At 46.2% G+C, this 54857-nt stretch carries 52 protein-coding genes; 16 read left to right on the top strand and 36 right to left on the bottom strand.

Annotation, left to right across the window (positions count from 1 at the left end):
- Positions 1 to 231: 231 nt before the first annotated feature.
- From fusA to fkpA, 8 genes are all read right to left on the bottom strand, one after another.
- Positions 232 to 2331: an elongation factor G gene (gene fusA / locus R7E38_RS20755; RefSeq protein WP_005382794.1), complete on the bottom strand. Its 2100-nt coding sequence runs from the start codon at positions 2329 to 2331 to the stop codon at positions 232 to 234.
- A gap of 75 nt (positions 2332 to 2406) precedes the next feature.
- Complete coding sequence (gene rpsG, locus R7E38_RS20750; protein ID WP_005382796.1) at positions 2407 to 2877, bottom strand: 30S ribosomal protein S7; 471 nt, start codon at positions 2875 to 2877, stop codon at positions 2407 to 2409.
- 101 nt (positions 2878 to 2978) lie between these two features.
- Positions 2979 to 3353, bottom strand: a complete 375-nt coding sequence (rpsL, locus tag R7E38_RS20745; RefSeq protein WP_004399892.1) for a 30S ribosomal protein S12 — start codon at positions 3351 to 3353, stop codon at positions 2979 to 2981.
- Between the two features lie 177 nt (positions 3354 to 3530).
- Entirely contained in the window at positions 3531 to 3806 is a 276-nt protein-coding gene (gene tusB, locus R7E38_RS20740; RefSeq protein ID WP_115386340.1) for a sulfurtransferase complex subunit TusB, read from the bottom strand.
- A 7-nt stretch (positions 3807 to 3813) separates the two neighbouring features.
- Positions 3814 to 4170 carry a sulfurtransferase complex subunit TusC gene (gene tusC, locus R7E38_RS20735; RefSeq protein WP_054702275.1) on the bottom strand — a complete coding sequence of 119 codons (357 nt, stop codon included), beginning with the start codon at positions 4168 to 4170 and terminating at the stop codon, positions 3814 to 3816.
- The gene (gene tusD, locus R7E38_RS20730) at positions 4167 to 4562 is read right to left on the bottom strand and encodes a sulfurtransferase complex subunit TusD (protein WP_017821752.1); all 396 of its coding nucleotides are present in this window, start codon (positions 4560 to 4562) and stop codon (positions 4167 to 4169) included. Before tusD ends, tusC begins: the two co-directional genes overlap by 4 nt.
- Positions 4559 to 5281 (bottom strand): transcriptional regulator, encoded by a 723-nt coding sequence (locus tag R7E38_RS20725; RefSeq protein WP_005382804.1) that lies wholly within the window; start codon positions 5279 to 5281, stop codon positions 4559 to 4561. The genes tusD and R7E38_RS20725 overlap by 4 nt, the downstream gene beginning before the upstream one ends.
- Before the next feature lie 143 nt (positions 5282 to 5424).
- The gene (gene fkpA / locus R7E38_RS20720; RefSeq protein WP_017821751.1) at positions 5425 to 6207 is read right to left on the bottom strand and encodes an FKBP-type peptidyl-prolyl cis-trans isomerase; all 783 of its coding nucleotides are present in this window, start codon (positions 6205 to 6207) and stop codon (positions 5425 to 5427) included.
- Positions 6208 to 6335: 128 nt separating this feature from the next.
- Between fkpA and R7E38_RS20715 the strand changes: the two genes are divergently transcribed.
- Both R7E38_RS20715 and R7E38_RS20710 read left to right on the top strand, forming a co-directional pair.
- Positions 6336 to 7322 (top strand): WD40 repeat domain-containing protein, encoded by a 987-nt coding sequence (locus tag R7E38_RS20715; protein WP_017633742.1) that lies wholly within the window; start codon positions 6336 to 6338, stop codon positions 7320 to 7322.
- Positions 7319 to 7546, top strand: a complete 228-nt coding sequence (locus R7E38_RS20710) for a SlyX family protein (RefSeq protein ID WP_005381455.1) — start codon at positions 7319 to 7321, stop codon at positions 7544 to 7546. Before R7E38_RS20715 ends, R7E38_RS20710 begins: the two co-directional genes overlap by 4 nt.
- A gap of 83 nt (positions 7547 to 7629) precedes the next feature.
- Here the strand turns inward: R7E38_RS20710 and R7E38_RS20705 are convergent, their stop codons facing one another.
- From R7E38_RS20705 to kefG, 5 genes are all read right to left on the bottom strand, one after another.
- Complete coding sequence (locus tag R7E38_RS20705; RefSeq protein ID WP_085570109.1) at positions 7630 to 8571, bottom strand: isoaspartyl peptidase/L-asparaginase family protein; 942 nt, start codon at positions 8569 to 8571, stop codon at positions 7630 to 7632.
- A 131-nt stretch (positions 8572 to 8702) separates the two neighbouring features.
- Complete coding sequence (gene slyD / locus R7E38_RS20700; RefSeq protein WP_005381451.1) at positions 8703 to 9254, bottom strand: peptidylprolyl isomerase; 552 nt, start codon at positions 9252 to 9254, stop codon at positions 8703 to 8705.
- 92 nt (positions 9255 to 9346) lie between these two features.
- Positions 9347 to 9547, bottom strand: coding sequence for a YheV family putative zinc ribbon protein (locus tag R7E38_RS20695; RefSeq protein ID WP_005381449.1), 201 nt, complete (start codon positions 9545 to 9547; stop codon positions 9347 to 9349).
- A gap of 33 nt (positions 9548 to 9580) precedes the next feature.
- Positions 9581 to 11377, bottom strand: coding sequence for a glutathione-regulated potassium-efflux system protein KefB (gene kefB / locus R7E38_RS20690; RefSeq protein ID WP_017633740.1), 1797 nt, complete (start codon positions 11375 to 11377; stop codon positions 9581 to 9583).
- Positions 11361 to 11954 carry a glutathione-regulated potassium-efflux system ancillary protein KefG gene (kefG, locus tag R7E38_RS20685; RefSeq protein ID WP_005381444.1) on the bottom strand — a complete coding sequence of 198 codons (594 nt, stop codon included), beginning with the start codon at positions 11952 to 11954 and terminating at the stop codon, positions 11361 to 11363. Before kefG ends, kefB begins: the two co-directional genes overlap by 17 nt.
- 209 nt (positions 11955 to 12163) lie before the next feature.
- Here kefG and R7E38_RS20680 point away from each other — a divergent pair, with 209 nt between their 5' ends.
- The 6 genes from R7E38_RS20680 (at position 12164) to crp (ending at position 17777) form a co-directional block, all read left to right on the top strand.
- Positions 12164 to 14083: an ABC transporter ATP-binding protein gene (locus R7E38_RS20680; RefSeq protein WP_054579314.1), complete on the top strand. Its 1920-nt coding sequence runs from the start codon at positions 12164 to 12166 to the stop codon at positions 14081 to 14083.
- Positions 14080 to 14568: a TIGR02444 family protein gene (locus R7E38_RS20675; RefSeq protein WP_033907158.1), complete on the top strand. Its 489-nt coding sequence runs from the start codon at positions 14080 to 14082 to the stop codon at positions 14566 to 14568. Before R7E38_RS20680 ends, R7E38_RS20675 begins: the two co-directional genes overlap by 4 nt.
- Before the next feature lie 87 nt (positions 14569 to 14655).
- Entirely contained in the window at positions 14656 to 15663 is a 1008-nt protein-coding gene (locus tag R7E38_RS20670) for a hydrolase (protein WP_033907159.1), read from the top strand.
- A 33-nt stretch (positions 15664 to 15696) separates the two neighbouring features.
- Positions 15697 to 15909: a YheU family protein gene (locus R7E38_RS20665; protein ID WP_005382815.1), complete on the top strand. Its 213-nt coding sequence runs from the start codon at positions 15697 to 15699 to the stop codon at positions 15907 to 15909.
- Between the two features lie 125 nt (positions 15910 to 16034).
- A complete protein-coding gene (locus R7E38_RS20660) occupies positions 16035 to 16904 on the top strand; it encodes a phosphoribulokinase (protein WP_005381434.1) in 870 nt (289 codons plus the stop codon).
- A gap of 240 nt (positions 16905 to 17144) precedes the next feature.
- On the top strand, positions 17145 to 17777 hold the full coding sequence (gene crp, locus R7E38_RS20655) for a cAMP-activated global transcriptional regulator CRP (RefSeq protein WP_005381432.1): 633 nt from the start codon (positions 17145 to 17147) through the stop codon (positions 17775 to 17777).
- 136 nt (positions 17778 to 17913) lie between these two features.
- Here the strand turns inward: crp and R7E38_RS20650 are convergent, their stop codons facing one another.
- From R7E38_RS20650 to R7E38_RS20625, 6 genes are all read right to left on the bottom strand, one after another.
- On the bottom strand, positions 17914 to 18705 hold the full coding sequence (locus R7E38_RS20650; protein WP_042523639.1) for a DUF1338 domain-containing protein: 792 nt from the start codon (positions 18703 to 18705) through the stop codon (positions 17914 to 17916).
- A 248-nt stretch (positions 18706 to 18953) separates the two neighbouring features.
- Positions 18954 to 20411 (bottom strand): succinylglutamate-semialdehyde dehydrogenase, encoded by a 1458-nt coding sequence (gene astD, locus R7E38_RS20645; RefSeq protein WP_226084121.1) that lies wholly within the window; start codon positions 20409 to 20411, stop codon positions 18954 to 18956.
- Between the two features lie 28 nt (positions 20412 to 20439).
- Complete coding sequence (astA, locus tag R7E38_RS20640; RefSeq protein WP_033907163.1) at positions 20440 to 21459, bottom strand: arginine N-succinyltransferase; 1020 nt, start codon at positions 21457 to 21459, stop codon at positions 20440 to 20442.
- 109 nt (positions 21460 to 21568) lie between these two features.
- Positions 21569 to 22780, bottom strand: a complete 1212-nt coding sequence (locus tag R7E38_RS20635) for an aspartate aminotransferase family protein (protein WP_005381420.1) — start codon at positions 22778 to 22780, stop codon at positions 21569 to 21571.
- Positions 22781 to 23141: 361 nt separating this feature from the next.
- Positions 23142 to 23729 carry an aminodeoxychorismate/anthranilate synthase component II gene (locus R7E38_RS20630; protein ID WP_053303043.1) on the bottom strand — a complete coding sequence of 196 codons (588 nt, stop codon included), beginning with the start codon at positions 23727 to 23729 and terminating at the stop codon, positions 23142 to 23144.
- A gap of 69 nt (positions 23730 to 23798) precedes the next feature.
- Positions 23799 to 24278 (bottom strand): MarR family winged helix-turn-helix transcriptional regulator, encoded by a 480-nt coding sequence (locus tag R7E38_RS20625; protein ID WP_005381417.1) that lies wholly within the window; start codon positions 24276 to 24278, stop codon positions 23799 to 23801.
- A 122-nt stretch (positions 24279 to 24400) separates the two neighbouring features.
- Here R7E38_RS20625 and R7E38_RS20620 point away from each other — a divergent pair, with 122 nt between their 5' ends.
- From R7E38_RS20620 to R7E38_RS20605, 4 genes are all read left to right on the top strand, one after another.
- Positions 24401 to 25273 (top strand): EamA family transporter, encoded by an 873-nt coding sequence (locus R7E38_RS20620; RefSeq protein WP_005381415.1) that lies wholly within the window; start codon positions 24401 to 24403, stop codon positions 25271 to 25273.
- A gap of 39 nt (positions 25274 to 25312) precedes the next feature.
- Complete coding sequence (locus R7E38_RS20615; RefSeq protein WP_053350711.1) at positions 25313 to 25906, top strand: NADPH-dependent FMN reductase; 594 nt, start codon at positions 25313 to 25315, stop codon at positions 25904 to 25906.
- A 147-nt stretch (positions 25907 to 26053) separates the two neighbouring features.
- Complete coding sequence (locus tag R7E38_RS20610) at positions 26054 to 27226, top strand: M20 aminoacylase family protein (RefSeq protein WP_005381411.1); 1173 nt, start codon at positions 26054 to 26056, stop codon at positions 27224 to 27226.
- A gap of 52 nt (positions 27227 to 27278) precedes the next feature.
- Positions 27279 to 28790: an AbgT family transporter gene (locus R7E38_RS20605; RefSeq protein WP_318082063.1), complete on the top strand. Its 1512-nt coding sequence runs from the start codon at positions 27279 to 27281 to the stop codon at positions 28788 to 28790.
- Between the two features lie 6 nt (positions 28791 to 28796).
- On the opposite strand, the gene R7E38_RS20600 is transcribed toward R7E38_RS20605, so the two are convergent.
- Positions 28797 to 29711: a LysR family transcriptional regulator gene (locus R7E38_RS20600; protein WP_033907171.1), complete on the bottom strand. Its 915-nt coding sequence runs from the start codon at positions 29709 to 29711 to the stop codon at positions 28797 to 28799.
- Positions 29712 to 29878: 167 nt separating this feature from the next.
- Positions 29879 to 32833, bottom strand: a complete 2955-nt coding sequence (locus tag R7E38_RS20595) for an ExeM/NucH family extracellular endonuclease (RefSeq protein ID WP_226084120.1) — start codon at positions 32831 to 32833, stop codon at positions 29879 to 29881.
- 543 nt (positions 32834 to 33376) lie between these two features.
- On the opposite strand from R7E38_RS20595, the gene R7E38_RS20590 reads away from it, so the two are divergent.
- Positions 33377 to 33751, top strand: coding sequence for a hypothetical protein (locus R7E38_RS20590; RefSeq protein ID WP_005381401.1), 375 nt, complete (start codon positions 33377 to 33379; stop codon positions 33749 to 33751).
- A 57-nt stretch (positions 33752 to 33808) separates the two neighbouring features.
- On the opposite strand, the gene trpS is transcribed toward R7E38_RS20590, so the two are convergent.
- From trpS to nsrR, 5 genes are all read right to left on the bottom strand, one after another.
- Positions 33809 to 34825 (bottom strand): tryptophan--tRNA ligase, encoded by a 1017-nt coding sequence (gene trpS, locus R7E38_RS20585; protein ID WP_005381398.1) that lies wholly within the window; start codon positions 34823 to 34825, stop codon positions 33809 to 33811.
- A gap of 116 nt (positions 34826 to 34941) precedes the next feature.
- Positions 34942 to 35628, bottom strand: coding sequence for a phosphoglycolate phosphatase (locus R7E38_RS20580; protein ID WP_005382834.1), 687 nt, complete (start codon positions 35626 to 35628; stop codon positions 34942 to 34944).
- A gap of 110 nt (positions 35629 to 35738) precedes the next feature.
- Positions 35739 to 36482, bottom strand: coding sequence for a 23S rRNA (guanosine(2251)-2'-O)-methyltransferase RlmB (gene rlmB / locus R7E38_RS20575; protein ID WP_047103967.1), 744 nt, complete (start codon positions 36480 to 36482; stop codon positions 35739 to 35741).
- A 67-nt stretch (positions 36483 to 36549) separates the two neighbouring features.
- A complete protein-coding gene (gene rnr / locus R7E38_RS20570; RefSeq protein ID WP_064368822.1) occupies positions 36550 to 39057 on the bottom strand; it encodes a ribonuclease R in 2508 nt (835 codons plus the stop codon).
- Positions 39058 to 39172: 115 nt separating this feature from the next.
- Positions 39173 to 39598: a nitric oxide-sensing transcriptional repressor NsrR gene (nsrR, locus tag R7E38_RS20565; RefSeq protein ID WP_005381392.1), complete on the bottom strand. Its 426-nt coding sequence runs from the start codon at positions 39596 to 39598 to the stop codon at positions 39173 to 39175.
- A gap of 157 nt (positions 39599 to 39755) precedes the next feature.
- On the opposite strand from nsrR, the gene hmpA reads away from it, so the two are divergent.
- On the top strand, positions 39756 to 40940 hold the full coding sequence (hmpA, locus tag R7E38_RS20560; protein WP_005381390.1) for an NO-inducible flavohemoprotein: 1185 nt from the start codon (positions 39756 to 39758) through the stop codon (positions 40938 to 40940).
- 80 nt (positions 40941 to 41020) lie between these two features.
- Here hmpA and motX read toward each other — a convergent pair whose 3' ends face one another.
- Entirely contained in the window at positions 41021 to 41656 is a 636-nt protein-coding gene (motX, locus tag R7E38_RS20555; RefSeq protein ID WP_005381388.1) for a flagellar protein MotX, read from the bottom strand.
- Positions 41657 to 41872: 216 nt separating this feature from the next.
- Positions 41873 to 43189, bottom strand: coding sequence for an adenylosuccinate synthase (locus R7E38_RS20550; RefSeq protein ID WP_005381385.1), 1317 nt, complete (start codon positions 43187 to 43189; stop codon positions 41873 to 41875).
- A gap of 172 nt (positions 43190 to 43361) precedes the next feature.
- Between R7E38_RS20550 and R7E38_RS20545 the strand changes: the two genes are divergently transcribed.
- Positions 43362 to 43547 (top strand): DUF2065 domain-containing protein, encoded by a 186-nt coding sequence (locus tag R7E38_RS20545; RefSeq protein WP_005381383.1) that lies wholly within the window; start codon positions 43362 to 43364, stop codon positions 43545 to 43547.
- Between the two features lie 63 nt (positions 43548 to 43610).
- Here the strand turns inward: R7E38_RS20545 and hflC are convergent, their stop codons facing one another.
- From hflC to tsaE, 8 genes are all read right to left on the bottom strand, one after another.
- Positions 43611 to 44591, bottom strand: coding sequence for a protease modulator HflC (gene hflC, locus R7E38_RS20540; protein WP_005381382.1), 981 nt, complete (start codon positions 44589 to 44591; stop codon positions 43611 to 43613).
- 2 nt (positions 44592 to 44593) lie between these two features.
- The gene (gene hflK, locus R7E38_RS20535) at positions 44594 to 45799 is read right to left on the bottom strand and encodes an FtsH protease activity modulator HflK (RefSeq protein ID WP_017633728.1); all 1206 of its coding nucleotides are present in this window, start codon (positions 45797 to 45799) and stop codon (positions 44594 to 44596) included.
- Between the two features lie 45 nt (positions 45800 to 45844).
- Positions 45845 to 47134, bottom strand: coding sequence for a ribosome rescue GTPase HflX (hflX, locus tag R7E38_RS20530; protein WP_226084118.1), 1290 nt, complete (start codon positions 47132 to 47134; stop codon positions 45845 to 45847).
- Between the two features lie 38 nt (positions 47135 to 47172).
- Positions 47173 to 47436, bottom strand: coding sequence for an RNA chaperone Hfq (gene hfq, locus R7E38_RS20525; protein ID WP_005381379.1), 264 nt, complete (start codon positions 47434 to 47436; stop codon positions 47173 to 47175).
- Between the two features lie 194 nt (positions 47437 to 47630).
- Complete coding sequence (gene miaA, locus R7E38_RS20520; protein ID WP_005395375.1) at positions 47631 to 48563, bottom strand: tRNA (adenosine(37)-N6)-dimethylallyltransferase MiaA; 933 nt, start codon at positions 48561 to 48563, stop codon at positions 47631 to 47633.
- Positions 48560 to 50572 (bottom strand): DNA mismatch repair endonuclease MutL, encoded by a 2013-nt coding sequence (gene mutL, locus R7E38_RS20515; protein ID WP_104979795.1) that lies wholly within the window; start codon positions 50570 to 50572, stop codon positions 48560 to 48562. Before mutL ends, miaA begins: the two co-directional genes overlap by 4 nt.
- An 18-nt stretch (positions 50573 to 50590) precedes the next feature.
- Positions 50591 to 52300 carry an N-acetylmuramoyl-L-alanine amidase gene (locus R7E38_RS20510; RefSeq protein WP_226084117.1) on the bottom strand — a complete coding sequence of 570 codons (1710 nt, stop codon included), beginning with the start codon at positions 52298 to 52300 and terminating at the stop codon, positions 50591 to 50593.
- Positions 52294 to 52758 carry a tRNA (adenosine(37)-N6)-threonylcarbamoyltransferase complex ATPase subunit type 1 TsaE gene (tsaE, locus tag R7E38_RS20505; protein WP_005381372.1) on the bottom strand — a complete coding sequence of 155 codons (465 nt, stop codon included), beginning with the start codon at positions 52756 to 52758 and terminating at the stop codon, positions 52294 to 52296. The genes R7E38_RS20510 and tsaE overlap by 7 nt, the downstream gene beginning before the upstream one ends.
- A gap of 275 nt (positions 52759 to 53033) precedes the next feature.
- On the opposite strand from tsaE, the gene queG reads away from it, so the two are divergent.
- On the top strand, positions 53034 to 54161 hold the full coding sequence (gene queG / locus R7E38_RS20500; RefSeq protein ID WP_017633726.1) for a tRNA epoxyqueuosine(34) reductase QueG: 1128 nt from the start codon (positions 53034 to 53036) through the stop codon (positions 54159 to 54161).
- Positions 54162 to 54857: the final 696 nt, after the last annotated feature.

The following is a 54857-nucleotide window of genomic DNA, read 5'->3' as shown; positions in this document are numbered from 1 at the left end:
TGTTTTACCGTGGTCAACGTGGCCGATAGTACCAACGTTAACGTGCGGTTTCGTACGTTCAAATTTTTCTTTAGACACGATCGTGTTCCTTCCTAGTTATGATTCGTCGTGATCATTATTGATCGACGACGCGCCAGAAATTGTTATTTTATGCGCCAACGCCCGTTAGCGCAATATTTGGACGCCCTGATCTCGCAAAAAGTCGTAAACTTTTTGCAGTTCAATCGTCAATTAGTAACCACGCTCTGCAATAATTTTATCTGCGAAGTTTTTCGGCACTTCAGCGTACTCGTGAAACTCCATAGAGTAAGACGCACGGCCTTGAGTTGCAGAACGTAGATCAGTTGCGTAACCGAACATTTCGGATAGTGGTACTTGAGCACGGATGATCTTAAGACCAGCCACACCTTCGTCCATGCCTTCAATGATACCGCGACGACGGTTTAGGTCACCAACAACGTCACCCATCCAGTCTTCCGGAGTGGTTACTTCGACATTCATCATAGGTTCTAGAATCACAGGTTGTGCTTCTAGTGCACCTTTCTTGAATGCCATCGAGCCAGCGATCTTAAACGCCATCTCGCTTGAGTCTACATCGTGGTAAGAACCATCAAATAGTGTAGCTTTAATATCTAGTACAGGGTAACCCGCTAGAACACCACTATTCATTTGCTCTTCGATACCTTTCGATACCGAACTGATGTATTCCTTAGGAATCACACCGCCCACGATTTCGTCTACGAATACGAAACCTTCACCAGGCTCTGAAGGCTCAAGTTTGACCCAAACATGACCGTATTGACCACGACCACCTGATTGACGAACAAACTTACCTTCAACTTCCGCTTTACCACGAATGGTTTCACGGTAAGCAACCTGAGGTTTACCAACGTTACAATCAACGCTGAATTCACGCTTCATACGATCAACGATAATGTCTAGGTGAAGTTCACCCATACCTGAGATCAGAGTCTGACCTGATTCGTCGTCCGTTTCCACGCGGAATGATGGATCTTCCGCTGCTAGTTTACCTAGCGCGATAGCCATTTTCTCTTGGTCTGCCTTAGAACGAGGCTCTACAGCAATCTGAATAACTGGTTCAGGGAACTCCATGCGCTCTAGAATCACTTTGTGGTTCTGATCACACAGTGTGTCACCTGTTGTTACGTCTTTCAGACCGATAGCAGCTGCAATATCACCAGCGCGAACTTCTTTCACTTCTTCACGCTTATTCGCATGCATCTGAACGATACGACCGAAACGCTCTTTCTTCTCTTTTACTGAGTTGTAAACAGCGTCACCCGAGTTTACAACACCGGAGTAAACACGCATGAAAGTTAGCGTGCCCACGAATGGGTCAGTCGCAATCTTAAACGCTAGCGCTGAGAAAGGTTCGTTGTCGTCAGCATGACGCTCAACTTCATTTTCTCTTTCGTCGACACCTTTAATTGCAGGTACGTCAACAGGCGATGGCAAGAACTCAACTACTGCATCCAGTACCGCTTGAACACCTTTGTTCTTAAACGCACTACCACAAGTAGCCAGTACGATTTCGTTATTTAGTGTGCGAGTACGTAGAGCTTGTTTGAGCTCAGCTTCAGTCAATTCACCTTCTTCAAGGTACTTGTCCATCAGCTCTTCGCTAGCTTCAGCAGCGGATTCAACCATGTGGTTGCGCCACTCTTCAGCAAGTTCAATCATGTCAGCTGGGATGTCTTCGTAAGTAAACGAAGTGCCTTGATCGGCATCATTCCAGTTGATCATTTTCATCTTGATAAGGTCGATGACACCTCTGAACTCATCTTCCGCACCAACGTTCAGCTGGATTGGAACAGGAGTCGCACCAAGACGATTCTTAATTTGGTTCACAACGCGTAGGAAGTCTGCGCCCGCACGGTCCATCTTGTTTACAAATACCAAACGTGGAACGTGGTATTTGTCTGCTTGACGCCATACAGTTTCAGACTGAGGTTCAACACCAGATGAGCCACAGAACACAACCACAGCACCATCAAGTACACGAAGAGAACGCTCTACTTCGATAGTAAAGTCAACGTGTCCAGGGGTATCAATGATGTTTACGCGATGCTCAGGGAACTGTGCTTCCATACCACGCCAGAATGTAGTAGTCGCAGCGGATGTGATAGTGATACCACGCTCCTGCTCCTGCTCCATCCAGTCCATGGTTGCTGCACCATCGTGAACTTCGCCGATTTTGTGAGAAAGGCCAGTGTAGAACAGAATACGCTCAGTTGTGGTTGTTTTTCCTGCATCTACGTGAGCACAGATACCGATATTACGGTATAGCTCAATAGGAGTTTTACGAGCCACGATTGTATCCTCTTACTAAGGTGTACCTTAGAGTATAGAAAAGTGCTGCGAGAGAACCTCGCAGCACAGAAGGTATTACCAACGGTAATGAGCGAACGCTTTGTTTGCGTCAGCCATGCGGTGAACGTCTTCACGTTTCTTAACCGCAGTACCTTTGTTCTCAGACGCGTCTAGCATTTCAGCAGCTAGGCGTTGAGCCATAGATTTTTCACCACGCTTGCGCGCAGCTTCAACCAACCAACGCATAGCAAGTGCGTTACGGCGAACCGGACGTACTTCTACAGGTACTTGGTAAGTTGAACCACCAACACGGCGAGATTTAACCTCTACCGCTGGGCGAACGTTTTCAAGAGCTTCTTCAAAAATAGCTAAGTGGTCTTTACCAGACTTTTCAGCCATAGCATCTAGTGCAGTGTAAACGATTTTCTCTGCAGTAGATTTTTTACCGTCAACCATTAGGATGTTAACGAATTTTGCCAGCAATTCAGATTTGAATTTTGGATCTGGAAGGATCTTACGCTGACCAATGACGCGACGACGTGGCATGGATTTATCTCCGTTGTCTTCTTCAGGTTTTATCCAAAACTTTTCAGTTTTTTCAAAAAATTAAAAATAATTTAGTGTTTGGCCTTACTTAACGGAATCCATTAAGACTTAGGACGCTTCACACCGTACTTAGAACGACCTTGTTTACGGTCATTTACGCCAGCACAGTCTAGTGCGCCGCGAACAGTGTGGTAACGCACACCTGGAAGGTCTTTAACACGACCACCACGGATTAGAACAACTGAGTGCTCTTGAAGGTTGTGACCTTCACCGCCGATGTACGATGTAACTTCGAAGCCGTTTGTCAGACGTACACGACAAACTTTACGAAGTGCTGAGTTAGGTTTTTTAGGTGTAGTAGTGTAAACACGAGTACATACACCACGTTTTTGTGGGCACGCTTCTAGTGCAGGCACGTTGCTTTTAACAACTTGCTTTGCACGTGGCTTACGTACCAACTGGTTAATAGTTGCCATTAACTAGCTCCTGATTTACTTGAAAGTAAGCTTTGTGAAAAATCTATCCCCAACTGCCAATGCAGTTAGGGACGCAAAATTCTATGCAGCAGTGAGAGGTGTGTCAAGAAATATACGGATCTTTTTTGTTCAATTAGAACAATTCATCCGTAAAGCTTTGTCGACAGCAAATCTTGTTCAATCCCAAGTTAGGGATTTATCCTGTTTTGCTGTTAGTTCAACGAAGCCTGAGTAATTCACAATCGTCAGCGATGGACTGATACGATTTGCAATACCGCGAGCTTGCGCATCGCTCTCTAACACAAATACGCTGCGGTTTTTTAGATGGGAAAATGCTTTATGTTGCGAGTTAGCAGCGTACACTGCATCTTCTATAAGTAAGATGTTATCCTGTTCACTGCATAAGGGCATGGCGTCTTCTAGAGCAGAGACTGTTTTTATGATGTGTAACATAACTTCCTCAAAAAGACAGTAGCTTGCCAGCGTGTTGTAACTTATCTTTGAGCTGTTCTGAGCTTAACGCTTGGGCTTCAATGACTAAATCCGCTTGCGCCAAACCTCGCTGGGTTAACGACTCTGAACACACAAAGACTTGTTCGATGTCGTATAAATCGAAAAGCTTTAACATCGGCGCGTAATCTTTACTCAAAATATTGTTGGGGTCTTGCCCGAGTAGAAGCTGGTATACCCCGTCACCCATGAAAATGACGCTGATATCTTCACAGTAAGCCGACGCGGCTAACAGTGCATCCACACCTTCACGACCAGCTGCACAGCCATGTGGCGCACTACGAAATAGATAAGTTAACTGACTCAAAACTGTACCACTCTGTCTTGGGTTAACATCGCTTCAGCTAGGCTACCTAAGCCTGCTTGTTCAAAACCATCGGCTAGATTGTTCTGAACCAAACCATGTTGATTCGCTTCTTCTTCACTTACAATCCCGCGACGCAAAGCGGCCGCGACACAAGTTTCTAGGCGAACACCATGCTCTTTAGCCAAAGACTGCCACGCCTTATTGAGATCAAATTCATCGTTGGCTGGCACACTCAAAGCAGTACCATTAGTCACACCATCTTGATAAAAGAAGACGCTCACTAGCTGATGGCCTTGCTCTATCACCGCTTTGGCGAACTGATAAGCACTGCGCGCTGACTGGCTGCCATAAACGGGACCATTCACCACTAACGTGTAAGTCAGTTTACTCACCTTTCATCATCCTCGGTTTTACGTTGACGAATGTACAAGTAAACGGTGTGTTTTGAAATATTAAGGCGATCCGCGACACGGTTGATGGCATCTTTAATATCGAAGATACCTTTGTCGTACAACTCCATCACGATCTGGCGATTTTTGGTGTTGTTAGACACGGATTTATCCGCATTGATCTCTTCGATGGTGCGTTCAACAGTTTGGTCCACCAGCTCTTCTACGTCACTAGCAAAGTTGACCGAGGAAGCCGCTTCTTTCGCTTCTTGCGTCGGCATGAAAGACTGAAGAACTTGCGAGAAAGGCGCATCCAAGTTGACGTTGATACACAACAAACCAATCACGCGATTTTCGCCATTACGAATGGCGACAGTAATCGACTTCATCAACACGCCACCTTTTGCACGGGTAAAGTACGAACGTGAGAAGTTGCGCTCCGAGCCTTCGATGTCTTTTAGCATCTTAAGCGCTAAATCAGTGATTGGTGAGCCGACTTGGCGCCCCGTGTTTTCACCGTTAGCGATTTTAATTGCAGAGGTATTTAAGTCTTCTAGAGAGTGAAGAACGATTTCACAAAATGGACCTATCAGGCTGGCGATACCATCCACGACCGCCTCATAAGATCTTAAAATGATTTTGTCGTGCTCGGTAAACGGCATCACGTTAACGGATTCCATTTCGAGCAACATCTCCGCGTTTATTGTTTCTGTAGTTGTCATAAGCCTTCGAGCGAAAAATCAACAAATTGGTGTAAGTTTATCAGAAAATTTGAAAAGCAACCTAGCAAACTCACCAACTAGTGACCTAGAACAAAAAAGGCCCGTTAAACGGACCTTTTTCAATAACTTATCGCAGCTTATTGTTATTGCTCTGCGTTGTCGTTCTCAACTTTTAGCAGCTCAACTTCAAATACTAGCGTTGAGTTAGCAGGAATGCTTGGTGTGTCTTGGTCACCGTATGCTAGCTCTGGCGGGATAACGAATTTGAATTTAGAACCCACAGGCATTAGCTGAACACCCTCTGTCCAACCTGGGATTACACGGTTAAGTGGGAACGTTGCAGGTTCACCACGATCGTATGAGCTGTCGAACTGAGTACCGTCGATCAGAGTACCTTTGTAGTGTACTTGAACCGTATCAGTGTCTTTTGGCTTCTCACCTTCAGCTGGTGTCATTACTTGGTATAGAAGACCTGTATCTGTCTTCACTACGCCTTCTTGCTTCTCAAACTCAGCTCGGAAATCATCGCCAGCTTTTTTCGCTTCAGCTGCTTTCTCAGCCGCTTGTGCTTGCATCTTTTCTGCAACACGCTTGTCTAGAGATTCTAGTGCTGCACGTGTTTCTTCTTCATTCAATTCAGCATTGCCTTTGAAGACGTCTTCGATACCTTTTAGTACCAAATCTTTGTTAAGATTAATGCCGATTTCGCTTGGCTTGTCGATGCTTGTGCTTAGGTAGTTAGCAAATGAAACACCGATTGCGTATGCCGCTTTGTCGTCGTCGGTTTTAAAGTGAACCGCTTTACCGGTTTCTGCTTGAACTTGTTCTGCTTGAGGTGCGGTTTCTGTTTTAGTTTCTTCTTTCTGACAACCTACCGCTAGCATAACTGTTGCAGCAAGTAGCGACACTTTTAAAACTGATTTCATTAAATTCTCCCAATAATGGCTCTGCCATTGGTTGTTGTGCACAAATCTTCTATGAGACTAGTGAAGACAATCGTTATACCAATATACTAGCTATATGTCTTAAGACACAAACCGGATTATTAGATGTGATGCAAAGAATTTTTCATTTATTCCTATATTTAATTGTCATCACCACGTTAAATGGTTGCTTTTTCGCCGAGCGTGAAGTGCAGCGTTGGCCGATAGAACCTCAAGGTGCGACGAGCTTCGCACTTAGCAGAGATGGACGGTTTGCTCTGCTCTATTCTCAACAGCGTCATTTGATGTTGTGGGACCTAGAGCAAAATGAACAACTAGCCAACCTGGGTGAACTCGATGCCGATGCCAATGTGGTTTCCCATATCCGCATATCTGACAATGGTCGCTACGCAATTACAGCAAGCCAAATGAACTTCGCAGTTTGGGACCTAGGCTGGACGCAATCCGAAGGCCTTTGGTCTATTTCTGATGCGCTCATTCGCGACGTTGATATCACCAGTAATGGTGAACAAGTTCTGCTTGGGTTATCCAACGGTAAAGCAATTTATGTCAACTTAGTCACCGGGCGTCGCATGGAGTTCCTTGCGCATCGTGAAAAAGTCAATTCCGTGGCCATTTCTCCTAATGGGCGCTTCGCCCTAACCGGAGGTAATGACTATAAAGCGTATCTGTGGGATACCGAAACCGGACAAGTACTACGAACCTTCGAACATGAACAACGAATTGTTCGCGTGGCCCTGCAAAGAGATGGAAAATTAGCAATGACATCTGATGGCGGAAACCAAGCGATTGTTTGGAATTTAAAAACTGGACAAGAAGTCACACAGTTGAGCAGTTGGTCACGCCAATTAATTTTCTCTACCGCACGATTTTCTGACGACGGGACTCAACTAGTCACAGGAAGCCCTTCTGGCCGTGTGTCGATATGGGATACTCAAACCGGAAAACGAATGAGTGGATTTGAAGTGGAGCCCAAAAAAGACACTCGCCCTCCCCGTGCGGTCGTGTATGATGCAGCCTTTGATTCAAAACAACGCGTAATTACTGCTACTTCAGCAGGTATTGCCCAAGCTTGGCAGTTAGAGAACGGATCATGACAGAAAAAATCATTCAGCAATTGGAAGCACGCATTAATGACTTAGAATGTCAGCTTGCGTTCCAAGAACAGACTATTGAAGATCTGAACGGAGCTTTATCGCAGCAACAACTGCAAATTACCAAGATGCTCGATCAGATGAAATATGTGGTAGGTAAAGTAAAAAATATGGACTCGTCGAATTTAGCCGATCCGTCAGAAGAAACCCCACCACCGCATTATTAAAATGCAGGCTCAAATAGCATAAAGCCCAGAACATGTTCTGGGCTTTGTTGTATTAATTACTTAAGAAGGTACTCAAGAGGAAGCTATTCGTCGGCGTAGATTTTAACGCTCAGCTCGCCTTGCGTATTAATGCCTGCTCGGTACATGCCAGAACTGTTCATCGCAAAGTGCATCTCACCTTTAGCATCAATGGCAATCAAACCGCCCTCTCCGCCCATCTGTTTGAGATCACCTTGGATAATGTGTTCACAAGCCGTATGAATATCTTCTTGTAAGTAACGCATACGTGCTGCAACGTCTTCCGCAACACGTTTACGAATAAAGAACTCGCCGACACCCGTAGTGGAAACTGCCACGACGCCATTTTCGGCCACCGTACCACAACCAATAAGAGCCGAATCTCCGACTCGGTTGTATTTCTTATTCGTCACGCCACCCGTACTGGTGGCAGCGGCTAAGTTGCCTTGTTGATCTAACGCTACCGCACCAACCGTACCGTGCTTACGGTCATCTGGGTAACGGGACTCGGAAAGAGCAAACAAGCCTTTCTCACGCATAGAAATCAGTTGTTCATAACGACGATCAGTGAAGAAGTAATCTTGCTCGGTATACTCATGGCCTTGCTCAAAAGCAAACTTCTCTGCGCCCTCACCCACCAACAGCACATGATTGCTGTTTCGCATCACGTCACGAGCGAGCTCAATTGGGTTTCTGATATGACGAACCCCAGCGACCGCGCCTGCTGCAAGGTTTCGCCCATCCATCACAGAAGCGTCCATTTCAACCATTTCGTTGTTGGTCAGCACTGAGCCTTTACCCGCATTAAAGTTAGGAGAGTCTTCCAATACTTTCACTGCCGCTACGACGGCATCTAAGGCTTCACCGCCCGTGTCTAGAATTTGATGTCCCGCTTTTACCGCAGCTTCTAAATCCGCCAAGATGGATTGTTGCAGCTCATCGCTCATCTGTTCACGCAAGATGGTGCCCGCACCACCATGAATGGCAATCGAGAAAGGTTTCGTCATCACTTTGTCCAACTGTTATTCCTTGTATGGTTGGCACTACACCTTAGATAAACAAAAAGCGCAAGTTGAAAACTCAACTTGCGCTTTTCAAAGCTTTGCTAGATAAGATTATCTAGTGAAGGAGCTTATGATTAGTGAGAACCACAGCTACCGCCGCCACAGCAGCCGCCTTCTTCTTCGTGATCGTGGTCATGATCGTGACCACCACAACAGCCACCACCTTGGTGGATGTGACCGTGTTCGATCTCTTCTGCTGTTGCTTCACGTGTAGACATAACTTCTACTTCGAAAGTTAGTGTTTGACCAGCTAACATATGGTTACCGTCAACAACCACTTCGTTGCCGTCAACTTCTGTTACTTCAACAGGGATTGGACCTTGGTCAGTGTCAGCTAGGAAGCGCATGCCCACTTCGATTTGCTCAACGCCTTGGAACACGTCCGCAGGAACGCGCTGTACTAGCGCATCGTTGTGCTCACCGTAAGCTTCTTCAGGAGCTACCGTTACTGAGAACTTGTCGCCAGCCACTTTACCTTCAAGTTCTTTTTCAAGACCTGTGATTAGGTTGTTGTGACCGTGAAGGTAATCTAGAGGTGCTTCTGCTGTTGATTGATCAACAACGACACCGTCTTCCATCATTACTTTGTATGCAAGGCTTGCAACAACGTTCTTTTCAATTTTCATACTAACTCCAGGGAGATTAATTGACTTAACCTGAATGGGGTTAAGTACTGAGATATCTGGGTGTATTATGGGGATCAATTATCGAAGTTCAATTATTCCGGCTTAAAAATTCCGATCATTTCCTGATCTGAGTGTTTATTTTTCTCTACAGATTGTGGTTTACGCTGCTCTGTAAACTCACACTCGACACACTCAACTAATTCGATGTTATTTTCAATCCACCAGCGCAGGGTATCTTGCTGGCTGCAATTTGGGCAGCTAGCGCCGGCAATAAAACGTTTCTTGATTTTCACGCTATTTCCTTAGCTTGAGTCTTGGCTCAAGTACTACTTCCAATGATTAGGTGACTGATGGTCGCTCTCCATTTCACGACCAAATATTTCTTCTAGCTCTTTGCGGGCCTCTTTCGCTCTTTGAGCCAATTTCTTATCTTCATTGTGTTGAGGCAATAAGTCCTTAAGCATAGCATTATCCAACTTGCGAAAATGTGCTTCTGCCCGCTTTGCTTGATAAGGATGCATACCCAGTTCTACGAGCGCTTGGCGACCGAGATCTAGCGCCCCTAAAAATGTTTCACGAGAGTAATTCTCTACACCATGACTCATTAACTGGTAAGCCTCGACACGGCTTCTTGCTCGGGCTAACAACTTAAGTTTCGGGAAGTGCACGCGACAAATGTCCACGATAGCCATCACCTCATCAGGTGAATCAGTACAAATAATCAATGCTTCCGCTTTATCAGCGCCAGCAGCCCTCAATAGGTCAATTTGTGTAGCATCGCCATAAAACACTTTGTAACCATACTTACGTAATAGGTGGATTTGGCTGGCATCACTTTCTAATACTGTCACTTTGATTTTATTGGCATACATTAAACGTCCGACGATCTGACCGAAACGTCCAAAGCCTGCAATGATAACGCGTGGTCGGCGATCCACGACTTTCGTGGTCATGCCCTCTTCTTCTTGATTCAGGGTATGAGCAAACCACTTCTTTTGTCCCATCAGCAAAAGAGGAGTCGTCACCATGGATAGACTGACCACCACCAACAGAAACGCCACTTGCTCTTTGGACAAAATGCCCTCTTGGCTCGCCGCGGTAAATATAACAAAGGCAAACTCACCGCCTTGGCTCAAAATTGCAGCCATACGGCTTCTCGCTTTGGCTCCGACACGGGCAGCTCTCGCCAATGCATACAAAACCAAACCCTTAACCACGACCAAAGCCACCACCGCACCGAGAATCTCTAAAGGATGTAATGCCAATAACCCCAAGTTTACCGCCATGCCCACCGCAATAAAGAATAACCCCAACAACAGACCTTTAAATGGCTCGATAGCGATTTCCAACTCATGGCGATACTCACTCTCTGCCAGCAAAACGCCTGCTAAAAAAGTCCCCAATGCCATCGAAAGGCCGAGCTTTTGCATCACGACCGAAATGCCAAGCACGACTAAAAGTGCAGCAACGGTAAAGAGTTCACGAACGCCGCTCATCACGACAAAACGAAATAGCGGACGTAGTAAAAAGTGACCACCAATCAACAGTGCTACCACACTGCCTAAAATAGTGAAGACATCCAACCAACTTCCACCACTATGCCCGCCTGCTAGCAAGGGCAACATCGCCAGCATCGGGATCACTGCAATATCTTGAAAGAGCAGCACCGCAAAACCAGATTGCCCCGTTTCGGTACCATTAAGCCCTTGCTCTTCAATGACTTTAAGCGCAATCGCCGTCGAGGACAGCGCCAACCCCATCCCGATCACTAAACTCACTTGCATGCTTACGCCAAACATACTGACGACACTACCAATCACGGCGGTCGTGACCACAACCTGCGCACCGCCTAAACCTAAAATCGGCCCTCGCATCTGCCACAATTTTTTAGGGTTTAATTCCAGCCCTATCAAAAACAGTAACAACACAACCCCAAGCTCGGCAAAATGCAAAATGGCATCAACGTCGCTAATTAAGCCAAGCCCCCATGGGCCAATCAACACACCAGCGAGTAAATAACCTAAAACCGAGCCAAGCCCAAGGCGCTGAGCAATCGGCACCGCAATAACCGCAGCCGAAAGAAAGACCACACTGCTTTGAAGAAACTCACTGGTGATCGCCATACTGACCTCCTCGATCTGCCGCTTGCCAGTTTTCAAGTGGGTTACTCAGCCATCCACGGTATAACTCGGCATGTTCGTAGCGTTCAATATCTGAAACATTTCTTGACCAATACAACACCAGTGGTTCAATCCAGTGCATCTGGCATAGGGCTGCCGTCAGTTCAAACGGTTGCAAGATTTGCTCAAGTGGGTATTTGTTGTACCCCTTCGCGCTGAAGGCTTCTTCTTTACCACCTGTTGTAATGACACTGCGCCAGTATTTTCCTTCTAGCGCCGCACCTCCGCCAAACGCAAAGCCTTTACCTAACACTCGGTCTAGCCACTCTTTTAATAGGGCTGGACATGAATACATATAAAGTGGGTGGTGAAATACGATCACATCGTGAGCGAGCAACAACTCATGTTCATAATTCACATCAATAAAGAAATCGGGGTAAACACCGTAAAGATCGTGCACAGTGACGTGATCAAGCGACTGAGCTTTTTTTATCATCACTTGATTGGCAATCGAGTTATGTGGCTCTGGATGAGCATAAATGACCAGAACTTTTGGGAGAATAGACGGTGCAACAGCCAAATGGTCGTCCTTGTGGTTATTTTTATCCGTTATCAAATTGTTATACTTTTTTGTACAGCATAATGCAATTAAAGCGAATCAATCGACTTTTCCGGTCAATACCCCTACTATTCACCGCTAGATATATACCCAAGTGGCTTTAAAAACGATTGAAACCACTTCGCTATGTAACCAAGCAACGCGCACTGCGCAAAGTGAATGAAAACTTTATGATTACCTTCTCTGATATTCAGTTACTGCGTGGCGGTAAACCTCTTTTAGACCAAGCTTCTGCGACTATTCACCCTGGCGATAAAGTCGGTCTTGTGGGCAAAAACGGCTGCGGTAAATCAACGCTGTTTGCCCTACTGAAAGATGAACTGTCAATTGATGCAGGCTCATTTAGCCAACCTCAACATTGGGAGTTGGCCTGGGTCGCACAGGAAACGCCTGCGCTAGAGCGCACTGCACTGGAATACGTCATTGATGGTGATCGCGAATACCGCGCTCTCGAAAAGCAGTTAGCTGAAGCAGAAACACAAGACAACGGAACCCTAGTTGCCGAGATACACGGTAAAATTGAAACCATTGGTGGTTACAGCATTCGCGCTCGCGCGGCAGAACTGCTCGATGGTTTAGGGTTCAGCCAAGAGCAAATGAGTTGGAGTTTGACCCAATTCTCGGGTGGTTGGCGTATGCGTCTTAACTTGGCTCAAGCGCTATTGTGCCGTTCTGACTTATTGCTACTCGATGAGCCAACCAACCACTTGGATTTGGACGCGGTAATGTGGTTAGAGCGTTGGCTACAAAACTACCCTGGCACGCTGATTCTGATCTCGCACGACCGAGACTTCCTTGATCCAATCGTTGGTCGCATCATTCACATCGAGAATCAGCAGCTGAACGAATACACGGGTAACTACTCGTCATTCGAAAACCAACGTGCGCAAAAAATGGTGTTACAACAAGCGATGTTTGAAAAGCAACAGAAGCAGATGTCGCACATGCAAAGCTACATCGACCGCTTCCGTTACAAAGCATCAAAAGCACGCCAAGCCCAAAGCCGTATCAAAGCTTTGGAGCGCATGGAAAAAGTACTGCCAGCTCAATTCGATAACCCATTTAGCTTTCAATTCCGTGAGCCAGCTGCGCTGCCAAACCCAATCATGATGATGGATGAAGTATCTGCAGGTTACGGTGACAACCTCATCTTAGAGAAGATCCGCTTGAACTTGGTTCCTGGCAGTCGTATTGGTCTACTCGGCCGTAATGGTGCGGGTAAATCGACCTTAATCAAGCTGCTCTCTGGTGAACTTAACGCGCAAGGTGGTGACCTAACTTACTCACAAGGCGTGAAAATTGGTTACTTCGCTCAGCACCAGTTAGAAACGCTTCATCCTGAAGAAACGCCGCTGCAACACATGATGCAAATCGCACCCGATCAAACCGAACAGCAGCTACGTGATTACCTAGGTAGCTTTGGCTTCCAAGGTGACAAAGCACTAGAAAGAGTTGCGCCGTTTTCTGGTGGCGAAAAAGCCCGTTTGGTATTGGCTTTAATTGTGTGGCAAAAGCCAAACCTGTTGCTACTTGATGAACCGACCAACCACTTAGACTTGGACATGCGCCAAGCATTGACGATGGCACTGCAAACATTCGAAGGTGCGATGGTGATTGTTTCACACGACCGCTATTTACTGCGCGCTACGACCGATGACTTGTATTTAGTGCATGATAGACAAGTTGCTCCGTTCGACGGTGACTTAAATGACTATTACAAATGGTTAACCGAACAACAAAGAGCGGAACGCAAAGAAGCACAAGCCGCACAGCCAGCCAAAGATAGCGCCAACAGCGCGGCAGCGAAAAAAGAGCAAAAACGTCGCGATGCAGAGTTTCGAAAACAGACAGCGCCAATTCGCAAAACGCTGACACAACTAGAAAATAAAATGGATAAGTTAGGTGCTGCACTGGCCGAAGCTGAAGAACAATTGGCGGACAACTCACTGTATGCGGCCGAAAATAAAGCTAAACTTAACCAAGTGCTGGCACTTCAAGCTTCTAGTAAGGCTGAGCTCGAAGAAATTGAAATGGAATGGATGTCTGCTCAAGAAACGTTGGAGCAGATGGAGCTAGAGTTTAATCAATGAGTAATCAACACGCTGAATACACACTCACCCTAGAACACCTTTGGCAGTTTAGTCTGCAGTTTTATGGTGTGCGAGAAGTGAAAGAGGCGTGCTTATCATTGCAAAACAACTACCACGGTAACGTGAACCTACTCCTGCTGCTCAGATGGCTCGATGAGCAGCAACTCATTTTCCAAGAAAAAGACTGGCCCTTGGTGCAAGACTGTCTAGGTAGAAGCGAAACTTTACTTCACTCCTTTCGCGACCTTCGTCGCCACCTTAAGTCTCAAGTCAATGACGCTTTGTATCGTGAGACCTTGCAGTTTGAGCTGCAACTAGAAAAGCAGCAACAAGCGGATTTGGTGGACTGCATTAACTCACTTGCACTACTCAAAAATGATGGTGACCCACTGACGTTGAGATACTGTCGTCAACTCGGTGGGGAGCATTTGCAGCAAGCCTTTGCTATTCCGGTGCCAAACATTCAACCACCAAAACGCCCATAAATCTGTAGAATACCTATAATCTTTATAAAGGATTATATTAATAAGTTCTTCAACGGACACCGAAGGACCGCATAAGAGCAGTTAGGTATGACACAATTTTTCGCAGCCGCCGGGATCAAAAACCCGCATCTCCAAACTCTTTTGCCGCGTTTTATTCGCAAAAAAGCGTTATTTACGCCGATTTGGCAAACCCTCGATACATCCGATGGCGACTTTCTCGATCTCGCGTGGAGCGAGGACCCAACCCAAGAGCCTGCACAAAAAAAGCCGATTTTTGTTTTATTTCATGGATTAGAGGGGTGCTTCTATAGCCCTTATGCCAATGGGTTAATGAATGCATTTGCTCAATCTGGATGGCTGTCGGTGATGATGCATTTTCGTGGCTGCAGCGGTAAACCAAACAAAAAAGCACGAGCTTACCACTCGGGTGAAGTGACGGATGCTCGTTACTTCCTAGAGCACCTTGAACAACGTTTTCCTGATAATCCCAAAGTTGCAGTTGGTATTTCTCTTGGCGGTAACATGTTGGCGAATTATTTAGCCCAATATAAAGATCACCCTATTTTGAATGCAGCGACTATTATCTCAGCGCCTTTAGACCTAGCGGCGTGTGCAAACCGTATAGAACAAGGCTTTTCAAAAGTGTATCGCCGTTATCTGCTTTCTTCACTGAAACGTAACGCGTTACAAAAGCATCATCTACTGCATGGCGAGCTTGCGCTGTCCTACAACTCAATAAAACGTGTCACACGATTGTATGAATTCGATGATTTGATTACCGCACCATTGCATGGCTTCAAAGACGCACAAGATTATTACGACCAATGCTCTGGCTTAAGTAAACTACAGCAAATCACGCTACCCACACTGATCATCCATGCCAAAGACGATCCGTTCATGACCGACGATGTGATCCCGAAGTTTGTTCTGCCAGATAACATTGATTACCGTCTCTTTGAACACGGTGGCCATGTTGGTTTCCTGACAGGAACGGCGTTAAAACCTAAGTTTTGGTTGGAGGAAGCGCTGCCCGCGTATTACGAAAGTATCGCCGCAGATTACCTTTCTGCTGTATCCAAGCAACGAACGCAGTAAACTAGCCGCTCATCATAAAAGTTAGAGGTATTTATGATCATTCCATGGCAAGACATTGCGCCGGAAACATTGGAAAACTTAATTCGTGAATTCGTCTTACGCGAAGGAACGGATTACGGAACCGTCGAGGTTTCTTTGCAAGACAAAATTGATCAAGTTAAAGCTCAATTGGAAAAAGGTGAAGCGGTTATCGTGTTCTCTGAGCTACACGAAACCGTCGATATTCAGCATAAAACAAAATTTTAGACCCTTCACATTTTACCGTATCCCACTCGATGACAAGGTATTGTTACGTGCTATAGTGGGATATCGACCGTGCAGTAGTAACTCTACTGCACATTACAGGTAAGTAATTTTCGACAAGGTTTGTCATGTCAGCTAAACACCCAATTATTGCGGTTACTGGTTCGTCCGGTGCCGGCACGACCACTACATCTGAAGCCTTCCGTAAAATGTTCAATATGATGAACGTTAAACCCGCATGGGTTGAAGGCGATAGCTTCCATCGCTTTACTCGCCCAGAAATGGACATCGAAATTCGCAAAGCCCGCGAGCAAGGTCGACACATTAGCTACTTTGGCCCACAAGCTAATGACTTCCCGGGATTAGAAGAGTTTTTCCGTAAGTTCGGGCATGACGGCACTGGCAGCGTGCGCCGTTATCTGCACACGTTTGACGAAGCGGTTCCCTACAATCAAATGCCAGGCACGTTTACACCGTGGCAAGACTTACCCGAAAACAGCGACGTTCTGTTTTATGAAGGGTTACATGGTGGCGTGGTCGATGGCGATGTTAATGTTGCTCAACATGTGGATTTCTTAATCGGCATGGTGCCGATTGTGAACTTAGAGTGGATACAAAAATTCGTACGTGACACTCGCGATCGCGGCCATTCGCGTGAAGCGGTAATGGACTCAATCGTGCGATCAATGGACGATTACCTCAACTATATCACTCCGCAGTTTTCTCGTACTCACATCAACTTCCAGCGCGTACCGACCGTTGATACTTCCAACCCACTTAATGCAAAAGGCATCCCTAGTTTGGATGAGAGTTTTGTGGTGATTCGCCTACGCGGTATCAAGAATGTCGACTTCCCATATCTGCTGGCCATGATTGATGGCTCATTCATGTCACGCCACAACACGATTGTCGTACCCGGCGGTAAGATGAGCTTTGCAATGGAGCTCATAGTTCGGCCTATCCTACAACAGCTCATCGAAACAGGGAAAATTGGCTAAAAACCTGCCTGCGAAGATGTTTACTTTTCATACCGTGATCATGTGCACAGTTTTGCTTACAAAATCTCAATCATGGCACGATTAAAATCAAGAAATCGTTTTCGAAAAAGGATACTATTTCTTACCGAAACACAAGAGAGCTTGCAGCATATAAAAAGTGCTCTTATTCTAGTAGGCCTAATTCAGGCTTAGCTAAAATATGGATAGCGCAAGCGTACCCTGCAGAGGAAGTGAGATATTATGGTTCTAGGTAAACCTCAAACCGACCCAACATTAGAGTGGTTTCTTTCACACTGTCATATTCATAAGTACCCTTCAAAGAGCACGCTAATTCACGCGGGCGAAAAGGCAGAAACTTTGTACTACATCGTTAAAGGTTCTGTTGCGGTTCTTATCAAAGACGAAGAAGGTAAGGAGATGATCCTTTCTTACCTAAACCAAGGAGACTTTATTGGTGAACTTGGTCTATTCGAGGAAGACCAAGAGCGCACAGCTTGGGTTCGTGCTAAATCTCCTTGTGAAGTTGCTGAAATTTCTTTCAAGAAGTTCCGTCAGCTTATCCAAGTAAACCCAGACATCCTAATGCGTCTTTCTGCGCAGATGGCTCGTCGTCTTCAAGTAACTAGCCAAAAAGTGGGTGACCTGGCGTTCCTAGACGTAACTGGTCGTATCGCTCAGACGCTTCTGAACCTTGCAAAACAACCAGACGCAATGACTCACCCAGACGGCATGCAAATCAAGATCACTCGTCAAGAAATCGGTCAAATTGTTGGCTGTTCTCGTGAGACAGTAGGTCGTATCTTGAAGATGCTAGAAGAGCAGAACCTAATCTCTGCTCACGGTAAAACCATCGTGGTTTACGGTACTCGTTAATCTCGAACTAGAGTGACACGAACAAAATTATAAAAGCCACCAATGGCAACATTGGTGGCTTTTTATTTACTCATGACCAAATGAGATAGGGTGCAGCGAACACTAATGAGTAAGCTTAACAGGTTAACCCTAAAACTTAGCCATTCGTACTTTCAAAGATTTTGTCCGCTGAAGCGGCCACGAAACCTGGGTACAAATCACCATTTTCCATCGGATAGCGCTTAGCAAATTCATAAAACCCGCCAGGGATAATTTCAGTGCCTTCGCTAAAACGAACCGCTACTTTATCTGCCATGGTCGATGACTGCTCTAGCAACACCTCAGGAGTACCCTTCACTTCACCACCATTTTCATTAATGGTAAACCCAGCGGTACGCAGATGATCGTTTACCTGCTTCACTTCTTCATATTCATTGAGCTGGTTAACGCTCACCGTGAAGTGGTTTGCTCCGTAACCATGCGCCGCAAGCCAAGATGCGTACTCACTTTCTTTAGCCAATGTTTGGTAATCAGCAAAGCTTAAATCCCACAAGCGTCCACCATGTAAGAATGCGCTATCGTTCAGTTTGTCAGCATCGACTTGTGCCACCAAATTTTTCACAATTTCTTGTAGCTCAGGTGAGCACTCTTCAACTTTTAGCTCACTAATAAATACTTTAGGTTGCTTCGGATCTGGGTGCTCATAGTGCTTAGCAACCAGCTTTTTGCTTTCGAAAACGTAATCACCACAAGCCTTGTAACCAATAGCTACAAATGGCTTAGCTAGAGTTTCAATACCAAGAGGCGCGATATTGAAGGTACGTAAAGCTATATGATCATTAATCAGAGGCTCATCTTCTTGAAGCAGCTGATGCACTTTAGCAGCCGAAGGGCAAAGACGTTGAATGTAATCTTGCCATAGCGATTCAAATAACACATCGGGCGTCATAACGACTCCTTGTTACGAGATGTAGAGTTTAAAGGTAAGCGGAAGTTGGCTGCTCGTTCACAACAAAAGTTGTCCAGAATAATGAACGAGCAACCATCAACCTGTGACGGTAAATGCCAGTCAGTCAACACGCTTTTCCGAGTCTTTGCTCACTTTTCGTGTTCTGCCAACGCTCACTACAACCCATACCTAAATGATGCGCCGGCAAGGTGAGCCGCAATGCATAGTTGCGACTCTATAATTAAAACTTATAGCGCTACACCTGGACTCAATGTTGCAGGCAAGACAGTTTCTTGACCTTCCATTGATGCCATTGGGTACGCACAGTAATCTGCTGCGTAGTAAGCGCTTGGGCGCAAGTTACCCGACGCCCCCGGACCACCAAATGGCGCATCACCGCTTGCACCAGTGAGCTGGCGGTTACGGTTCACGATACCTGCACGAATGTGGTCAACGAAGTATTCCCATTCTTGGTCGTCGGTTGAAACCAAACCAGCAGATAAGCCAAAGCGCGTATCGTTTGCTAGCGCCACGGCTTTGTCTAATCCTTCGTAGCGCACCACTTGCAGAAGTGGGCCGAAGTACTCTTCATCTGGTAACTCAGCAATGTTCGTTACATCAATGATGCCTGGAGAAACAAATGCCGCCTCTCCTGCTTTCGCTTCAATTAAGCTTTCACCGCCAAGAGACTGTAGGTTAGCTTGTGCATCAAGAATAAACTTGGCTGCCGCGACCGATATTTGCGGTCCCATAAATGGCGCAGGTTCTGCAAATGGTTGGTCTACGCGAATATTGCGTGTCGCTTCAACGAGCTTGGTGATAAGCGCATCACCTTTTTCACCCAATGGCACATACAAACGACGAGCACACGTACAACGCTGCCCAGCACTGATAAACGCTGACTGGATGATGGTATAAACCGTGGCATCCAAATCACCATATTTATCAGAGATCACCATCGGGTTATTACCCCCCATTTCTAGTGCGAGCATCTTGCCCGGTTGACCCGCAAATTGACGGTGTAATACATGCCCCGTATTCGCGCTACCCGTAAACAGTACGCCATCAATGCCTTTTGCGTCAGCTAGGGCGATACCAGTTTCTTTCGCGCCTTGAACAAGGTTAATCACGCCTTTCGGCAGACCGGCTTCTTCCCATAACTTCATTGCCAATTCACCCGTCCATGGCGTTTGCTCAGACGGTTTGAAGACTACCGTGTTACCAGCCAGTAGCGCAGGTACAATGTGACCATTTGGTAGGTGGCCTGGGAAGTTGTAAGGACCAAACACCGCCATCACGCCCAATGGGCGGTGGCGCAATACGATTTGGTTGCCTGCTGCTTCACGGCTCGCCTCACCAGTGCGGTCATGATAAGCGCGAATCGAAATGGCAATTTTACCTGCCATTGCCGCTGCTTCAGTGCGCGTTTCCCAAATTGGCTTACCGGTTTCTTTGGCAATGACTTCGGCGATTTTTTCGCTGTTCTCTTTTACTTTCTCCGCAAAAGCCAACACGATTGCCTCACGCTCTGAAAATGGGCGCTTTTTCCAGTCAATAAACGCTTTACGCGCTGCAGATACCGCCTGGTTCACCTGCTCTGCCGTTGCACCTTTGCCTTGCCAGATCACTTCTTGGTTGTACGGCGACAGAGACGTAAATGCTTCACCCTGACCTTGTACCCATTCACCTGCAATCCAATGTGTCATTGTTTCTATCCTTAAATTCTGTCGTCTGTTACTGCGGAAGAAGGCGAACGAAATCCCCTTCTTCAACCGAAAGTGCATCCGCAACGTCTGGTGCGATCATTACGCTCTGTGTCTCTGCGTCATACGCCGCCTTAGTGACTGTCGCACGGAAGTTCTCGAAAGATGAATTACACATCAAGAAGTCTTGTGTGCTGGAATGTTCAGAGATTTTGACTTGCGCGCGGAATGAATGACGTACCGACTCAATATTACGCAGATCACACTCAACCGTTGGGCCACCATCGAAGATGTCGACGTAGCCTCGGTTGGTAAAACCTTCACGCTCAAGCAGCTTCAGCGCTGGACGCGTGTTGTCATGTACTTGACCAATCACGGCTTGCGCTTCTGGGCTGAGCAGATTGATGTAAATAGGCAGTTTCGGCATCAAGTCGGCGATAAAGCCTTTCTTGCCGATACCTGTCAGGTAATCTGCAAGCGTGAAATCGATAGAGAAGAAATGCTCTTGAAGCCATTGCCAGAATGGTGAATTACCCTCGTCGTCTGAAACGCCACGCATCTCCGCAAAGATCGTTTCAGAGAAGCGCTCTGGGTGTTCAGCCATCATTAGGAAACGACACTTCGACATTAGACGACCATTCAGACCTTGGCGGAATTTCTCACGCAAGAACAAGGTACAAATTTCGCTGTTACCCGTGTAGTTATTACCAAAAGTAAGCAGTTTAACAACGTTGTTAACGCCAAGCTTTGGCGACGAGTGCACAACTTTACTAATGTGATATGAGTAAAATGGGACATCCCAGCCGATAGATGCTTCGATTCCGGTGGTACCCGCAACCTCACCCGTTTCAGAGTCAAAGCCAACCATCAGGTAGCCTTCATCGCCTGGTTCTGCCACATCTGACTTACCAAAGCTGTACTCTGAATGTTTGATTCGATTGGTTAACAGTTCTTCGTTAACCGGTAGAGATGTAAATCCGTGACCAGACTCCACCGCACAAGTGTGCAGTGCGTCGTAATCCGACATCGCGATAGGGCGAACTACTAGCATCAATACTCCCTCCAGATGCAAGAAGATCCTAACTATATTGTAGGAACAATTCCCCCATCAGAGATCCTTGACGGGGGTGTCTGCGTTGACGTTTAAACTGATATCGCGCTTAAACTAAAGTCGCGATCGCTTTATCCAGTTTCGCCAAGCCTTCTTCAATTTCTTGTTGTGTGATAACGAGTGATGGTGTGAAACGTACGACATTGGCACCCGCAACCAATACCATGAGACCTTGTTTACCTGCAGCAACCAGCACGTCACGCGCACGGCCTTGCCATTCTTCATTTAGTGCAGCGCCAAGTAATAGGCCTTGACCGCGCACTTCTGAGAAGATGTTGTACTTCGCGTTGATCTTCTCTAGGCCTTCACGGAACATTGCTTCGCGTTCTAGCACACCAGCCAACACCTCTGGCTTAGTAACTTCATTTACAACCGCTTCTGCAACCGCACACGCTAGTGGGTTACCGCCATATGTAGAACCGTGAGTGCCCACTTTCATGTGCTCTGCCAATTTTGCTGTCGTTAGCATTGCACCGATTGGGAAACCGCCACCAAGTGATTTCGCAGTACTTAGAATATCTGGCGTGATACCTAAACCTTGGTAAGCGTAGAAGTTACCTGTACGGCCATTACCAGTTTGCACTTCATCGAAGATCAGTAAGGCGTTGTGTTTGTCACACAGCTCGCGAACCGCTTGAGCGAACTCAGGCGTTGGTGGCACGATGCCGCCTTCACCTTGTAGTGGCTCCATCATGACCGCACAAGTACGATCAGACATGTGCGCTTGTAAAGCTTCGATATCGTTGTAAGGAAGGTGTGTCACGTCGCCTGGCTTAGGACCGAAACCGTCAGAGTATGCCGCTTGGCCACCAACCGTTACGGTAAAGAATGTACGACCGTGGAAACCTTGTTTGAATGCAATGATTTCAGATTTCTCAGTGCCATGAACGTCTGCTGCATAACGACGTGCCAGCTTCAAAGCGGCTTCGTTTGCTTCTGCGCCAGAGTTAGCAAAGAACACTCGCTCAGCAAAACTCACTTCTGTTAGCTTTTTCGCCAGACGAAGGGCTGGTTCGTTCGTCATAACGTTACTTAAGTGCCAAAGCTTGTTAGCTTGCTCTGTTAGTGCGTTTACCATTACTGGATGACAATGGCCAAGACAGCTCACTGCAATACCACCAGCAAAGTCGATGTATTCATTACCTTCCTGATCCCAAACACGTGAACCTTCACCTTTAACAGGGATCATTTCCATCGGGTTATAGCAAGGTACCATTACCTCATCGAATAAACCGCGCTCTACTTTAATTTCCGTTGTCATTGCACATTCCTTCTTGATACCGCATGCGTAGCAGATAAGCGAATTTAACCGGCTCTCTTTGCCAGCAAATAATGTTTTGCATTTAAGCTATTGCGGCATTGTATTTACATTTAATTAACCATTTCAATAGTGATTTATTCTTTTCGTTCTCGAAAGTAACTTCCATTAATCACTGCTTATGACTATTTATGCATCAAGAAAGTAAAATAGAGAAGTGATTTTTTATAAATGTTATGTAATACAGGGGATAGAAGGTTTAAAAAGACATGAATAGACAAAGAGACTCGAGAGAATCGCATAGTTTTGCAATCCGCTCACCTCAGCAAAAAGATGAATGATTTGTTAAGAAAAGTGATCGCGATCAGATCGCTTTGCGTGCTAAAAAGTTCGCAAGCAACTCGTGACCTTGCTCAGTTTTGATTGATTCTGGGTGGAATTGCACCGCATCAATTGGCAAGGTTTTATGTTGGTAACCCATTATTTCATCCATGCTTCCGTCAGGCAGTTCTGTCCATGCAGTCAGTTCAAACACGTCGGGTAAAGTACCGTTTTTCACCACAAGAGAGTGATAACGGGTTACCGTGAGTGGGTTATTCAGATTTTTAAACACACTACGACCGTTGTGACGAATTGGTGAGGTCTTACCGTGCATCACTTGTCGTGCACGTACCACTTCGCCCCCAAACACTTGCGCTATCGCTTGATGGCCAAGACAAACACCCAATATTGGAAGCTTACCAGCGAAGTGTTCTATCGCTTTCAGTGAAATACCTGCTTCGTTCGGCGTACATGGCCCTGGCGAGATCACCAAATGAGTTGGGTTGAGCGCCTCAATGCCTTGGATATCGATTTCATCGTTACGCACCACCTTTACGTCTGCACCAAGCTCGCAGAAGTATTGGTAAAGGTTGTAGGTAAACGAATCATAATTATCGATAATTAACAGCATGGGACTACATCGTGGAAACCTGAAAGCGAGTATTGTGCCGCCTTTTTATCTAAACGCAAGTACGATCAGTTATTCCACCTCGGCTTGCAGGAACTTACTCAGCAGGCTTTCCAACGCATTTCTTTCTTCAGAGTCGAGACAAGTTAAGTGCTGTTCCATGCTCGCGACATGCGCTTCAAGCACCTGATCTAAAAAGGCAACACCGTCTTCCGTCAATGTCACTCGATTACTTCTGCGGTCGCTTTCGCTCGCTACGCGGTGCACCCAACCTTTTTGTACTAGGCCTTCTAATCGGGTACTTACCGCACCAGACGAAATCATCAACGTTTTGTACAACGTTGTCGGAGTGACGGGTTCGACGCTACGTCTTAACGTCGCCAGAATATCGAACTCAATCGCGCTGATCCCAGCATCACCGCACACTTGGCCATGGGCCTGTTCCCAGAAGTTTGCCGCGCGACGAATTCGCCCAACCACGCCCATCGAAGAACAATCTAAGTCAGGTCGTGCTTGCTGCCACTGCTGAAGAATCTTATCTACACCGTCCATTACATCATCCTCACGATCATCACTAACTAAAAATCTTTTCAAAAAGATACTTGACCAAAAGAAAAAACACCATTACTTTTAAAAAACAATCTTTCACAAAAGATACTTTTACAGGAGTTATTATGACCAGCGCAGAAAGGATTCAAGCAATACTGCTCACCGCGATTGCTCCCACCGTTTGGGGCAGCACCTATATCGTCACTACTGAGTTGCTACCCGCAGACAGTCCCCTGCTCGCTTCTGCGATACGCGCACTGCCTGCAGGATTACTGCTCATCGCGTATACACGCTGCTTTCCGAACCAGCAATGGTGGGGAAAACTCGCTTGCCTTGGAACGCTCAACATCGGGCTGTTTTTCTACTGTTTATTTTTTGCGGCGAGCTACCTGCCCGGAGGAACGGCGGCATTGGTCATGTCGAGCCAACCGATCATCGTGATGCTACTCAGTGGGCTGGTATTAAAAAGTAAGATCGCCTTGAGCCACTGCATCGCAGCAATCTTCGGGGTGCTTGGTGTAGCGCTTATCGTCATCAACGAAACGGTGCAGATCAGCGCGCAAGGAATTGTTCTGGCGGTACTAGGTACATTAAGCATGGCAAGTGGCGTGGTGCTCACCAAATACTGGGGACGTCCGGAGAATATGTCGACATTGGCGTTCACTGGCTGGCAACTCCTCGTCGGAGGCATCCTTTTATTACCTGCAGCGCTATGGTTTGAAGGTCTACCGGAGACCATTTCGCTAAAAAACTTGGCCGGATACAGCTACCTAACCATAGTGGGCGCGGTACTCGCTTACGCACTGTGGTTTAAAGGAATCGAGCGTCTTCCTGCAACAAACGTCGCGTTTCTAGGATTTCTGAGTAGCGTCTCGGCGAGCGTGTTGGGCTACGTATTTTTAGATGAAATACTCACACCACTGCAATTGTTAGGTGCAGGAGCAATACTGGTTTCGATCTTTTTGGCCTCCCATAGTCCTAAAGCTGCAAATGCATAACTCCAATAAACAAGATATAAAATTCAAAAGGAAATGATTATGAAACTAACGATTGTCTCTGGCAGCCAAAGGGCAAATTCACAAAGTCTCAACGTAGCTCGTTTTCTCAAACAGCACGGTTTGCAAGAATTCGACCAAGTGGAGATCCTCGACCTGCATGAACTGAACCTGCCATTTTGGAATGAAGGCGTTTGGCAAGGTATCCAAGAGTGGGATGTTTGGACACCAATCGCGCAAAAACTGCAAGAGTCTGACGCGTTTGTCTTTATCACACCGGAATGGCACGGGATGGCAACCCCTGCGCTGAAAAACTTCCTATTGCTGACGACAGCAAACGAACTGGCACATAAACCAGCACTATTGGTGAGTGTCAGCGTGAGTATCAACGGTGTTTACCCGATCAGCGAATTGCGCATGACCGGCAGCAAAAATAACCACGTGTGCTTTTTGCCTGACCACCTCATTGTGCGCAACAGCGATAAACTCATCGATCAAGATGCGAATAGCGATGACAGTGATTTTGTCGCTCGCACCCAATACACCTTGAAACTGCTCAGCTGTTACGCGAGCGCATTAGCACCAGTGCATCAGGACATGCTGCCGCTTGGTAAACCATTCACCTACGGGATGTAATCGTCATTTAAGCCGCTCAGTATTGGGCGGCGTTTAGTTTAACCTCTCTCCAAGCAACTATTAGCAACGCTAATAGTTTCAGTAGTAATCCGGTTTGTTTGAATTGTTTCAATAGTGTTAAATCATTCTCAATTAAAGGGGAGATGTATGAACATTATTGAAGTCTTAGAACCTTGGTTAGCCGACGCGATTAGTCTCCGTCATGCCATTCATAAACAACCAGAATTAGGTTTTGAAGAAAATAACACTCAAGCGTTAGTGGTTGCCGAGCTCGAAAAGTACGGCGTCGATGAAATCTGTACTGATTTCGCCAAAACGGGCGTGGTGGGTGTGATTCACGGCTCGCTCGGGGACGGAAAGAGCATCGGTCTTCGCGCCGACATGGACGCGCTACCCATCCATGAAGCCAACACATTTGCCCACCGTTCGTGCCACGACGGTAAAATGCACGCTTGTGGCCATGACGGTCACACCACTATGTTGTTACTCGCTGCGCGCTACTTGGCCCAGTCGCGTAACTTTGCAGGCAAAGCGGTGCTGATATTCCAACCGGCAGAAGAAGGTCGCGGTGGCGCCGAGACCATGATCACCGACGGCGTGTTAGAGCGCTTCCCGATCGACGAATGCTACGCTCTGCACAATATGCCGGGCATTCCTGAAGGGCATTTCGCATTTAAGACGGGGCCAATAATGGCGAGCTCTGACCGTCTGTTTGTCACTGTCGACGGAAAAAGTGGTCATGCTGGCTTACCACACACAACCCAAGATCCATTACTTGTCGCGACCCATATTTACCAAGGTATTCAAGGCATGGTCAGCCGCAACTACGACCCGTTTGATCCACTAGTGGTTTCGGTCACACAGCTGCATTGTGGAGAAACAACCAACGCCATCGCCGACCAAGCTCATATGAGCGGTACGTTCCGTACTTTGTCTCAACAAACACGAGATAGCTTGGTTGAACGACTCGAGCAACTAGTAGCTCACAGCGCCAAGGCGCACGGGATGCAAGCAGAATTTAAACTCGGACCAATTTCTCACCCACCGACGGTTAACACCGAAAACGAAACTCGGCGAGCGATCGACGCAGCGGCTCAAACCGTTGGAGCTGAGCGCGTTAACCCAAGCTGTGAAGCTATGCTAACCAGCGAAGACTTCGCCTTTTTCCTCAACAAAGTACCGGGTTGCTACGGCTTTATCGGCAACGGCACTGAGGAGCAAGGATGCAGCGTTGGCCTGCACAACAAAGCCTACGACTTTAACGATCGGCTGCTGCCGATTGGCGCCGCTTACTTTATCAATTTGATTGAACAGCAATAACAACAAATGAGGGGAAGTGACTCCCCTTTTTACACAAAGGAGTGTTCTAACAATGTCGACTGCAATTACGCAAAAATCGAGTTCAGGCGCGTCAATGATCGACCGCATTGAGCGACTGGGCGATAAAGTCCCTCATCCCTTCTATTTGTTTATCTTCCTGTGCCTCAGCGTCATGCTGCTCTCTTGCCTATTCTCGTTTATTGGCGGCGGCGTGACCCATCCATCTACGGGTGAAGTAGTGCACGTTAAGAGCCTAATCAGTGGTGAAGGTCTGGTTTACATCCTGCAATCGACGGTGAATAACTTCGTCTCGTTTAAACCACTCGGATTGGTCTTATGTATGATGCTAGCGGTGGGGCTATTGCAAGAAGTAGGCTTGGCCGACAGTGCAATCAAACAATCATTGCTCAACGCGCCGCGTCAGTTTGTCACCGCGTCGATTTTCGTCACTGGTATCATCGGTAACCTCGCCTCAGACGCTGCGTTCATTTTGGTTCCCCCTCTCGCAGGTCTGATTTTTGCGGCAACCAACCGCAACCCAATTGTCGGCATCGCCGCAGGTTTTGTCGCGGTCGCGGCTGGGTTTACCGCCAACCTATTTATTGCTGGCACCGATGTATTACTTTCCGGTATTTCAACCGAAGCGTCTGCCATCGTTGAACACGTCGAAGTTAGCCCGGCAGCAAACTGGTACTTTATGTTGCTTTCCGTTCCGATTTTAGTCGTCACAGGGACGCTCATCACCGACAAATACATCGAGCCTAAATTCGCGCATAAAGTGACAACCAACCACGCCGATAGTGAACCGTCTTTTGAAATTACCACTAAGCAAAAGAGTGCGTTGAAATGGGCTGGAGCAGCGTCTTTGGTGTTTATCGCTTTGCTTTTGGCCGCCCTGCTGCCAGCCGATTCACCTCTGCGTAATGCAGACGGCGGTTTGGTACCTTCACCTTTCCTAAAAGGGATTATCCCGATCATCATGGCATTCTTCTTTATGAATGCGGTGGTTTACGGCGTCAAAGCGGGTACGATCAAACAAGCCAGTGATATTCCTGACTTGGTGTCCAAAGCGCTCAAGGGCGTTGGCGGCTACATTGTCTTGGTATTTGTGATTGCCCAGTTCATTGCTTGGTTTAAGTGGTCTAATTTAGCTATCTTTATTGCGGTGAATGGTGCGGAATGGATTTCGTCTGTCGAGATGCCAAAGCTGGCGATGATGGCGCTGTTTATGATGCTTGCTGGCGTGATGAACATGATTGTGTTTAGTGGTTCGGCGCAATGGGCGATCATGGCCCCGGTATTTATCCCACTCTTTATGTTACTTGGCGTAGACCCGCAAATTACGCAAATGGGCTACCGTATTGCCGACTCCACCACCAACATCATTTCACCGACCAATCCATATATTCCGATGGTACTGGCGCTGATCGCCAAATATAACCCGCAAGTGAAATTTGGTACTTTCCTCGCGATGATGGTGCCATACGCTCTGGTGCTATTTAGTGTTTGGGGCGGGCTATTCCTGATTTACATGCTGACAGGTTTACCCGTCGGGCCAATGTAACGTCGCTTAACGACTGGGGATAAACTCAGCAAAGCCCCAGTCGCTGACATGCTTTTTCAAAATCAAACTGAACTCATCGACTAACTCTCGATGAGTTTCTTTACGTGTAATGAGCCCTACTGAGCGGTACTGAACCGGTTGAACAATCGGAATAAAGCGAACTTCCACGTTGTTGCTCAACTCACCGATAGTGGAAGACAGAATCGTCGAACCTAGTCCGCTGGAAATCATCCCTAATAGTGTTGAGGTATGCGAAGCGCTCAACTCCGGATCATAGGTTAAACCAATGCGTTGAAACGCTTCGTCAGCAAGTGTGCGTAAACTGTTCCCAGGGCTGACACCAATCGACGCGTATTGATGCGCTTGTTCCCAACTGACTTGCTTATGCTCGGCGAGCGGATGGTCTTGCCGGCAAACAAAGCACAGGTAATCGCGAAACAGTAAATCAAAGTTCAATTCTGGGTGATTCGGATTGGTGTTGATGCCGATGTCTGCCTGCCCTTGTAGTACTGAATGGGTAATGTCATCAACCCGTTCTTCAATTAAGCGAAAAGTAAAATCTGGATAGCGCTTTTTCAGGTCATTGAGGGTTTTCGGCGCTAAGGATGCACACAACGTATATAGCGACGAAACCACCAGCGACTTGTTGTAGCCGTGCTGGCGGTCTTTGTTTTGCTGAACTAGTTTATCCAAGCGATTAACGATAAATCGCGCTTCCTGATACAACTGCTCGCCCGCTTCGGTGAGGATGATTTTCCTGCCTTGGCGCTGATAGAGTTCGCTGGCAAGTTGCTGGGTCAGCTTTTTCATCATCTGGCTCAACGCAGACTGGGTGATGTGCACCTTTTCAGCGGCATAAGTAAAATTTTGTTCCTCAGCCAAGGCGATAAAAGCTTTGAGCTGACGATAGCTAATGTCCATTTAGTAGTCTCACCCTTTGCTCTGCTGAAAAAGTATACCCAAACTTGATAACTAATACGTCAATATGATTATCCATTTCTATATTTTTTCTGAACATAAAGGCCAGCATAGGCTGGCCTTTGGTCTTTACAGCTATTTAGGAACTGTTTGTCAGGAAGTAAATTCGCTTAGCGGCGACGACGGAATAAGCCGAGACCTAGCAGCGCAAATAGAGCACCAAAACCAAACGAACCACCATCTGAATCCTTCGACCCTTCTGTTCCAGCTTCAGTTTGCGTCATTGAAACATCACGAACAGAGCTAAACTTCACGATATTACCTGTCGAGTCAGTCACTTTCTCTTCTAACTGATAATTACCTTGCTCTGGCGTTTGTTCAAACTCAATATTCACGCTACGCGCATCAATATCAGCTTGAACTAAAGTTTGGCTAGCCGAGTAAGCTTTCGTATCGCTGCTTGCCGCAGCCGCTTGTGTGGATGGCGTTAAGTTCACCGTAACAATATCGCCCACAACCGCCGTTGGTGGTAAACGGACATCGACGGCTAAGTTGTCACCTGCTTTAGGTAAATCGATGTCATCATCTGGTAAATCAATCGCGATGATCACTGGATCGTGGTCAGAGGCAGAGAACGCATCTTTGTACTTCGGCATATCACCTGTGTACTTGCTGCTGTATTCGAACAAGTTACTCTCTAGTGAGTTGATGTGCCAATCTTCAATTGCTACCACTTTTTGCGCTAGGCTACTGCTTGCCAATGCGTGGTCCAAATTACCCAGCTCGCCCGAATAGGTGTAAGAAAACGTATCAGTGCCGTGCAGCAACGTGTTTAAATTGTGCAGACCGTAACCTTTTTCAATTTTGGTCTTCTCTACTTGAAGTTCACCATCACCAATGGTTGTGTAAGCAGCAGTATAAATGTCACGGCCGTATTTCTCTTTCGAGTAATCAGTCAGTGTCAGAAGTGGGTCTTCCATGCCATAAGCATTGAGGTCGCCCATGAGCAATACATCGCCTTTCACCTCTTTCAACGCTTCACCCACTGCGTGCGCAGCAGAAACGCGGAAGTTGTTACAGTTGCCTTGCAGATCCGCTGGCTCAGAATCTTCTACACCGGCAATCCACTCTTCAATACACTCAGAGCCTTTCGACTTAAAGTGGTTTACGACAATAGACAAATCTTCACCCGTCTCTTTCACCGTAAAGGTCTGAAGTAGACTGTGGCGTTGGTACTTATCGTAAGCAGGGTTACTTTCTGTGCCCTCTTTACGAGTAATTGTGTTTTCTGCAATGTGCTGCTCTGGCGTGATGATCACTTTTGCAGCGTCTTTTGGCGTTACTGCGTTAGCACGATATAAAATCGCCACCATGATCGCATCACTGCCAAAGTATTCGTCTTGGTATTTGTCTTGCTCTTCGATTTCGACATACGTGTAATGATCTTCAGCGTCATCAATCTCAGCATTTAGGGCATCAACTAAGTTTTGGATAGCACTGCCGTCACCAAAGCCGTTGTTTTCCACTTCCATCAAACCAATAACGTCTGCGTCCATCTTGTTCATCGCCGCAACGATTTTCGCTTGCTGGATCAGGAATTCGTCTAGATTAGTCGCACCGCGGTTTTGTCCGGTTGGGTTTTCATGACCACTGTCAGCCACGGAGTTGAAGTAGTTCAGTACGTTGAAGCTTGCAATACGCAAATCTGAGTCCGCAATCGCTGGGGCATCTTTACGAGCCACATCGAAGCCTTCACCTGAAGTCACAAAGTTGGTGTTATCGACTTCATTGGTCGCAATCAGGCGGTATTCGTTGTAGCTGTAAGCCACGACACCCTGAAGACCTTCTACTCGAGAACCAAGGCGAATGTGCTGCTCTGAAGAGCCATCTTGGTCTGCATCTTTAGCAAAATCTGGGTAGTATGGGATTTGTCCGTTTGGTGCTTTGCCATCTGATTCTAAGTATACGCGGTTCGCTGCGTTGTCTTTTGCTAGCTCAACGGCTGCATCGCTCTCTGCCGCGTGTAATTGAGTCGGCTTTAACAATGGCGCTTCATGAGAGAGCATCATATTGTTACGACGTGAATCGTAGTCGTAAGAGAAGTTTCGAGTTACAAACAAGTCACTTGCCGAGGTTAACTCAACTTGCATCCCTTCATGACGCTCAAGCGCATCACGTAGTGTCTCACCTTCTTTGATAACAAGATCGGTAACTCGAGGGGTTTCAGAGGTGCCTGTTTTCACATAGCTGTTAGCATCAGAAGCAAGCTGAGTATTGCTGTAATACTCTTGAACTTTACCTTTCACACAAACAACATCACCAGCTTTCAGCGCCGTGTCCGCCGCGTCGGTATGAATGAACAAGCCTTCTGAGGTCTTGTCGTTGTTGTCGCTTTCTAATGCTTGTAGGTAGAAACCTTTGGTTAGGCCAGTGGTAACAGCAGTCACGACACCAGTTACGAAATGATCTTCGTCAGTAATGTATGGGTAACCATCAATGAATGGAGACGTATCGCCTTCACCTTGAATATCTTGGATGGTAGTGAAGTTAGGTTGCTGACCGTCGACTTCACAAGCGAATGGTGCTGGTGGCTCAGTCGCATTTAGCTCACCAAGGCCGTCAATGTTGTCTTTCTCAAATGCCGTCCACTGAGATGCATCATAAGTAGCAGAAGGGGTTAGTGCATCACTGTTACGAACTAATGTGGTGTCTTTACCAAAATCTACGTCACCCATCATACCGATGATGTCGTGCACTTCACCATCTTTAAGCAGTGCGATCGGGTCGTCACCGTTAAAGTTCGCAACGCTTTTATCTGTGATATCGGCGACAGCTTTGATGGCATCGCTCGCGTCACCATGCGCCAGTACATACACTTGGTTAGCTTGTATCGTCACTTGGCTAAGGTCGAATGTGCTGCCCCAAGTACCACCACCGTTTGATGATTTCGCCAACTCGTAGCCAGTGAGTGTCACCGCAGTATCACCCGTATTAGCGATCTCTACCGCTTTATTATAAGCGCCGCCTTCTACGTATTGGGAAATAATAATCTCTGCGTTCGCGTTTGCACTAAGTGCACTGGCGATGGTTAATGCGAGTATTGAGGGTTTGATTAACGTGTCCATTGTCATACCTGATATTTATGTAAATGCAAACTTAGCTCTGGTTAGAGCCTGCCATTTGCGTCTACTATCAGGTTTATTTATGAAATAAATAAGAATGAGTAATTAAAGCCGTGAAATGAATCACATGTGAATATAAGAAAATATGCCAGAGCATCCCATTCAAACATTTTTTGTAATAAATACAGAGCGCTATTGATAAACAAGTCAGAATTTAGATTGATTACTCAGTTTACTTTTTCACTTCATGTTAAGGAGTAGAAAATACATCACTTGTTGAGTTGCTTATTAACCCAACCGTTCCGTTACAAATAAAAAATATAATTAGTCACTAATTTAGAATGCTTTAATTTTCACTTGTATCACTGTTCAAGCCCAAGAATCTATTACTCGCTTCGTTCTCTCTTATACAGGCCCCTCATACTTCAAAGTTTTCATGATTTATTCAATAACTTTTCATTACTCACTAGCCAAAAACATACACAAAAGATATAACACCTGCGCGAGACAATAAGATCTCATTAGCTGTAAACCCAGGAACGACAAATGAAAAAAATTCAACGCAGTGTGCTAGCTCTCTCCCTACTTGGCTTGATAGCGGGGTGTCAGTTGACCGCCAGTGAGCCACTTCAACCTACGGCGAATCAAGACATCATCGAATCAGCCAAAAATGAACTGGATGGTATTGAAGAGCTAGAAGTCAGTGACGAGGGTGTTATTACCTTTACTCAGCGTCTAAGAACGCCAGGAACCTACTGGATTCCAGCGAGAATTAAAGAACTCAGCTACGATATATCATGCGTACAGCTTAGTTACTTCATTGATAGAGGCATGGTTGTGAAGTCTGCCTTTCTAGGGGCTCGAGGACGTGTTGAATATTACGACATGGAACGCTGTATGAAAGACACACCATTTCAGTAATACAGGCATAAAAAAAGCTCCACCAAAGTGGAGCTTTTTCGTATTCGTTCTTAGCAACTATGGGCGAGCTACAAAACCTACTGCTTCGTATGCTTTCTTAAGCGTTTCAGCCGCTCGTGCCGAGGCTTTCTCAGCGCCTTGCTGCATTACCTCGTCCATGTAAGCACGATCAGCGCGAATACGGTGATATTCTGCTTGAATTGGCTCAAGCATTGCTACAACTGCCTCACCAACATCTTTCTTAAATGGGCCATACATTTCTACGCCTTGGTACTTCGCTTCAATCTCTTCGAAGCTCATGCCTGTCGCCGCAGAGTACAGACCCATTAGGTTAGCAATGCCCGCCTTGTTCTCGATATCATGACGGATACTTGGTGGCGTTTCGGTATCGGTTTGCGCTTTGTTGATCTTCTTAAGGATCGACTTAGGCTCTTCCAGCAGCGTGATAACGTTCTTACGGTTGTCATCAGATTTAGACATCTTCTTCGTTGCGTCTTGAAGGCTCATTACACGCGCATTTACTGTCGGAATGTAAGGCTCTGGAACTTGGAAGATTGGCTGCTCTGGCGAGTAAATATTGTTGAAACGCGTTGCGATATCGCGCGCTAATTCTAGATGTTGCTTCTGGTCACTGCCTACAGGTACTTGGTGTGCACCGTAAAGCAAAATGTCAGCCGCCATCAACACCGGGTAGTCAAATAGACCGACGTTTACGTCATTCGCGTAACGTGCCGATTTGTCTTTAAACTGAGTCATACGGCTCAGCTCACCCATTTGAGTGTAGCAGTTAAGAAGCCAACCTAATTGAGCATGCTCTGGTACATGTGACTGAACAAATAGCGTGCTCTTCTTCGGGTCAACACCAACTGCCAGACAAATTGCCAGTGCGTCTAGAGTTGCTTCATGCAGCGCTTTAGGGTCCTGACGAACCGTAATCGCGTGAAGGTCTACCACACAATATTGGCAATCATAATCGTCTTGCATCTGCTGCCATTGACGTAGAGCACCCAAGTAGTTACCGATACTTAGTTCACCTGAAGGTTGAACACCACTCAATACAATGGGTTTGCTCATTAGAATGATTCCTTTGACTTCTTAATCTAATTAAATGAAAAAAACCGTGCAGTAATAGGTGCACGGTTTACTCAGTGTACTCATTAACGAGTATTTTGGAAGCTCTTTTGTAGCCGTTATGCAGAAACCGCTACAACGTCCAATAATTCTGCCAAACTGTCAGCGACGAAATCTGGATTTGATGCTGAAATAGGTTCACCGTGGTTGTAACCATATGTCAGACCAAATGAGGCACAGCCTGCATTCTTTGCTGCGAGAATGTCGTTTTTCGAGTCGCCAACCATCAGCATTTCACTTGGTTGGATTTGGTGCTTTTCCATCAACCAGTTCAATGCTACTGGGTTTGGTTTTTTCTCTGGGAATGCATCACCGCCAAGGACATCAACGAAGTATTTTGCGATGTCGTGCTTTTCCAAAACGTCAGGCACAAACTTTGAAGGTTTGTTAGTCACCAACGCCATAACAAAGCCCGCTTTGTGCAGCTCTGCTAGTGTCTCTTTTACCGTTGGGTAAAGATGACTTAGCTTGTGACCGCTTTGCTCGTAGTAGTCATCAAACAATACACGCGCTTTAGCACGAAGCTCTTCACTCAGCTCTGGGTTGATGGTCAGGCTTTGGCTTAATGAGCGACCAATAAGCACGTCTGCGCCGTTACCCACATAATCACGAACTTGTTCTTCTGAAACCGATGGAAAGCCAAGCGCCTGTACTGCTTGGTCTGCCGCGACAGCTAGATCTGGCACGCTATCAAGCAAAGTACCATCTAGATCGAAGGCGATGAATTTAATGTCTTGTTGAGTCATAACTTCCCTGAGGATTTTTATTTATAAATCGGTGAAAACGACAAAGGATGGCACCCCATCCTTTGTTTTTATCATTATGTCTGATTCTACAGTAACTGTTTGTTTCGTCGTTACTTTGCAGCAATACGCTGACGAACTGCCTCAAACAAACAGATGCCGGATGCCACAGATACGTTCAAGCTTGAAACGCTACCAGCCATTGGGATCTTAATCAAATCGTCGCAGGTTTCACGAGTCAGACGACGCATACCGTCACCTTCAGCCCCCATTACGATAGCAAGAGGTCCAGTCAGTTTGGCTTGGTAGATGTCGTGCGTTGCTTCACCCGCAGTACCAACAAACCAGATGCCTTTCTCTTGCAATGTACGCATAGTACGAGCCAAGTTAGTCACTCGGATCAATGGTACGACTTCAGCTGCACCACAAGCGACTTTACTTACCGTCGCATTCATTGGCGCAGAACGATCTTTCGGTACGATGATCGCCGCAGCACCTGCCGCATCTGCGTTACGTAAACACGCACCAAGATTGTGTGGATCGGTCACGCCGTCTAACACTAAGAGCAGTGGTGATTCGTGCTTTGCAAGGATGTCATCAATATCGTTCTCATTCAGCTGCTTCGCTGGTTTCACACGAGCGATGATGCCTTGGTGATTTGCACCGCGTGCTTTGTCATCCAAGGTTTTACGTGTCATCTGCTGAATAGAAACACCACAAACCTGAAGATCATTTAGGATTGGCATTAGGCGATCATCTTGACGACCTTTTAAAACGTACGCCTCGATAAAACGCTCTGGTTCGCGCTCCAATACCGCCTTCACTGCGTGAATGCCGTAGATAAATTCGTTACTCATTGTTTAACCTGTTGTTCTGGTCGTATTGCCTGCGCCAACCGAGTTTGAACTAAGTTGGCGCTTCAACCTACTGCGCTTCTTTTTTAGTGCGCTTGGTTTTCTTCGGCTTACTGTGCGGCTTCTTTTTACGTGCTTTTTTCACTTTAGGCTTCTCGTTGCCTTCGGCGTCACCACGTTTTGGGCCATTACGCTTACTCGTTGCGCCCGTTTCTTCTGGGCGTTTAGTTGGCTCTATCGCAGGAATTGCACGAGCCGCGCCACCTTCTTTCGATGAAGAGCGAGTCGCAGCGCGTTTTTTATCTTTCGCTTTGCGTTTTGCTTCCGCTGCGCGTTTCTTCGCAGTCTTACCTTCGCCGCGTAGCTTACGACTTGTTTCGACCAATTCAAAGTCAATTTGCTTGTCATCGAGGTTAACAGCCAGTACTTTTACTTTTACTGCATCACCTAAGCGGTAGATGTTACCGAAACTTTCACCAATAAGTCGTTGACCAATCGGGTCAAATTGATAGTAGTCGTTCGCAAGGGTAGAAATATGTACCAAACCATCGATGTGCAAATCCGTTAAACGTACAAAGAAGCCAAAGCTAGTGACATTAGCGATAACACCGTCTAGTTCGTCACCGACGTGGTCTTGCATATATTCACACTTCAGCCAATCCGCAACATCACGTGTTGCATCATCAGCACGGCGCTCTGTCATCGAACATTGTTCGCCGTAAAAATCCATGTCGTCAAACGAGTAATGATAGCCACCTGTTGGTGTCCAGCGATCTTGATTACGACCTTCTTCTTTAGCAATCAGATACTTGATTGCACGGTGAAGTAACAAGTCAGGGTAACGACGAATTGGCGACGTAAAGTGCGCATAGCGTTTCAATGCCAACCCAAAGTGCCCCGCGTTATCTGCGTTGTATACCGCTTGCTTCATTGAGCGTAGCAGCATGGTCTGAATCAACTCTTGATCTTGACGCCCGGAGATTTGACGTGCGAGATCAGCATAGTCCGTTGGTGAAGGCTCTAAACCACCTTTTAGCTCAAGACCAAGTTCACTTAAGAAGTCACGGAAACCTTGCAGGCGTAATTCACCTGGAGATTCGTGGATACGATAAAGCGCGGGCTCTTTCGCTTTTTCTACCAGCGATGCCGAAGCAATGTTGGCTAAAATCATACATTCTTCGATGATCTTATGCGCGTCATTACGAATTACTGGCTCAATGCTTTCGATTTTACGTTCCGCATTGAAAATAAATTTGGTTTCAACGGTTTCAAATTCGATTGCACCGCGTTGATCTCGTGCTTCTTTCAGCACTTTGTACATCTTGTGCAACTCTTCTAGATGAGAAACAAGCGGCTGGTAGCGCTCACGTAGTTCTTCATCCCCTTCTAGAATCGCGCTCACTTTGCTATATGTGAGACGAGCGTGCGAGTTCATCACCGCCTCGTAATGCTTGTAACCAGACAGCTTACCTGTATCGGAAATGGTCATTTCGCACACCATACACAAGCGATCTACTTGCGGGTTAAGCGAACATAGACCGTTCGACAGTACTTCTGGCAACATTGGCACAACTTGCGAAGGGAAATATACTGAGTTACCACGATTGATCGCTTCTTTGTCCAACGCAGAGTCAGGACGAACGTAGTAACTGACGTCAGCAATCGCTACCCATAAACGCCAACCACCTTCTTTGTTCTTTTCACAGTAAACGGCATCATCAAAGTCTCGTGCGTCTTCGCCGTCAATGGTCACTAGTGGCAAATCACGTAGATCCACACGACCAACTTTCGCTTCTTCTGGTACTTCTTCGCCTAAGTTTTCGATTTGTTTATCGACGGCTTCTGGCCATTCGTGAGGGATTTGGTGTGTACGAATCGCAATTTGTGTTTCCATACCTGGTGCCATGTTTTCACCAAGGACTTCAACCACTTTACCCATCATGCCGCGTGAGCGTGAGCCACGATCAGTAATTTCAATTACGACTACGTTACCCATGCGTGCACCCGCTTTGTGCTCATTTGGGATCAGGATATCTTGGCTGATACGCGAGTCATCTGGGACAACATAGGAGTATCCATATTCAAGGAAGAAACGACCAACGATTTGATCATTGCGCTCCTCTAGCACACGCACCAAACGTCCTTCACGGCGGCCGCGCTTGCTGTTGTCTGTCGGTTGCACTAAGACAAAATCACCGTGGATGATGTTCTTCATCTGATGGTGCGGTAACAGAATATCATCATCCTTGCCGACGCTGCCTTCTGGACGTACCCAACCATGGCCATCACGATGACCAATCACGTAACCTTTCACCATTTCAAGTTTTTCAGGCAATGCATAGCACTGACGGCGGGTAAACACCAGTTGGCCATCTCGCTCCATCGCACGTAGCCGACGACGCAACCCTTCGTATTGCTCTTCGCCCTCAAGCTTTAGTGCCTCAAACAAGTCGTTACGATTCATTGGAACGCCCGCTTGCTCTAGAAACTCGATGATAAACTCTCGGCTTGGAATTGGATTTTCGTAATTTTTGGATTCACGATCTGCAAAAGGATCGTTTGGAATATTGTCTGACATAGGCACGCCTATCTAGCAAGGAAGGTATATGGCTAGTATATCTGAGTCTCTCGATAAGCTACAGAATTGCTTTGAAAAAAGAATGATCGAGATCGACTCTAGGCATGCAAATGAGTTAAGGACGAGCCAGCAAGATCAAAAGTTCAGAATTGTCACTGAGCAAGGATTCAATCGTGCAGTCATCCAACTCCGCCAGAAAGGCACTTTTTGCTTTCGCCAATTTATCTTTGAGGCGGCAAGCAGGGGTAATATGGCAAAAATCCACACCACAGTTGACTAAATCTAACGGCTCTAAATCGCGCACAACACCACCGACTGTGATTTCAGACGCTGGCTTCATCAGCCGGATACCACCGTTTTTTCCGCGCACGGTATGGACATAACCCAACTGCCCTAACCGATTGATAACTTTAACCATATGGTTGCGCGACACACCAAATAAATCCGTCACTTCGGTAATGCTGGTTAACTCATCTTCCGGCAACGAAGCCAAGAAAATTAAGGTTCTCAACGCATAATCAGTGAAACTAGTTAACTGCATATTCTCTCCCAAAGTGCGACTCAATAACCCACTGGTGATGCTAAAACCCCAAACTTGAGCTATCGATAAAAGTGTAAATCTTTTCTTGATCGAAAGATACATTTGAGATACAACTTTAAACATGCATTATAAATACAACTTAAAGTAGGAAGCCCTTATGCTCAGCAATCAAACTATCGAGATCGTCAAAGCGACCGCACCACTCATCGCCGAAACAGGACCAAAACTGACCGCGCACTTTTACGAGCGTATGTTTACTCATAACCCTGAGTTGAAAGATATTTTTAACATGAGTAACCAGCGTAACGGCGATCAGCGTGAAGCATTATTCAACGCTATCTGTGCCTATGCTGCCAATATTGAAAATTTGCCAGCTCTGCTTGGCGCAGTAGAGAAAATTGCGCATAAGCACACGAGCTTTTTGATCACAGAAGATCAGTACCAAATCGTTGGTAAGCATTTACTTGCGACAATCGATGAGCTTTTTAATCCAGGTCAAGAAGTGTTGGATGCTTGGGCTGAGGCTTACGGCGTACTTGCGAATGTATTTATTCAGCGCGAAGAACAAATTTACCAACAAAATGAAGCTTTGGAAGGCGGCTGGCGCGGTCTACGCGAATTTGAATTAGTCGATAAAAAGATTGAGAGCGAACACATTTGCAGCTTTGTGTTCAAGCCAACCGATGGCCAAAAAGTGGCGCCGTATAAACCGGGACAATACCTTGGCATCTACATCAACAGTGACCAGTTAGAAAACCAAGAAATTCGCCAATATAGCCTGTCTTCTGCGGTCCAAGAGAACACCTACCGTATCTCAGTAAAACGTGAAGAAGGCGGAAAAGTGTCGAACTACCTGCACGATAGCCTGAACATTGGCGAAAAAGTGCAGCTTGCGGCCCCTGCCGGTGATTTCTTTATGGATGCCGAACCACAAACACCCGTTGTTCTAATTTCTGCTGGTGTGGGACTTACTCCAACGCTGTCAATGCTAGAAAGTCTCTCAGCACATCAAGCACCTGTAACTTGGGTTCATGCAACAGAAAATGGCCAACAGCATGCTTTCAAGCAACACGTAAACCAACTCGTTGCAGAAAAAGAAAATATGAACGCGCTCGTTTGGTATAACCAACCAACGGCAGAAGACAAGCTAGGCGAAGACTTCCACTTCACGGGCTTTGTCAATCTGTATGAAATTGAAGCTGCATTAAAGCAAGATAACGTGCAGGTATACTTCTGTGGTCCTGTAGGATTTATGCAGCACGTAGCGAAACAGCTATTAGAACTTGGCGTACCAGAAGAGCAATTCCATTACGAATGCTTCGGTCCACACAAAGTGGTTTAAGCGCTACCAACTATCGGGAAAACAACAAAGCCCACGTGACGTGGGCTTTGTTGTATGAAGTTGTTTGCAATATTGAAGCGTTACCAAAAGGTGTCTCGCCGTTTAGCTCGAGCAATAACGTTTTGTGGCATGCGCTGTTCAAGGCCGTTTCTCAATACAGTTATGCGCTTATGCTGCCGCTTATCTGCTGTGACAGAGTTATATAACCAACGATACGCATCTTCGTAATCGAGTGGACTGCCATAATCACGTAAAAGCAACTCGGCCAGATGAATACGCGCGTTTAGGTTTCCCATTGACGCAGCTTCTCGCAAATATGGAATTGCACGTTCTTTATCTTGCTGTACTAAAGTGCCACGCGAATAGTATCGGCCAATCTGCTCTAGTGCAGCTGGTAACCCCTGATGCGCTGCATTTTCGATGTAGTAAAGACCCAGTTCGACATCTTGCTCGACACACACCCCCCAAGCCAACATATCTCCGTACAGAAATTCATAAGCGGGTAAGTTAATTCGAGTCGCACGAGCTACGATATCCTCCACCAGCTGGCAGTTATCAGCGCGCACACGTTGTAAGTGCTTATTTTGCTCAATAAGCTTTATCAGCTCTGCTTCGGTATAGATCGGAACTGGTGCCCCCACATCAGCAACATTGGCTTTCACTGTGGTAGCAACCAAGGTCAACAACAGTGAAGCAGCCACTGTTCGTAACTTCATAAACGTACCCTTAAGGTATCTAAGAAACCAAAGATCGGTGAAGGATCTCCTCTGCTTGATAACCTTATCGGCAAAAAACAGCTAAGCTTTAGACAATTTTTGCCTCTGATTTAGGCTCAGCGGCAAAAGCTTGCCATATGAGAGTCACGCTGTTTTTGTTCAGATACAAAAAAGCCGACCAGAAGGTCGGCTTTTGCAATCTTTAACGGCTATCAATTAAGCTTCGAATGGGTGAACTTTGATGATAGTTTCGTTACGGTCAGGACCTGTAGAGATGATGTCTACTGGAACGCCAGTTAGCTCTTCAATACGCTTGATGTAGTCAAGAGCGGCTTGTGGTAGAGCATCTAGTGACTTAGCACCAAATGTATTCTCAGACCAACCTGGCATTGTTTCGTAGATTGGTGTTGCTTTTTCGAATGCTTCAGCAGCCATCGGAGAAACTTCTAGCACAGAGCCATCTTCCATCTTGTAACCAGTACAGATTTTTAGCTCTTCTAGACCATCTAGTACGTCTAGTTTAGTTAGACAGAAACCAGATACAGAGTTGATTTGGATTGCACGACGCATAGCAACAGCATCGAACCAACCTGTACGACGTAGACGACCAGTTGTCGCACCGAACTCGTGGCCAACTTCACCTAAGTGCTTACCAATTGGATCTTGCTTATCTAAACCGTCGTATAGTTCAGTCGGGAATGGACCAGCACCAACGCGAGTACAGTACGCTTTTGCGATACCCAAGATGTAACCGATGTGACGAGGACCAAAACCAGAACCTGCAGCAACACCACCAGCAGTCGTGTTAGAAGACGTTACGTACGGGTAAGTACCGTGGTCGATATCAAGTAGTGTACCTTGTGCACCTTCGAACATGATCTTGTCGCCGCGCTTACGTGCTGCGTCTAGTTCGTCAGTTACGTCGATAACCATTGACGTTAGTAGTTCAGCGTAGCCTTTCGCTTGCTCAAGTACTTCTTCGTAGCTCACTGGCTCCGCTTTGTAGAAGTTAACTAGTTGGAAGTTATGGAACTCCATGACTTCTTTTAGCTTCTCTGCGAAAGTCGCCATATCGAATAGGTCGCCAACGCGTAGACCGCGACGAGCAACTTTATCTTCGTATGCTGGACCGATACCACGACCAGTAGTACCGATAGCTTTTTTACCGCGAGCGATTTCGCGAGCTTGGTCCATTGCAACGTGGTAAGGAAGAATTAGCGGACATGCTTCAGAAATGAAAAGACGCTCGCGTACTGGAATACCGCGCTCTTCAAGAGGCTTCATTTCTTTAAGTAGAGCTTCAGGTGATAGTACAACACCGTTACCGATAACACATTTTACGTTATCGCGAAGGATACCTGATGGAATTAAGTGAAGAACGGTTTTTTCACCGTCAATTACGAGAGTGTGACCTGCGTTGTGACCGCCTTGGTAGCGTACCACGTATTTTGCATCTTCAGTTAAAAGGTCTACGATTTTACCTTTACCTTCGTCACCCCATTGGGTGCCTAGAACGACTACGTTATTTCCCATCTTTCCAAGTCTGATTGCTAGTTAAAAATGGATTCTAGCACCGAATCACGCTTCTTGCAGTCATTTTTTGTTCACAGAGTTGCTACCAGAATGTCATCTTGCCGCTTTGTTCATTTTGAAATCAGCATATCACTGATAGTATTTAGCTTTCTCTATTCGACTGGAAAGCGCTATGTCTGAATCCATATGGTTGGCGATTGGGCTCGTCTTGATCGTGGAAGGCATTGGGCCACTGATTGCTCCTAACGGTTGGCGGAATATGGTGGCTCAATTAAGTGAACAACCCAACAATCAGCTACGACGCATCGGTGGCTGCCTAGTAGTTGCTGGAGCCGTCATCGCCATCATGATGAGCTAGCACTTAGCATCAGATACAAAAAAGGCTCCCTAAGGAGCCTTTTATTTCAATGAGACGCGGAGATTATTTCTCCATGCTGCCCTTCGACTGGTTCATGTATTGGAAGAACTCACTCTTCGGATCAAGCACCAGAATATCGCTCTTAGAGCTGAAGGACTTCTCATACGCACGTAGCGAGCGTAGGAAGCTAAAGAACTCAGGGTCTTTGTTGTACGCTTCAGCATAAATCTTCGCAGCCTCAGCATCCGCTTCACCTCGTGTCACACGCGCAGTTTTATCAGCTTCAGCTAGAATAGTTGCTACTTCTAGTTCTGCTTGAGCACGAATAACTTCCGCCTTTTCACGACCTTGAGAACGGTGCTTACGAGCAACAGACTCACGCTCCGCACGCATACGACGGTAGATAGACTCACTGATTTCATCAGGCAGGTTGATTTTCTTCATTCGGAAATCAACGACACGAACCCCCAAGTCTTTCATTGCGCTTTCACGCGTGTCTTTCAATACTTCAGACATGATTAGGTCGCGTTCACCATCAATCTCAAGCGCTTCACGAGCCGCTTCAGTTGCGACAACATCAGCACTTGCGTCTTCTGGTAGCACATCATCGTTACGTGGACCAGATACGATCTGTTTGATTTCACGAGCACCGATTTCAGAACGAAGCACGTCCGTCACTTTACGCTCAAGTAGTGCCTCTGCCGTTAGCGAGTTACCACCGCCTGTCGCGAGGTAGTAGCGACCAAAATCTTCAATACGCCACTTCACGTAGGTATCAATGATAACGTCTTTTTTCTCGGACGTTACGAAACGGTCGGCACGACCATCCATTGTTTGGATACGTGCATCAAGTTGTTTAACACGGTCAAACAAAGGCATCTTGAAATGCAGACCAGGCTCGTAAATTCGAGTGATGTCGTTATTGTCTTTCAAGACACGACCAAATCGAACCACGATACCGCGCTCACCTTCAGGAATCACAAACAAAGACATCAACATTAATGCCAGTGCGATTACCAGTACAGGGATCATTAACTTACGCATTCTTAGTATCTCCCTTGACGTGAACCTGTTGAACGAGACTGCGTGTTCGAAGTGTCTTCTTGTGTACGATCTGACTCAAGTTGAATTTGATCATAGGTTGAAGATGACTTCGATTTACGTTTGGTATCTGCTTTGCCCTCTTGTCCCGCCAACTTATCGATTGGAAGGTAAAGAAGATTGCCGCTTGATTCCGAGTCAATCAACACTTTCGAAGTGCTTGAGTACACCTCTTCCATTGCGTCGATGTACAGACGATCACGCGTTACACCAGGCGCTGCTTGGTATTCTGGTAGTAGTTTTTCGAACTGTGCTACCTGACCAAGAGCCTCGTTAGTGACACGCTCATTGTAACCTTGTGCTTCTTTCTTCAAACGCTCTGCACGACCCGTTGCCTTAGGCAAGATTTCGTTCTTGTATGCTTCAGCTTCACGAATGAAACGCTCTTCATCCTCACGTGCTGCGATTGCATCATCAAACGCATCTTTCACTTGCTCTGGTGGACGAGCAGACTGGAAGTTCACATCAACAAGTACCAGACCCATATCATAGCTATCAATGATTTGGTTCAGTGTTTCTTGCGTAGTTTGACGAATTTGCTGACGACCACTGGTTAGAATGCTATCCATCAATGAGTCACCAATTACTGCACGTAGTGCAGAATCCGTTGCTTGACGCAAGCTGTCGTCTGCATTGGTTACACGGTACAAGTATTTGTATGGGTCAGTCACTCGGTACTGAACATCCATCGCAACTGTTACAACGTTTTCATCTTTGGTCAGCATTAGACCAGATGCACGTAGTGAACGAATCGCTTGTACGTTTACCGCTTCGTACTCATCAATAAAGCGAGGACGCCAGTTAAGACCTGGGTCTACGATACGATCGTATTTACCTAAACGCAGTACAACACCACGCTCTGCTTCACCGATGGTGTAAAAACCAGCGAAAAACCAAACCGCAACAGCAATCAGAGCAATCACGCCAAAGCCAATTGCACTACCACCACCGCCGCCGATTGGAGAACCACCGCCGCCTTTTTTACCAAACTTGCCGCCCAGCTTTTGACTCAGTTTGTTGAACACTTCATCTAAATCTGGCGGACCTTGATCTCGGCCACCAGGACGCTGGCCACCACGATTATTATTACCCCAAGGGTCATTATCGCGGCCATTGTTGCCGTTGTTATTTCCAGGCTCATTCCACGCCATTAGAAAGCTCCATCATTTGATATGACGTTATACTGTAGCAGTCCTTTAAGTGACTATAAAGCCAGTCAAAACTGCCCCTTCTCTTTTTTCAAGTCTAGACCAATCTACTTGCTGCATTCGAATATCGATCAACAAGCTACCATCCTGGTCATATTCCTCACGTTGAATACACTTCATTTGGAAGAAGGTACTACGGAATCGTCCTTGATACTGTGGAGGAATTCGCAACTGATGCTCGACCATTTGTGACGCCAGACGTTCCGTCAGAGCCTCAAACAGGACATCAATGCCCAACCCATCCATTGCTGAAACCCAAACTGCGCGAGGTACGCCTTCCTCGTCTCGTTCTATACGTGGTTTCTGCGAATCTAGATTGTCGATTTTGTTCATGACAACCAGAGTCGGCACTTCATGCGCGTCGATCTCTTCTAGTACTTCATGAACAGCTTGAATATTCTCACGAAAACGCTCATCACTGGCATCAACAACATGTAACAAAATGTCAGCTTCTTGCGTTTCCTGCAAGGTTGCCTTGAAGGCCGCAACCAAGTCGTGTGGCAAATGTCGAATAAAACCAACCGTGTCTGCCAAGATGGCAGGACCAACATCTGCTAACTCTATCTTACGTAAAGTCGGGTCCAAAGTAGCAAATAATTGATCAGCCGCGTACACGCCAGCTTCTGTAATACGGTTGAAGAGTGTCGACTTACCCGCGTTGGTGTAACCCACAAGTGAAACCGTTGGGATTTCAGCTCGATTTCGGGCGCGGCGCCCTTGTTCACGCTGCTTCGCTACTTTGTCTAAGCGTCGCAGGATGGCTTTGATTCTGTCACGCAATAAGCGACGGTCGGTTTCCAGCTGGGTTTCACCCGGGCCACGTAAACCGATACCACCTTTCTGCCTTTCAAGGTGTGTCCAACCACGAATCAAACGAGTAGAGATATGACGAAGTTGAGCCAGCTCTACCTGTAGCTTACCTTCGTGTGTTCGAGCTCGTTGAGCAAAGATATCGAGAATAAGACCAGTGCGGTCGAGAACTCGACATTGGCACAGTGCTTCGAGGTTACGTTCTTGGGCAGGAGAGAGGGCGTGATTAAAAATCACAATTTCGGCACCCGTTGATTGTACCGCTGTAGCAATCTCTTGGGCCTTACCCTCTCCGACATAGTATTTCGGGTGTGGGGATTGACGACTACCAGTTACCACTTGTAGCGCCTCTACCCCAGCAGAAGAAACCAGCATTTCGAACTCAGCCAGATCTTCCCATTCACCTTCTTGCGTGAAGTTGATATGAACAAGTACGGCTCGCTCACCGGATTCATAACGGTCAAACAAGCAATCAACTCCTTATTTTAAAAATACTCGATGAAGAATTAATCTTCTGATTTCTCTTGTGGACGCTCACCTTGTGGACGTTCACCGCTGTGATGGCTCACTGGACGAGCCGGCACAACTGTTGAGATCGCGTGCTTGTACACCATTTGGTTAACAGTATTCTTCAGCAGGATCACAAATTGATCGAATGATTCGATCTGACCTTGTAGTTTAATACCATTCACAAGGTAGATAGATACCGGGATACGCTCACGACGTAGCGCGTTTAGAAATGGGTCTTGTAGAGATTGCCCCTTAGCCATTTTTATTTTCCTTATTTAATTTGTAGTTGTAATTATTTAGCTAGTGGTGCAATGCAAAAGATACGGCTTTTGCATCTGAGCTAAACGAATCAAAAATGCACTCTAAGTAATTAGCAGCATAGTATAAAAACCGCCAACAACAGATCCTTTGAGAGTGCGTTCACGCAAAAACGATCACATTATACACAGCTATGTCAATCAGATGCTATTGCTTCCGACATCGTTTCTAATGCCTGTTCAATGTTCTCGCTATCCAACCAAGTTAAATCATCCCAGCTGCGTAACCAGGTGATTTGACGCTTGGCCAATTGACGAGTCGCGCATACGCCACGAAATACCGCTTCGTCACGTGTACACTCCCCATCTAAATACTCCCACATCTGTCGATAACCGACGCATCGTATGGAAGGAAGATCGGGGTGAAGATCTTTTCGCGAATGTAACGCTTTCATTTCTTCTTCAAAGCCCGCTTCCATCATCTTCTCGAAACGGAGTTCAATCCGACGGTGAAGTTCTGCCCTATCCTTGGGAGCTATTGCAAACTGCTTGACTCGGTATGGTAGGCTTTCACCTTTCGTTTGAGTCAATTCAGTCAAAGTTTTACCTGAAATGCGAAAAACTTCCAATGCCCGAGATAAACGTTGGGGATCATTGGGATGGATTCTCGCGGCTGACACAGGATCAACCTCTTTGAGTTCATCGTGCAACACTGACCAACCTTTAGTCAATGCCTCTTGTTCAATTTGCTGACGAATTTCAGGATTTGCAGCAGGAAGTGGTGATAAACCTTCAAGTAACGCCTTGTAATACAGCATTGTTCCACCCACAAGAAGTGGAATTTTTCCTTCTGCAACAATATCATCCATCGCTTTCAATGCATCTCGACGAAAGTCGGCGACAGAGTAAGATTCACTTGGATCCAAAATATCTATCAAGCGATGAGGCGCCAAACTTAACTCTTTTTCATCCGGTTTCGCCGTACCGATATCCATCCCTTTGTAGATCAAAGCAGAATCAACACTGATGATCTCAACCGGAAATTTTTGACGAAGACGAATCGCCAGCTCAGTTTTGCCTGATGCAGTTGGCCCCATTAAAAATAGCGCCAAAGGTAGTTTATCTGTCATGGTTTTAATTTGGCTATCGTGGCAGAGAAATCAACAGCGGATACGAATTTTGTATCTTCTAATGGCAATTGACCATGTCTTAGCTGTTCAAGTTCCGCAATAATTTGAATGGCTTCAGAAAAAGTATAGTGACTCTTCACTGTCGTGACCTGTAATGCGAGCCAATCTATCAACTCAGACAGCATCTGAGCCGCTGCTATACCTTCGTTCACACAAGATTGCGCGTAAGATAACAGATCTGGTACTAAATTTTGTAAGTTTTGTTGACGCAGCGGAGCTGGGACGCCCATCACCATTAAGGCGTGCTCGTTTCTCGCTTTCAATTGAATACCAAGCAATGCCAAATCTTGTTGATAATCTTGGGCCAGTCTCACTAATTCGGCCTCTAACTTAATAGATAGAGGAACAAGCAGAGGTTGTGCCTTAAGTGCACCATCGCTTGGAGTGAGCTGGCCTTTTATACGATAAAATTCTGCTCTAGGTAACGAGACTAACGCCGCCCCACTGTCACTGCTCATCAAAACAAATTGTTCATCGACCACCATCAGCGCTTTGCCTAATGCAGTAATCGATGGCATTGATGTGTGCGAAGTTATCGTTTGGGGCGCTATTGGAGTGACTGCCTGAGCCTCAAACTCTGGCGTTTTCAGCAGCTCGTGATAAGCGCGTACTTCTTGTTTAGTTGGCGCTGGTTCTACGTGGCGCTCTTTACTGTGACTTGGCTTTGGTGCGGGTTTGGATTCCACCCAATCATTACGTTTGAATGACTCCACTACGCGCGCCTCTCGCACGGAGGTCTCACTAGGACAGCTATTACGAGGCTTCACTTCATAATCACTGCGTCCAGGATAAGCCGGTGTACTCTCTATCGCTTGATAAACCCGCTCTGGCACCGGTGAAGATGCTGGCTCTTGTACTTTTTCAGGCTCTGGCGAATGCTCAATCTCTTCGGATTCAGTCGGTTCCACGCGATGAAATGCCGATTCATTCACCTGTGGTTTATCAATCACAGCGCTTTGTGAAAGTGCATCCGTCAAAGCTTGATAGATGAAATCATGCACCAAACGAGCTTGGTGGAAACGCACTTCATGCTTAGCAGGGTGAACATTCACATCTACTTGGTGCGGATCTAGCTCAATAAAGAGCACATACGCAGCAAACTGATCTGGCTTTAAGCTCATTTCATAGCTTTGACGAATCGCGTGATTGATTAATTTGTCACGCATCATTCGGCCATTCACATAGCAATATTGTAAATCGCTTTGCTGCCTTGCTCCCTCTGGCGTGGTAATCCACCCATGTAGCTTTAACCCTTGATGCTCAAGCTCGATTCTGAGCATGTGTCGAACAAACGCGTTACCGCAGACAGCAGCAATACGCTTTTCGGTTTGAAGCTGATTTTTCGCCGCGCGATATTGACGGATGATCTTGCCGTTATGACGCACATTGATGGTGACATCAAAGCGACTTAACGCAATACGTTTCAATAACTCATCAATATGAGCAAATTCGGTTTTCTCCGTACGAAGAAACTTGCGACGCGCTGGAGTATTAAAAAATAAGTCCAACACCTCAACGGTAGTGCCAATCGGGTGCGCTGCTGGCTTAAGCTTCACCTGCATATCACGCCCTTCGGAGTAGGCACTCCAGGCTTCTTCTTGTGCCGCAGGACGCGACGTGAGCGTCAAACGCGAGACTGAGCTAATACTGGCTAACGCTTCACCGCGAAAACCTAGACTCATAATGGCTTCGAGATCATCTAAGGTATGTATCTTAGATGTCGCATGACGACTGAGCGCTAAGCCGAGTTCATCTTTCGCGATACCTTTTCCGTTATCACGAACACGAATCAGCTTTGCGCCTCCTTTCTCGATATCGATATCGATTCGAGTTGCGCCAGAATCAAGACTATTTTCAACCAGCTCTTTAATCACAGAAGCAGGTCTTTCGACCACTTCCCCTGCGGCGATTTGGTTTGCAAGTCTGGCTGGCAAAATTTTAATCGTCATAATGAGTTAGAAGCTCACCTACTTGTTTGGAATGATCAGGACTTGCCCAACCGCTAGCTGATCAGAGCGTAAGTTATTCGCTTTACGAATGCTCGATACGCTAACGCCGTATTTGGACGCTATTTTGCCAAGGAACTCACCCCGAGAAACCTTGTGCTTACGAATCGGTTTATCTTTTACCGCGACCGTTATCTTCAACTTTTGCCCTACCCACAAGGTATCTGACTTCAAGTTATTCTCTCGGCGGATATCTAAAACCTTCACTTTATAGTGATTCGCAATCTTACCTAAGAACTCACCAGACTTAACCTTGTGCGTAATGGTTTCTGTCTCAACAGTAATCGGTTTACTTGGCACTTTAATCGTACCAGCAGAAGGAATGTTGAGCTTCTGACCAATTGCCAAGCCTGTCGACTTCAAGTTGTTTGCCGACATCAGCGCTTTAGAGCTAAGCCCATATTTGTTCGCGATCACCGATAATGACTCGCCACGCTTTACAATATGTACCATTGGCTTCGCTGAAGGCGAGAACACCGTACCCTCTGGTGGGTTATCTTTTAAGTACTTGACGACCGCCTTAGTGATAGCCTGAGCTAACTTATCTTGGTGCGCTCGTTGAAACAGTAAACGCTCTTCTGTTGGGTTAGAAATAAAGCCCGTTTCCACTAGCACAGACGGAATCTGTGGAGAGCGTAAAACCGCAAGGCTGGTGTTGATCGGTTTGGTGTTATGCAGGTGCGCAACACGTCCCATCTCACCTAGGATTTCTGTTGCCAGTTTATAGCCTTCTTTTTGTGAGTGACTAAACTGCAAGTCCAGCAAAGTTTGGTTCACATTACGATCTTTTGTCTTCGTGAAGAACGCATTACCCGAGCCGCCCAATAACTCAGACTGTTTCTCATGGTTCTCGACCCAACGAGCAATTTCGGTATTTGCACGACGAGTATTTAGTACGAAGACCGAACCACCGCGAGGCTTCGGTGAGGTAAACGCATCAGCGTGAATGGAGATCAGTAAGTGTGCATCATTTTCACGAGCAATCGCGACACGACGGTTTAAGTTTACAAAGTAATCTCCCGTACGAGTCATGCGCGTTTTAATACCAGGAGTCGCATCGAGCTGAGCAGCAATTTTTCTTGAGATACTCAATACCGCATCTTTCTCGTACTTACGACGTGAAGGGCCAATAGAGCCAGGGTCTTCCCCACCGTGACCAGGGTCGATAACAATTAACACTTCTTGAGCTCGTTGAACTGAACTCATGTCTTTGCTGGCCGCCGCTGGCTTACTCGGTTTAGAGGTCGATGCCTTCTTACCGTGCGGTAAATCAATCACCAAGCGGTGACCATACTGCCCACCTGGTGTTGGGCTTAATTTAAATAATTCCGCTTGAACGCTCTTTTTTAGTTCAAACACCAAACGATAAGTGCCCTTCTCTGGAGGCGAGCTTTTTCGTACCAGTTTTAAAACAGGGCTATCCGTAACAGTAACAGGCAGTTTGGCCTGCATCGTCGTGCTTTTTAAATCCACGACAAGGCGATCCGGCCCTGATAAAGAGAAATAGGAATAGTCAGCTTCCGAGCCTAAATCGATGACAACACGCGTTTCATCAGGTGAAGGCCAAACTCGAAAACTCTTAACGACGTTAGCAAATGCTAAATTGGGGATGAGAAGGAGAAAAGTGGCGACAAACGTCGCCACTACTCTAAAATTTGAAAAACTCAACATAGCTCCAATCGACTGAGTAACTGCACACCATAATCATTATTAGCTGTTAGTTCGGCTACACGTTGCTCACCTTGGTAGCGAATGTTTACATCAAGATCCGGTTGTGGCAGTAAGCCATGCCCTTTTTCAGGCCATTCAACCAAGCAAATCGCATCGTCTGTGAAATAGTCTCGAATACCCATAAACTCAAGCTCTTCAGGATCCGCAAGACGATAAAGGTCGAAGTGATATACTTGCCACTGATCCAACTGGTACGGTTCGACTAGAGTATAAGTTGGACTTTTCACGTTACCTTGATGACCAAGAGCACGGACAAAACCACGACTAAAGGTTGTTTTACCTGCACCCAAATCACCATGCAGATAAATTGTGGTTTGCTGGGAACAAAGCTGAGCCAAAGCGGTGCCTAGTGCAACCGTTTCATGCTCATCTTTTAAATTGAATTGTTTCGTGCTCATTGATGCTTCTCTAACTAATGATCGTTGACTATATAAAAATCAAAAGAACAGGAATAGTAAACCGTGTTGGTTTTGAGAGACAAGCTTTCAAATGTCATATGTGCGAAAAAAGTATCCAATAAACGGTATCTTAATCATCTTAGTATCGACCTAGATTTAGAATATATGCAAATGACTTCAATAAGCAGTATTCACAACATCAAAAACGTACCTAACTGGGTAGCACCAAAGCCAGAGATCCGTTAAGATCCGCCCCCTTTATTCCGGTGGTTAACATGAACTACGAACAACTCGCACAACAAATCAAAGTTTGGGGAAAAGAACTCGGCTTCCAAAAAGTTGGGATCTGCGACGTTGATCTGAGTGAACATGAAGCAGCACTACAAAAATGGCTTGATGCAGGCTATCACGGCTCAATGGATTGGATGGCTCGTCACGGTATGATGCGTGCTAGACCCCATGAGCTACTCCCGGGAACCGTTCGCGTTATCAGCGTCCGGATGGACTATCTGCCACCAGAGGCTCAATTCGCTTCGAACCTCGCGAATAAAAGTCATGCCTATATTAGCCGCTACGCACTAGGGCGCGATTATCACAAGCTCGTCAGAAAGCAGCTAAATAAGCTCGGCAAACTTATTGAACAAGAGGTTGGTCAATATGGTTACCGACCTTTCGTTGATTCCGCACCAATATTAGAGCGACCTCTCGCCCAAAAAGCGGGCTTAGGTTGGACAGGGAAACATTCCCTGATTTTAGATCAAGACTGTGGATCGTGGTTCTTTTTAGGTGAACTACTTATCGACTTACCACTACCCGTTGATGAGCCAAGCGTTGATCAGTGCGGTAAATGCAAAGCATGCATTACATCATGCCCAACACAAGCCATCATTGAAGACAAAGTTGTCGATGCCAGGCGTTGTATCTCTTATCTCACCATCGAGTTCGATGGCGTGATTCCTGAAGAGTTTCGAAAGCCAATGGGTAACCGCATTTATGGTTGTGACGACTGTCAATTGGTTTGCCCATGGAATCGCTACGCCGACATAACGGAGCAAGATGATTTCCACCGTCGTGACAGTTTCAAAAACCCTGACCTCGTCGACATGTTTAACTGGGATGAAGCGACTTTTCTAAAAAATATGGAAGGCTCCGCTATCCGTCGTATTGGTCATATACAGTGGCTACGTAACATCGCAGTCGCTCTTGGTAATGCAGAATATAGTCAGCGAATCATAGATGCGCTGGAAAGTCGGCAAGGTGAAAATAAATTACTTGATGAGCACATTAAATGGGCTTTGACAGAGCAACTGAATCAACTCCCCACTGAGAGTAATTCATCTATAGAGACGAAAAAGCAACGCTTAATAAGGATAGTCGAGAAGGGACTGCCGAGAGACGCATAGAGCGTAGTCTATATGCAAGAGATTGAAAGTACTTTTGCATGTTCAATTCATGACCTTGTTCTCAATTTTGTAATGTGGAAAAAAATTTGAGATTCAAGAAAAACAAGCTAGCAGAAAAAAGTTAAACACAGCTCGGAGAAATGACTAGGATCAAAAAAATACCAGTTAATGATCGTATTTTAACGTACTCGATCCGAAGAAAAACTTATTTTTTCTTTATATAACAAAGATTTAATTGATATTTCTTTGTTGTTTCCACTTCATTTTAGAGAAAAGATCTTTCTTCCCCATCATAAAAAGTCAAGCTAAAAACACTTTATCAACCAACTTATCCACAGAACGACGTATGTGGATAACTCTGTTAATTAAAGTAGATAAAACACGCGAAGCCTCATCATACTTGTACGTCAGCCGATTCATATTGTGTTTTAAACACAAACGAAATCGTCCGACATCATATGATGCGGATAAAAGTTTAGCTTTTGGGGATTCATGCTTCGCAGCATTATGAAAAGAGCGATGTGATTGGTTGCGAGAAGCAGGCGTTGAATCAAGCGGCGCATCCGTAGACGACTTAACAATTGTATACTAAATAAGTACTCAATCTATCGTCTTGTATTTGGTTGCGGGGGCCGGATTTGAACCGACGACCTTCGGGTTATGAGCCCGACGAGCTACCAAGCTGCTCCACCCCGC

This window comes from Vibrio sp. Vb2131 (assembly GCF_033338535.1).
Taxonomy (GTDB): Bacteria; Pseudomonadota; Gammaproteobacteria; order Enterobacterales; family Vibrionaceae; genus Vibrio; species Vibrio alginolyticus.
The sequence above is the reverse complement of the archived record's forward strand: the minus strand, read 5'-3'. Positions and strand labels throughout refer to the sequence as shown.

Coding starts and splice junctions, on each gene's coding strand:
- miaA (WP_005395375.1), bottom strand. CDS start 48,563: ATGACAGATAAACTACCTTTGGCGCTATTTTTAATGGGGCCAACTGCA.
- hflC (WP_005381382.1), bottom strand. CDS start 44,591: ATGCGTAAGTTAATGATCCCTGTACTGGTAATCGCACTGGCATTAATG.
- R7E38_RS20670 (WP_033907159.1), top strand. CDS start 14,656: ATGACACAATTTTTCGCAGCCGCCGGGATCAAAAACCCGCATCTCCAA.
- R7E38_RS20610 (WP_005381411.1), top strand. CDS start 26,054: ATGAACATTATTGAAGTCTTAGAACCTTGGTTAGCCGACGCGATTAGT.
- R7E38_RS20600 (WP_033907171.1), bottom strand. CDS start 29,711: ATGGACATTAGCTATCGTCAGCTCAAAGCTTTTATCGCCTTGGCTGAG.
- hfq (WP_005381379.1), bottom strand. CDS start 47,436: ATGGCTAAGGGGCAATCTCTACAAGACCCATTTCTAAACGCGCTACGT.
- kefB (WP_017633740.1), bottom strand. CDS start 11,377: ATGGCGATCACCAGTGAGTTTCTTCAAAGCAGTGTGGTCTTTCTTTCG.
- R7E38_RS20650 (WP_042523639.1), bottom strand. CDS start 18,705: ATGACGCCCGATGTGTTATTTGAATCGCTATGGCAAGATTACATTCAA.
- R7E38_RS20545 (WP_005381383.1), top strand. CDS start 43,362: ATGTCTGAATCCATATGGTTGGCGATTGGGCTCGTCTTGATCGTGGAA.
- R7E38_RS20510 (WP_226084117.1), bottom strand. CDS start 52,300: ATGTTGAGTTTTTCAAATTTTAGAGTAGTGGCGACGTTTGTCGCCACT.
- R7E38_RS20725 (WP_005382804.1), bottom strand. CDS start 5,281: ATGACAACTACAGAAACAATAAACGCGGAGATGTTGCTCGAAATGGAA.
- mutL (WP_104979795.1), bottom strand. CDS start 50,572: ATGACGATTAAAATTTTGCCAGCCAGACTTGCAAACCAAATCGCCGCA.
- rpsL (WP_004399892.1), bottom strand. CDS start 3,353: ATGGCAACTATTAACCAGTTGGTACGTAAGCCACGTGCAAAGCAAGTT.
- crp (WP_005381432.1), top strand. CDS start 17,145: ATGGTTCTAGGTAAACCTCAAACCGACCCAACATTAGAGTGGTTTCTT.
- R7E38_RS20705 (WP_085570109.1), bottom strand. CDS start 8,571: ATGACGAAACCTTTCTCGATTGCCATTCATGGTGGTGCGGGCACCATC.
- motX (WP_005381388.1), bottom strand. CDS start 41,656: ATGAAGTTACGAACAGTGGCTGCTTCACTGTTGTTGACCTTGGTTGCT.
- R7E38_RS20715 (WP_017633742.1), top strand. CDS start 6,336: ATGCAAAGAATTTTTCATTTATTCCTATATTTAATTGTCATCACCACG.
- rlmB (WP_047103967.1), bottom strand. CDS start 36,482: ATGAGTAACGAATTTATCTACGGCATTCACGCAGTGAAGGCGGTATTG.
- hflK (WP_017633728.1), bottom strand. CDS start 45,799: ATGGCGTGGAATGAGCCTGGAAATAACAACGGCAACAATGGCCGCGAT.
- trpS (WP_005381398.1), bottom strand. CDS start 34,825: ATGAGCAAACCCATTGTATTGAGTGGTGTTCAACCTTCAGGTGAACTA.
- hmpA (WP_005381390.1), top strand. CDS start 39,756: ATGCTCAGCAATCAAACTATCGAGATCGTCAAAGCGACCGCACCACTC.
- fkpA (WP_017821751.1), bottom strand. CDS start 6,207: ATGAAATCAGTTTTAAAAGTGTCGCTACTTGCTGCAACAGTTATGCTA.
- R7E38_RS20665 (WP_005382815.1), top strand. CDS start 15,697: ATGATCATTCCATGGCAAGACATTGCGCCGGAAACATTGGAAAACTTA.
- R7E38_RS20550 (WP_005381385.1), bottom strand. CDS start 43,189: ATGGGAAATAACGTAGTCGTTCTAGGCACCCAATGGGGTGACGAAGGT.
- rnr (WP_064368822.1), bottom strand. CDS start 39,057: ATGTCAGACAATATTCCAAACGATCCTTTTGCAGATCGTGAATCCAAA.
- R7E38_RS20630 (WP_053303043.1), bottom strand. CDS start 23,729: ATGCTGTTAATTATCGATAATTATGATTCGTTTACCTACAACCTTTAC.
- R7E38_RS20620 (WP_005381415.1), top strand. CDS start 24,401: ATGACCAGCGCAGAAAGGATTCAAGCAATACTGCTCACCGCGATTGCT.
- R7E38_RS20635 (WP_005381420.1), bottom strand. CDS start 22,780: ATGACAACGGAAATTAAAGTAGAGCGCGGTTTATTCGATGAGGTAATG.
- nsrR (WP_005381392.1), bottom strand. CDS start 39,598: ATGCAGTTAACTAGTTTCACTGATTATGCGTTGAGAACCTTAATTTTC.
- R7E38_RS20615 (WP_053350711.1), top strand. CDS start 25,313: ATGAAACTAACGATTGTCTCTGGCAGCCAAAGGGCAAATTCACAAAGT.
- R7E38_RS20595 (WP_226084120.1), bottom strand. CDS start 32,833: ATGGACACGTTAATCAAACCCTCAATACTCGCATTAACCATCGCCAGT.
- queG (WP_017633726.1), top strand. CDS start 53,034: ATGAACTACGAACAACTCGCACAACAAATCAAAGTTTGGGGAAAAGAA.
- R7E38_RS20625 (WP_005381417.1), bottom strand. CDS start 24,278: ATGGACGGTGTAGATAAGATTCTTCAGCAGTGGCAGCAAGCACGACCT.
- R7E38_RS20680 (WP_054579314.1), top strand. CDS start 12,164: ATGATTACCTTCTCTGATATTCAGTTACTGCGTGGCGGTAAACCTCTT.
- slyD (WP_005381451.1), bottom strand. CDS start 9,254: ATGAAAATTGAAAAGAACGTTGTTGCAAGCCTTGCATACAAAGTAATG.
- tsaE (WP_005381372.1), bottom strand. CDS start 52,758: ATGAGCACGAAACAATTCAATTTAAAAGATGAGCATGAAACGGTTGCA.
- R7E38_RS20590 (WP_005381401.1), top strand. CDS start 33,377: ATGAAAAAAATTCAACGCAGTGTGCTAGCTCTCTCCCTACTTGGCTTG.
- astA (WP_033907163.1), bottom strand. CDS start 21,459: ATGCTAGTAGTTCGCCCTATCGCGATGTCGGATTACGACGCACTGCAC.
- tusB (WP_115386340.1), bottom strand. CDS start 3,806: ATGTTACACATCATAAAAACAGTCTCTGCTCTAGAAGACGCCATGCCC.
- R7E38_RS20660 (WP_005381434.1), top strand. CDS start 16,035: ATGTCAGCTAAACACCCAATTATTGCGGTTACTGGTTCGTCCGGTGCC.
- astD (WP_226084121.1), bottom strand. CDS start 20,411: ATGACACATTGGATTGCAGGTGAATGGGTACAAGGTCAGGGTGAAGCA.
- R7E38_RS20710 (WP_005381455.1), top strand. CDS start 7,319: ATGACAGAAAAAATCATTCAGCAATTGGAAGCACGCATTAATGACTTA.
- rpsG (WP_005382796.1), bottom strand. CDS start 2,877: ATGCCACGTCGTCGCGTCATTGGTCAGCGTAAGATCCTTCCAGATCCA.
- R7E38_RS20675 (WP_033907158.1), top strand. CDS start 14,080: ATGAGTAATCAACACGCTGAATACACACTCACCCTAGAACACCTTTGG.
- R7E38_RS20605 (WP_318082063.1), top strand. CDS start 27,279: ATGTCGACTGCAATTACGCAAAAATCGAGTTCAGGCGCGTCAATGATC.
- R7E38_RS20580 (WP_005382834.1), bottom strand. CDS start 35,628: ATGACTCAACAAGACATTAAATTCATCGCCTTCGATCTAGATGGTACT.